The sequence below is a fragment of the Paenibacillus pabuli genome, from assembly GCF_039831995.1.
GTDB lineage: Bacteria > Bacillota > Bacilli > Paenibacillales > Paenibacillaceae > Paenibacillus > Paenibacillus pabuli_C.
In genome coordinates this window covers 3,575,638-3,633,308 of record NZ_JBDOIO010000003.1, presented here as the reverse complement: position 1 = coordinate 3,633,308, position 57,671 = coordinate 3,575,638, and the positions used below count along the sequence as shown (strand labels likewise).

60 protein-coding genes and 1 riboswitch (2 of these 61 only partly in view) are annotated in these 57,671 nt (G+C 48.5%); of the genes, 47 read left to right on the top strand and 13 right to left on the bottom strand.

Annotation, left to right across the window (positions count from 1 at the left end; genetic code table 11):
• Positions 1-1,250, bottom strand: the 5' portion of a protein-coding gene (locus ABGV42_RS18305) for an MATE family efflux transporter (protein WP_347382912.1). 106 nt of this gene lie to the left of the window's left edge; only the first 1,250 of its 1,356 coding nucleotides appear in the window; it begins with the start codon at positions 1,248-1,250; its stop codon lies off the left edge, out of view.
• 159 nt (positions 1,251-1,409) lie between these two features.
• Here ABGV42_RS18305 and ABGV42_RS18300 point away from each other — a divergent pair, with 159 nt between their 5' ends.
• From ABGV42_RS18300 to ABGV42_RS18255, 10 genes are all read left to right on the top strand, one after another.
• Complete coding sequence (locus tag ABGV42_RS18300) at positions 1,410-2,144, top strand: class I SAM-dependent methyltransferase (RefSeq protein WP_347382911.1); 735 nt, start codon at positions 1,410-1,412, stop codon at positions 2,142-2,144.
• Positions 2,145-2,334: 190 nt separating this feature from the next.
• On the top strand, positions 2,335-2,913 hold the full coding sequence (locus tag ABGV42_RS18295) for an RNA polymerase sigma factor (protein WP_347382910.1): 579 nt from the start codon (positions 2,335-2,337) through the stop codon (positions 2,911-2,913).
• Positions 2,910-4,166: a hypothetical protein gene (locus ABGV42_RS18290; RefSeq protein WP_347382909.1), complete on the top strand. Its 1,257-nt coding sequence runs from the start codon at positions 2,910-2,912 to the stop codon at positions 4,164-4,166. The genes ABGV42_RS18295 and ABGV42_RS18290 overlap by 4 nt, the downstream gene beginning before the upstream one ends.
• Positions 4,167-4,226: 60 nt before the next feature.
• Entirely contained in the window at positions 4,227-4,685 is a 459-nt protein-coding gene (locus tag ABGV42_RS18285) for a DUF523 domain-containing protein (RefSeq protein WP_347382908.1), read from the top strand.
• Positions 4,686-4,915: 230 nt separating this feature from the next.
• Entirely contained in the window at positions 4,916-5,593 is a 678-nt protein-coding gene (locus ABGV42_RS18280) for an NAD(P)H-dependent oxidoreductase (protein WP_347382907.1), read from the top strand.
• Positions 5,594-5,786: 193 nt separating this feature from the next.
• A complete protein-coding gene (locus ABGV42_RS18275) occupies positions 5,787-6,161 on the top strand; it encodes a MarR family winged helix-turn-helix transcriptional regulator (RefSeq protein WP_347382906.1) in 375 nt (124 codons plus the stop codon).
• Between the two features lie 120 nt (positions 6,162-6,281).
• Complete coding sequence (locus ABGV42_RS18270) at positions 6,282-6,863, top strand: NAD(P)H-dependent oxidoreductase (RefSeq protein ID WP_347382905.1); 582 nt, start codon at positions 6,282-6,284, stop codon at positions 6,861-6,863.
• A 92-nt stretch (positions 6,864-6,955) separates the two neighbouring features.
• Complete coding sequence (locus ABGV42_RS18265) at positions 6,956-7,267, top strand: ArsR/SmtB family transcription factor (RefSeq protein ID WP_347382904.1); 312 nt, start codon at positions 6,956-6,958, stop codon at positions 7,265-7,267.
• A gap of 159 nt (positions 7,268-7,426) precedes the next feature.
• On the top strand, positions 7,427-8,461 hold the full coding sequence (locus ABGV42_RS18260) for an LLM class flavin-dependent oxidoreductase (RefSeq protein WP_347382903.1): 1,035 nt from the start codon (positions 7,427-7,429) through the stop codon (positions 8,459-8,461).
• Between the two features lie 302 nt (positions 8,462-8,763).
• Complete coding sequence (locus ABGV42_RS18255) at positions 8,764-9,924, top strand: AI-2E family transporter (protein ID WP_347382902.1); 1,161 nt, start codon at positions 8,764-8,766, stop codon at positions 9,922-9,924.
• Positions 9,925-10,029: 105 nt separating this feature from the next.
• Here the strand turns inward: ABGV42_RS18255 and ABGV42_RS18250 are convergent, their stop codons facing one another.
• Positions 10,030-10,401 carry an ArsR/SmtB family transcription factor gene (locus ABGV42_RS18250; protein WP_347382901.1) on the bottom strand — a complete coding sequence of 124 codons (372 nt, stop codon included), beginning with the start codon at positions 10,399-10,401 and terminating at the stop codon, positions 10,030-10,032.
• Between the two features lie 228 nt (positions 10,402-10,629).
• Between ABGV42_RS18250 and ABGV42_RS18245 the strand changes: the two genes are divergently transcribed.
• The 7 genes from ABGV42_RS18245 (at position 10,630) to ABGV42_RS18215 (ending at position 18,547) form a co-directional block, all read left to right on the top strand.
• Positions 10,630-12,957: a heavy metal translocating P-type ATPase gene (locus tag ABGV42_RS18245; protein ID WP_347382900.1), complete on the top strand. Its 2,328-nt coding sequence runs from the start codon at positions 10,630-10,632 to the stop codon at positions 12,955-12,957.
• 111 nt (positions 12,958-13,068) lie between these two features.
• Positions 13,069-13,428, top strand: coding sequence for an SdpI family protein (locus ABGV42_RS18240; RefSeq protein WP_347382899.1), 360 nt, complete (start codon positions 13,069-13,071; stop codon positions 13,426-13,428).
• Between the two features lie 178 nt (positions 13,429-13,606).
• On the top strand, positions 13,607-14,062 hold the full coding sequence (locus ABGV42_RS18235; protein WP_347382898.1) for a MerR family transcriptional regulator: 456 nt from the start codon (positions 13,607-13,609) through the stop codon (positions 14,060-14,062).
• A 152-nt stretch (positions 14,063-14,214) separates the two neighbouring features.
• The gene (locus tag ABGV42_RS18230; RefSeq protein WP_347382897.1) at positions 14,215-15,432 is read left to right on the top strand and encodes an MFS transporter; all 1,218 of its coding nucleotides are present in this window, start codon (positions 14,215-14,217) and stop codon (positions 15,430-15,432) included.
• Positions 15,433-15,449: 17 nt separating this feature from the next.
• Positions 15,450-15,872, top strand: a complete 423-nt coding sequence (locus ABGV42_RS18225; RefSeq protein WP_347382896.1) for a universal stress protein — start codon at positions 15,450-15,452, stop codon at positions 15,870-15,872.
• Between the two features lie 159 nt (positions 15,873-16,031).
• A complete protein-coding gene (locus ABGV42_RS18220; protein ID WP_347382895.1) occupies positions 16,032-17,456 on the top strand; it encodes an aldehyde dehydrogenase family protein in 1,425 nt (474 codons plus the stop codon).
• Positions 17,457-17,755: 299 nt separating this feature from the next.
• Positions 17,756-18,547, top strand: a complete 792-nt coding sequence (locus ABGV42_RS18215; RefSeq protein ID WP_347382894.1) for a MerR family transcriptional regulator — start codon at positions 17,756-17,758, stop codon at positions 18,545-18,547.
• Between the two features lie 155 nt (positions 18,548-18,702).
• Here the strand turns inward: ABGV42_RS18215 and ABGV42_RS18210 are convergent, their stop codons facing one another.
• Complete coding sequence (locus ABGV42_RS18210) at positions 18,703-19,182, bottom strand: GAF domain-containing protein (RefSeq protein WP_095293228.1); 480 nt, start codon at positions 19,180-19,182, stop codon at positions 18,703-18,705.
• A gap of 198 nt (positions 19,183-19,380) precedes the next feature.
• Here ABGV42_RS18210 and ABGV42_RS18205 point away from each other — a divergent pair, with 198 nt between their 5' ends.
• The 4 genes from ABGV42_RS18205 to ABGV42_RS18190 all read left to right on the top strand — a co-directional run bounded on the left by ABGV42_RS18205 (position 19,381) and on the right by ABGV42_RS18190 (position 22,685).
• Positions 19,381-19,677, top strand: a complete 297-nt coding sequence (locus tag ABGV42_RS18205; protein WP_347382893.1) for a hypothetical protein — start codon at positions 19,381-19,383, stop codon at positions 19,675-19,677.
• Positions 19,678-19,873: 196 nt separating this feature from the next.
• Entirely contained in the window at positions 19,874-20,446 is a 573-nt protein-coding gene (locus ABGV42_RS18200; RefSeq protein ID WP_347382892.1) for a GNAT family N-acetyltransferase, read from the top strand.
• 45 nt (positions 20,447-20,491) lie between these two features.
• Entirely contained in the window at positions 20,492-22,012 is a 1,521-nt protein-coding gene (locus ABGV42_RS18195) for an MDR family MFS transporter (protein WP_347383285.1), read from the top strand.
• A 313-nt stretch (positions 22,013-22,325) separates the two neighbouring features.
• On the top strand, positions 22,326-22,685 hold the full coding sequence (locus ABGV42_RS18190; RefSeq protein WP_347382891.1) for a hypothetical protein: 360 nt from the start codon (positions 22,326-22,328) through the stop codon (positions 22,683-22,685).
• 86 nt (positions 22,686-22,771) lie between these two features.
• On the opposite strand, the gene ABGV42_RS18185 is transcribed toward ABGV42_RS18190, so the two are convergent.
• Positions 22,772-23,233, bottom strand: coding sequence for a MarR family winged helix-turn-helix transcriptional regulator (locus ABGV42_RS18185; protein ID WP_347382890.1), 462 nt, complete (start codon positions 23,231-23,233; stop codon positions 22,772-22,774).
• Positions 23,234-23,724: 491 nt separating this feature from the next.
• On the opposite strand from ABGV42_RS18185, the gene ABGV42_RS18180 reads away from it, so the two are divergent.
• The 4 genes from ABGV42_RS18180 (at position 23,725) to ABGV42_RS18165 (ending at position 27,750) form a co-directional block, all read left to right on the top strand.
• Positions 23,725-25,050 (top strand): MFS transporter, encoded by a 1,326-nt coding sequence (locus ABGV42_RS18180; protein WP_347382889.1) that lies wholly within the window; start codon positions 23,725-23,727, stop codon positions 25,048-25,050.
• Positions 25,051-25,251: 201 nt separating this feature from the next.
• Positions 25,252-25,983 (top strand): ABC transporter ATP-binding protein, encoded by a 732-nt coding sequence (locus ABGV42_RS18175; RefSeq protein WP_347382888.1) that lies wholly within the window; start codon positions 25,252-25,254, stop codon positions 25,981-25,983.
• 19 nt (positions 25,984-26,002) lie between these two features.
• On the top strand, positions 26,003-27,253 hold the full coding sequence (locus ABGV42_RS18170) for an ABC transporter permease (RefSeq protein ID WP_347382887.1): 1,251 nt from the start codon (positions 26,003-26,005) through the stop codon (positions 27,251-27,253).
• Positions 27,254-27,366: 113 nt separating this feature from the next.
• A complete protein-coding gene (locus ABGV42_RS18165; RefSeq protein WP_347382886.1) occupies positions 27,367-27,750 on the top strand; it encodes a hypothetical protein in 384 nt (127 codons plus the stop codon).
• 74 nt (positions 27,751-27,824) lie between these two features.
• On the opposite strand, the gene ABGV42_RS18160 is transcribed toward ABGV42_RS18165, so the two are convergent.
• Positions 27,825-29,102, bottom strand: coding sequence for an NAD(P)/FAD-dependent oxidoreductase (locus tag ABGV42_RS18160; RefSeq protein WP_347382885.1), 1,278 nt, complete (start codon positions 29,100-29,102; stop codon positions 27,825-27,827).
• A 297-nt stretch (positions 29,103-29,399) separates the two neighbouring features.
• Here ABGV42_RS18160 and ABGV42_RS18155 point away from each other — a divergent pair, with 297 nt between their 5' ends.
• The 5 genes from ABGV42_RS18155 to mutY all read left to right on the top strand — a co-directional run bounded on the left by ABGV42_RS18155 (position 29,400) and on the right by mutY (position 34,835).
• Positions 29,400-31,097 (top strand): two-component system sensor histidine kinase NtrB, encoded by a 1,698-nt coding sequence (locus ABGV42_RS18155; RefSeq protein WP_347382884.1) that lies wholly within the window; start codon positions 29,400-29,402, stop codon positions 31,095-31,097.
• 222 nt (positions 31,098-31,319) lie between these two features.
• Positions 31,320-31,754: a BrxA/BrxB family bacilliredoxin gene (locus ABGV42_RS18150; protein ID WP_347382883.1), complete on the top strand. Its 435-nt coding sequence runs from the start codon at positions 31,320-31,322 to the stop codon at positions 31,752-31,754.
• 138 nt (positions 31,755-31,892) lie between these two features.
• Positions 31,893-32,702 carry an ammonia-dependent NAD(+) synthetase gene (gene nadE / locus ABGV42_RS18145; RefSeq protein ID WP_347382882.1) on the top strand — a complete coding sequence of 270 codons (810 nt, stop codon included), beginning with the start codon at positions 31,893-31,895 and terminating at the stop codon, positions 32,700-32,702.
• Between the two features lie 326 nt (positions 32,703-33,028).
• Positions 33,029-33,427, top strand: coding sequence for a holo-ACP synthase (gene acpS / locus ABGV42_RS18140; protein WP_347382881.1), 399 nt, complete (start codon positions 33,029-33,031; stop codon positions 33,425-33,427).
• Positions 33,428-33,479: 52 nt separating this feature from the next.
• On the top strand, positions 33,480-34,835 hold the full coding sequence (gene mutY / locus ABGV42_RS18135; RefSeq protein ID WP_431523656.1) for an A/G-specific adenine glycosylase: 1,356 nt from the start codon (positions 33,480-33,482) through the stop codon (positions 34,833-34,835).
• 68 nt (positions 34,836-34,903) lie between these two features.
• On the opposite strand, the gene ABGV42_RS18130 is transcribed toward mutY, so the two are convergent.
• Positions 34,904-35,515, bottom strand: a complete 612-nt coding sequence (locus ABGV42_RS18130) for a superoxide dismutase (RefSeq protein WP_153976821.1) — start codon at positions 35,513-35,515, stop codon at positions 34,904-34,906.
• Positions 35,516-36,046: 531 nt separating this feature from the next.
• On the opposite strand from ABGV42_RS18130, the gene ABGV42_RS18125 reads away from it, so the two are divergent.
• The 8 genes from ABGV42_RS18125 (at position 36,047) to ABGV42_RS18090 (ending at position 42,869) form a co-directional block, all read left to right on the top strand.
• Positions 36,047-36,472: a GNAT family N-acetyltransferase gene (locus tag ABGV42_RS18125; protein WP_095293213.1), complete on the top strand. Its 426-nt coding sequence runs from the start codon at positions 36,047-36,049 to the stop codon at positions 36,470-36,472.
• A gap of 259 nt (positions 36,473-36,731) precedes the next feature.
• Positions 36,732-37,307, top strand: coding sequence for a signal peptidase I (lepB, locus tag ABGV42_RS18120; RefSeq protein WP_347383284.1), 576 nt, complete (start codon positions 36,732-36,734; stop codon positions 37,305-37,307).
• Between the two features lie 171 nt (positions 37,308-37,478).
• Positions 37,479-39,314 (top strand): tRNA epoxyqueuosine(34) reductase QueG, encoded by a 1,836-nt coding sequence (queG, locus tag ABGV42_RS18115; RefSeq protein ID WP_347382879.1) that lies wholly within the window; start codon positions 37,479-37,481, stop codon positions 39,312-39,314.
• 15 nt (positions 39,315-39,329) lie between these two features.
• Positions 39,330-40,361 carry an HD-GYP domain-containing protein gene (locus ABGV42_RS18110; protein ID WP_347382878.1) on the top strand — a complete coding sequence of 344 codons (1,032 nt, stop codon included), beginning with the start codon at positions 39,330-39,332 and terminating at the stop codon, positions 40,359-40,361.
• A 225-nt stretch (positions 40,362-40,586) separates the two neighbouring features.
• Positions 40,587-40,850, top strand: coding sequence for a YneF family protein (locus tag ABGV42_RS18105; RefSeq protein WP_062326240.1), 264 nt, complete (start codon positions 40,587-40,589; stop codon positions 40,848-40,850).
• A gap of 94 nt (positions 40,851-40,944) precedes the next feature.
• Entirely contained in the window at positions 40,945-41,538 is a 594-nt protein-coding gene (folE, locus tag ABGV42_RS18100) for a GTP cyclohydrolase I FolE (RefSeq protein WP_095293209.1), read from the top strand.
• 172 nt (positions 41,539-41,710) lie between these two features.
• Positions 41,711-42,574, top strand: a complete 864-nt coding sequence (locus tag ABGV42_RS18095) for a lipoate--protein ligase family protein (RefSeq protein WP_347382877.1) — start codon at positions 41,711-41,713, stop codon at positions 42,572-42,574.
• Between the two features lie 70 nt (positions 42,575-42,644).
• A complete protein-coding gene (locus tag ABGV42_RS18090) occupies positions 42,645-42,869 on the top strand; it encodes a hypothetical protein (protein WP_095293207.1) in 225 nt (74 codons plus the stop codon).
• A 152-nt stretch (positions 42,870-43,021) separates the two neighbouring features.
• On the opposite strand, the gene ABGV42_RS18085 is transcribed toward ABGV42_RS18090, so the two are convergent.
• Both ABGV42_RS18085 and ABGV42_RS18080 read right to left on the bottom strand, forming a co-directional pair.
• Complete coding sequence (locus tag ABGV42_RS18085; protein WP_347382876.1) at positions 43,022-44,302, bottom strand: Fe-Mn family superoxide dismutase; 1,281 nt, start codon at positions 44,300-44,302, stop codon at positions 43,022-43,024.
• Positions 44,303-44,463: 161 nt separating this feature from the next.
• Positions 44,464-45,489 (bottom strand): alpha/beta hydrolase, encoded by a 1,026-nt coding sequence (locus ABGV42_RS18080; protein ID WP_347382875.1) that lies wholly within the window; start codon positions 45,487-45,489, stop codon positions 44,464-44,466.
• A gap of 361 nt (positions 45,490-45,850) precedes the next feature.
• Between ABGV42_RS18080 and ABGV42_RS18075 the strand changes: the two genes are divergently transcribed.
• Positions 45,851-46,594: an IclR family transcriptional regulator gene (locus ABGV42_RS18075; RefSeq protein ID WP_095293204.1), complete on the top strand. Its 744-nt coding sequence runs from the start codon at positions 45,851-45,853 to the stop codon at positions 46,592-46,594.
• Between the two features lie 122 nt (positions 46,595-46,716).
• Positions 46,717-46,830: riboswitch (TPP riboswitch) on the top strand.
• Between the two features lie 350 nt (positions 46,831-47,180).
• On the top strand, positions 47,181-48,986 hold the full coding sequence (gene thiC / locus ABGV42_RS18070; RefSeq protein WP_347382874.1) for a phosphomethylpyrimidine synthase ThiC: 1,806 nt from the start codon (positions 47,181-47,183) through the stop codon (positions 48,984-48,986).
• 159 nt (positions 48,987-49,145) lie between these two features.
• Here the strand turns inward: thiC and ABGV42_RS18065 are convergent, their stop codons facing one another.
• From ABGV42_RS18065 to ABGV42_RS18050, 4 genes are all read right to left on the bottom strand, one after another.
• Entirely contained in the window at positions 49,146-49,835 is a 690-nt protein-coding gene (locus ABGV42_RS18065) for a hypothetical protein (protein ID WP_347382873.1), read from the bottom strand.
• 181 nt (positions 49,836-50,016) lie between these two features.
• A complete protein-coding gene (locus tag ABGV42_RS18060; RefSeq protein ID WP_347382872.1) occupies positions 50,017-50,184 on the bottom strand; it encodes a hypothetical protein in 168 nt (55 codons plus the stop codon).
• A gap of 495 nt (positions 50,185-50,679) precedes the next feature.
• Complete coding sequence (locus tag ABGV42_RS18055; RefSeq protein ID WP_347382871.1) at positions 50,680-51,513, bottom strand: zinc ribbon domain-containing protein; 834 nt, start codon at positions 51,511-51,513, stop codon at positions 50,680-50,682.
• Positions 51,514-51,585: 72 nt separating this feature from the next.
• The gene (locus tag ABGV42_RS18050) at positions 51,586-52,536 is read right to left on the bottom strand and encodes a helix-turn-helix transcriptional regulator (protein ID WP_347382870.1); all 951 of its coding nucleotides are present in this window, start codon (positions 52,534-52,536) and stop codon (positions 51,586-51,588) included.
• Between the two features lie 84 nt (positions 52,537-52,620).
• Here ABGV42_RS18050 and ABGV42_RS18045 point away from each other — a divergent pair, with 84 nt between their 5' ends.
• From ABGV42_RS18045 to ABGV42_RS18015, 7 genes are all read left to right on the top strand, one after another.
• Entirely contained in the window at positions 52,621-53,316 is a 696-nt protein-coding gene (locus ABGV42_RS18045) for a response regulator transcription factor (protein WP_347382869.1), read from the top strand.
• On the top strand, positions 53,309-54,397 hold the full coding sequence (locus tag ABGV42_RS18040; RefSeq protein WP_347382868.1) for a HAMP domain-containing sensor histidine kinase: 1,089 nt from the start codon (positions 53,309-53,311) through the stop codon (positions 54,395-54,397). Before ABGV42_RS18045 ends, ABGV42_RS18040 begins: the two co-directional genes overlap by 8 nt.
• Before the next feature lie 99 nt (positions 54,398-54,496).
• Entirely contained in the window at positions 54,497-55,360 is an 864-nt protein-coding gene (locus ABGV42_RS18035; protein WP_347382867.1) for a M15 family metallopeptidase, read from the top strand.
• 28 nt (positions 55,361-55,388) lie between these two features.
• A complete protein-coding gene (locus ABGV42_RS18030; protein ID WP_347382866.1) occupies positions 55,389-55,940 on the top strand; it encodes a VanZ family protein in 552 nt (183 codons plus the stop codon).
• 14 nt (positions 55,941-55,954) lie between these two features.
• Positions 55,955-56,164, top strand: a complete 210-nt coding sequence (locus ABGV42_RS18025) for a hypothetical protein (protein WP_347382865.1) — start codon at positions 55,955-55,957, stop codon at positions 56,162-56,164.
• Positions 56,165-56,384: 220 nt separating this feature from the next.
• On the top strand, positions 56,385-56,786 hold the full coding sequence (locus ABGV42_RS18020; RefSeq protein ID WP_347382864.1) for a hypothetical protein: 402 nt from the start codon (positions 56,385-56,387) through the stop codon (positions 56,784-56,786).
• 27 nt (positions 56,787-56,813) lie between these two features.
• Positions 56,814-57,128, top strand: a complete 315-nt coding sequence (locus ABGV42_RS18015) for a hypothetical protein (RefSeq protein WP_347382863.1) — start codon at positions 56,814-56,816, stop codon at positions 57,126-57,128.
• A gap of 159 nt (positions 57,129-57,287) precedes the next feature.
• Here the strand turns inward: ABGV42_RS18015 and acnA are convergent, their stop codons facing one another.
• Positions 57,288-57,671 carry the end of an aconitate hydratase AcnA gene (gene acnA, locus ABGV42_RS18010; protein WP_347382862.1) on the bottom strand. 2,331 nt of this gene lie beyond the right edge of the window, so 384 of the gene's 2,715 nt are visible here — the last part of the coding sequence; its start codon lies beyond the right edge, outside the window; the stop codon is at positions 57,288-57,290.

Sequence of the window (57,671 nt, the reverse complement as noted above, 5' to 3'; positions counted from 1 at the left end):
ACGCCTGTTACGCCCCAGAAAGGTGGAAGGATTGCAATCAATGCAATCATGATGATCATCTCACGTGCAGCCGTGATCCAGATCGCCATTTTGGCATTCCCAACCGATTGGAAATAGGTGCTCATAACAAAGTTAATCCCCATAAACAGGTATGCAAAAGTAAATATTCTTAACCCGTACACGGCATTGCTTGTGACGCTTTCACTAAAGTTTCCGAAAATTTGCACAAAATAAGGTGCTCCCCACTGTACGACAAGCAGCAGTATAACACCACAGGCCAGAGCCGTTCTGGAGGCTATACGAATGGTTTGTTTTTCACGCGCCATCTTTTTGGCTCCATGATAGTAACTGACCAAAGGTTGGGCAGCAGAAGCCAGACCCAGAAATGCCAGCAACACTACGCCATGGATGTAATTCAGTACCGTAAAGGATGCTACACCATCCGTACCCGCAATCCGGTCCAGGGAGATGTTGTGTGAGATGGAGAAGACAGACATGCCGAGTTCGGCAAGAAAGCTGGGAAATCCAATGAGAACAATGGTTCCGAGTAGTTTGGTATTCCACTTGAACCGAGTGAAGGTAAGATTATTTGATTTTTTGAAAAAATGAGACAACAGGACGAGCAGGGCAAGAGATGCCGAGACAATCGTACCGATGGCCACCCCTCGCACACCCCATTCGAGCACATATAATGTTACATAATTAAATACGATATTGGCTACGGCAAATGTGATCTGCGCGTACATGGAGGTGTTGGAATCACCGTCGTTACGGACAAAGATGGTAAGGGCATTTTCGATAGTGAAGACAAACCCAAACAGCAGCAAGATATTCATATAGTCAGCGGCATATGGGAACGTTTCGGTATTGGCGCCCAAAGCATAGACCAGCTGGTCCTTAAACGTAAATGCGGTATATCCTATTGCCATCGTAATCAACAATATAATCGTAATCGATTTCGTAAAGATTTGTTTGGCAGTGGTTATATCCCTTTTGCCCATATAGGTTGAATACAGGGTGGCTCCACCCATGCCAATCCATAGCGACATCGCAACGAAAAGGGTGTATACCGGTGAAGCAATACCAATTCCGGCGAGCGCAGTGGATCCAAGTTTGTGCCCGACCATGATACCATCGATAATAAAATTGAAAGCAATGACCAGCATCCCCAGTATGGATGGCACTAGGTAGCTTACAAAAGCCTTTCCTACAGATTGCCTTTCCAGGGGATGCGTCCAGTTCGTGTTCATAATAACCTCCGTTTAATAAACTGAATGTTCATTCTGTATATAAATAATACTGAACGTTCGTTCTGTATAATAACATGGGTTGAATTTGCTTGGCAACTTTTCCTTGTAAACATCGTTTATGTAGTTGTGGTCTTTATTAATAAAGAAGGGGGCTGTTATATGAAGCAGAACAAATATGATGAGGCAGAGTTTTTCAGGAACTACAGTCAGATGGCTCGTTCTACTCAAGGGCTTGAGGCGGCAGGTGAGTGGTATAAACTGCGAACCATGCTACCTGAGTTGAAGGACAAAAATGTACTGGATCTGGGCTGTGGCTTTGGCTGGCATTGCCGGTATGCACGGGAGCAGCAGGCCAGATCAGTTATTGGCGTGGATCTATCTGAGAATATGCTGCAGCGTGCACGAGAGATGACCGATGATTCTCGGATTGAGTACAGGCATATGGCCATTGAAGATATTGAATTTGCCCCTGAACAATTCGATGTGGTCATTAGCTCGCTTGCACTGCACTACATTGAACAGTTGGATCAGGTGTTTGCTCAAATCCATGCTTGCCTTGTCCAGGGTGGTACATTGCTATATTCAGTGGAACATCCGATCTTCACGGCTCGTGCTGCGCAGGATTGGCACTATGGGCCTCAAGGTGAGATTATGCATTGGCCTGTGGATGACTATCATCAGGAGGGGAAGCGTGTCGCCAATTTCCTGAACCAAGACGTGGTCAAGTACCACCGAACGTTGGCAACTCATCTGAATGGACTGATCCAGGCGGGATTTGTGATTCAGCAGGTGGCTGAGTCCAAACCTTCACCTGAGATGATGGATCAAATACCGGGTATGCGAGACGAGAATCGTCGTCCCATGTTTCTCATGATTGCAGCGGTTAAAGCATGAGCTATCCGTAAAGTTGATTAGAAAGATTAGTACTAGGGGGCATAGCCTGGATACGGCTTAACCAGTAGGTTCAGATCGTTGGAACCCTGCTGGTTTATTTTATTTAATTTTTAAAAAAGAAATGAGAAATTGATCGGATCGGGAACTAAACCGGAAATGATACAGTCTTATTAAATGAGGTGAACATCCGTTGGAATATCAATTTCTGGCCCAAGCCCAGACGATCGACAATTACACACTCAGCTGCATGATGGATGACTATGGGAATGATGTGTGGAACTATGCTTACTTTTTGACCAGAAGTACAGAGCAGGCAGACGAAATATCACAGCAAGTATTTATTCGGGCATACTCCGGGATCAAACACTTTTGCGGGGAGTGCTCCCTGAAAACCTGGTTGCTCACCATTACTAGAAATACGACATTTACATACCGGAAATCGAGGTTTTTTCGCAGCAGTTTATGGGGGGAGACGCTTCCGATCGAATCAGAACAGGGACCTTCACATATTCGTGAGATGACGCCTGCACAATATGCCCATCCCTCAGCTGAAGCCGAGGTAATAAGTAGGGAGCATGTACATGAAATTTGGGACATCGTTATGGCTCTGCCGGATAAGTTTCGTGAAATCTTATTGCTGCATCTGAAGTATGAGCTCACCATGAACGAAATTGCGGAAATGCTGAGAATCAGTACAGGTACAGTGAAATCGAGATTATCACGGGGCAAAGATAAAGTGCGGAAGCAATGGGAGGAGAGAAATAGATGAGGTTCAAGGATGAGGACTGGGAAAAAGAAATCCGCAAGGAGCCGTTTGCATCGTCTCCTTTTCAAGACCAGCACAAGCAGAATGTACTTCGTCAGGTGGAATGGATGAAATCGGGTGAGGAACATGTCAATGATGCTCCAGATCACAAACAGAAACAACACACTATGAAGCGGAACCGTCGCAGTGTTCGTTCAAGTCCCCGGAAAGTTGTTGTAGTGACAACAGTTGCGGCAGTAGCTGCAGTAGCTATTATATGGAATGGACAGGTTCTGGAACCCATTGTAGAGAAAGTTTATCCTGTGTCTGCTCTGCAGCTCTCGGAGGACCCTAGCATGAACCTGCTAACAAGCGAGATGAAGCAAACTGTGGCTATGACGATGAGAGACTATCTAGGTAAACAACTGGAAGTCCATTACGCTAAGAAAGGTCCAATTACCGGCTGGGTATATATCGAGGCTGGCGACGTGAATAAATCAGAGTATGCCAAGATGTGGCTGGATGGGAAGACTGGAGCACTGGTGGAAGCCGATATGCGAAGTGAGATGCCTGGCAGCGAGCTGGAGTACCGGTTTCTGCGTCAAGTCCCTGGGCTTCTTAAAGGCATTAACAGCGATCCAACGCTGAAGCCGATCTCAGCCAGACGTTATGTGAAGATGAAACAGGGTCAGGAGAAGCCTGTATGGTTCACCACATTATTTTTGGAGAATGGGAAGGGCAGTGGCAGCATTGAGTGGACACGAGATGAGGCAGTTTCGGTGTCTGGTACAGTAAGTAGCGACACAGTGTCCACAGATCTGATAACCAATGCGAGTAGTACGATTGAAGCCTTGTCTGGTGAGCCAGCACCTGCTTTGAAAAGTGTAACGTTTACTCAAAATGATAAACAGCTTGAGGAAACAACGGACCTGTATTTTGGTGATCGATATGTGGTAAGTCGTGTTGGTGGGAGATTTAGCAATGAATATACTGTAATGGATTTTCAGAGGGTGGTTCCAGATTTCGTCACCATAGAGGATCATGAGCAGTACATTGAGAAATTACTTACCTTGGATGAAAAAATAATCAGGCAGAATGCAGCACCCATAATCCAAAAAATGTTCGGTATTGATCTTGATCATTATAAACTTGAAAGAGATCCAAATACGCCTGGAATGGCCACATTCCGTTCAGCAGAGACAAAGATCTACAATACTTTTAAGGTTCGATATGAAGACGATGCAAGGATTACAATGATTACAAGGATTGACCTCTAAGCCTTGGTTTCATATGGTACAATCAATTTAATAGATGATTGGAGCATAAGGAGCATAACGATGAAATATTTGGTGAGTTCATGTCTTGCTGGTGTAGCCTGCCGTTACAACGGAACAGCGAGTCTGGATGAGAAGATTCAGGAGCTCGTAGCGCAAGAGCAGGCCATGATGGTCTGTCCGGAACTGCTCGGCGGATTCTCCACCCCGCGGGAACCGGCAGAGATTATCGGAGGTACAGGCAAGGATGTGCTCGCTGGCATAGCACAGGTGATTGAGAAAGGTGGCAGGGACGTTACAGATCTGTATATTAAGGGAGCCTATCAAACGCTGGAATGGGCCAAAAGACTGGATGTTACTTGTATTGTGTTGAAGGAATTCAGTCCTTCCTGCGGCACACAAGCCATCTATGATGGTAACTTCGCGAATCACAAGGTACAAGGTGAAGGCGTCACATCCGTTCTGCTTCGGCAAGAAGGCTATGAAGTCATTTCGGAAATTGAATTCATGAAACAATTGTAAAGCATACAAGGTATGGAACAAGCCGCCCAGGAGAATAATCATATTCTTGAAGCGGCTTTTTCTCTATGAAAAAACACAATACTTACTTTTAAATACTGAGCAACAATAATGTGCGTACTTTTAATTTGTGGTTATAGATTCTAAACTAATACTTAAGCAAGTGAGAAAATAATGAAGACACCGAGAGTCAGCATACCATTTAATAAAAAAAGAGAAGGACGTGGAGATTCATGGAGCCTACAACACAAACAATGAAAAAGGAAGAAATTTTGAACGCATATCATTTCCGGCATGCAACGAAGGTATTTGATGATTTACGCAAAATTACAGCGGAGGATTTTGAATTTATTCTGGAAACGGGAAGGTTATCACCGAGCTCAATCGGATTCGAGCCATGGAAATTTTTGATTGTGCAAAAACCAGAGCTTCGCCAGCGCTTGTCCGAAGTCTCTTCCGGGGCTCAGAAGCAATTGGCGACAGCAAGCCACTTCGTGGTCATCCTGGCACGCTCGGATGCGAGTTATAATTCACCTTATGCGGAGTACATGCTTAAAGAGATTAAGGGAATGCCTGACGATGTATTTGAATTAACAAGTGCAGCATATGGAAATTTCCAAAATAACCAGCGTCTGCTTGAGAACCCACGAACTCTATTCGATTGGGCATCCAAACAGACATACATTGCACTTGGCAATATGATGACCTCGGCAGCTCTTATCGGCATTGATTCTTGCCCGATTGAAGGGTTCAGCTACCAGGATGTTCATCGTATTCTGGAAGAAGAAGGTTTGCTGGAGGATGGAGCATGGGACATCTCGATGATGGCGGCCTTTGGCTATCGTGCAGAGGAACCTAAACGTGAGAAGTCTCGGCAGCCTCTGGACAAGATTACACAATGGATTGAGTAAAATAACTTCATATGAAGTGGGCCTCGGCTATCTCCTGTTACGTCAAGGAGGTAGCAGGGGCTACTTTTGTAGATGCCCAACGATTAGATAATATCCTATATAAAAAATTGTTGCATATACATAGATGTCTATGTATAATGAGGACATGCCAAAATATAATGCAATCGCACTTATTGCCAGGATCAGGGATCATGTGAACAAACGTATTGTTCAGGAACTGGAGCAGCACGATGTTACAGGGATTGTTCCATCCCACGGGGATATTCTGATGTTCTTGTACCGTGAAGATTCGTTGTCCATCAAAACGCTGGCCGAACGTGTCCATCGAACACAACCAACGGTGACCGTGCTTGTAAACAAGCTGGAGAAACTGGGCTATGTGGAACGCAGTAAGAGTGCCGAAGACAGTCGGGTGACGTTTATTCGCCTCACAGAGCAAGGACGGCAGCTAAAGCCCATTTTTGAACAGGTATCGGAGACGATTCAGAAAATGGTCTATGGCGATATGACGGATGAACAAGCAGAACAGCTGGAGAGTCTGTTGATTGGAATCGTTCATAAGCTGTAAAAAAAGAAAAAAATTTTTTTGGGATAATACATAGACGTCTATGTATGACCTCGATTACTAAGTATCAATTGCTTCACTATGCAGAAGCATAATATAACAATAACCTGGAGGTAATCTATTATGAAACATCTTATCGTATATGCACATCCCCACGCAGACAGCTTCAATCGCGCCATTCTAAACACGGCTGTAGAAGCACTTGAAGCCCAAGGTCATGAAGTTGTTGTTCGTGATCTGTATGCTCTGGAATTTCAGCCTGTATTGAGCGCAGCTGACACGGCATCCATGCGAGCAGGACAGAATCCACAGGATATTGCGACAGAGCAGAAGTTTATCACGGATGCCGATGCAATTACGTTTATCTACCCAATCTGGTGGACAGGGCTGCCGGCAATCTTGAAAGGGTACGTTGACCGGGTATTTGCATATGGTTTTGCTTATGCCTCAGGCGAAGCAGGAATCGATAAGCTGTTAACAGGCAAAAAAGGACTGATCATCAATACACACGGTACACCTAGTGACATATATGACCAGATTGGCATGACTGCCGGTATGAAAATGACTTCCGATGTCGGAATATTTGATTTCGTAGGAATTGAATCCGTGGATCATTTGTTCTTTGGCAGTATCGGATATCTGGATGATGCAGCTTATCAATCCATGCTAGAGCAAGTAAAGCAAACGGTAAGCACCAAATTCTAACGAAGACTAATGCAACAATTGGCAGGTCGATTCGCATCATGAATCGACCTGTTTGGTTTGCAAAATAGAAGAAAGGGGGTATAATCTTACCCATGGAACCTTTACTCATATTTAAAGCTTTGTCTAACGAGACACGCAGGCAGATACTGTCATGGCTCAAAGATCCGGAGCAGCATTTCCCACCTCTGGAATTGTCCCAACATCCGGATGCAGGGAAGAGTGGAATCTGTGTCGGAACCATTCAGATGAAGGCTGGATTGGCTCAATCCGTCATATCCAGTTATTTGCTGACTATGCTCAAAGCCGGGCTGCTGCTCTCTGAGCGCAGGGGCCAGTGGACGTATTATCGCCGCAACGAAGAAACCATTCGTCAATTTGCCGAGTATGTACAGCACGAGTTATAAGCCGGACGCCAGGACGGAAGCAAAAATGCAGCTGCAGGCGGGGATTCCGTCCGGATGTAAACGGCGAAGAACGTTATTGTAACTCCTATTTTCACGTCTTTTTACATCTATATATCTGGATATACAAAAATATAATTCACCAAAGGAGAACTTCTCATAATGACTACTGATAACCAAGTCCCATCCCATAAACAACATATTAGCGACGTGAAGCTGTCCATTCTGGATCTGGCTCCTGTCGTTGTGGGTGCCACGCCTGCCAATGCGCTCCGTAACAGTCTGGATCTGGCACAGCACGCCGAGCGTTGGGGGTATCATCGCTACTGGGTAGCTGAGCACCATAATATGCCCGGCATTGCTTCTTCTGCAACATCAGTAGTGATTGGATACCTGGCCAGTGGCACGAATACAATTCGTCTCGGTTCAGGTGGCATCATGCTGCCCAACCATGCACCACTCGTTATTGCGGAGCAGTTCGGTACACTGGAATCACTGTATCCGGGCCGTATCGATCTTGGATTGGGCCGCGCACCAGGCAGTGACCGCCGTACGTCTCTTGCACTGCGCAAAGATCTGAACAGCGGAGAAGATTTCCCGGAATTGCTGGCTGAACTTAGAGCGTACTTTGATGCATCAGCTACATCGTATCATGCACCTGTTCGTGCGGTGCCAGGTGAAGGATTGAACATCCCGATTTACCTGCTGGGCTCCAGTGATTTCAGTGCACGTTTGGCAGGGCAGCTCGGATTGCCGTTTGCTTTTGCCAGCCACTTCTCGCCCGATTATACCCGTATAGCGCTTGAAACCTATCGAAGCAGCTTCCAACCTTCCGATACACTGAAGGAGCCACACGTTATTGTGGGTGTGAATGCGGTTGTTGCGGATACGGATGAAGAAGCAGCATGGCTCGGTACAACGATGCAGCAGCAGTTCCTGAACATCATCCGCGGGACGACAGGACTGGTACAGCCACCAGCCGACATGGAAGGCAAATGGACTGACCGCGAGAAAGCCGGAGTGGAGCAAACGCTGAAAGCAGCCGTGAATGGCTCACCTGAGACGGTACGTGGACAGCTTGAATCGTTCATTGCCCAGACACAAGCGGATGAGCTTATTATTACGTCCATGATTTATGACCATCAGGCACGTCTGCATTCTTATGAATTAATTGCACAATTGGCGGGTAAGGCATAACCTTAACAGCACATGAACAAGGAATAAAATAGCTGAATCACTTACGGGTCGCCTCGCAAGAGGCGGTCCTTTTTCTCATATCAAGAACTTATCCCAATGAATATATGAGGCAGTTTTGATTTTTTAGGGTAAAATGACATTACGGTCTATTTTGAAACGGTTAAAAGAGCCGTACGTATAAACCAAGAGCATTATACATATGTTGGCTTGTACAAGTTTCTTTATTCGCATGTGCATGAGGCGTGCAGTAGGAAAGCTTATTTTTGATCATGATCAGATACATAAGAGAGGAAGACATGCCCATGGAGCAACCCCAACAACCCCGCATTTGGCCGGATCGGTTCAAGCGGTTTTTTCTGAACAATAAGTTTGTCCTATTTCTGCTCATTCTGCTGCTGGTAGGATTAAACGTGATGGTGCTAACGAAGATATCCTTTGTTCTGCATCCGATTGCGGTACTAATTAAGACGATTGTGCTGCCAATCATCCTGTCAGGTATTCTCTACTATCTGCTGAATCCGTTGGTGGATGTGATGGAAAAGTGGAAGATTAAGCGCGGATGGTCGATACTAATTCTTTATCTTGCGATCGGCGGCATTTTGACGGTTGTTGTACTGGCAGTTATTCCGGTGCTCCGCAATCAAATTATGGGACTTATCGCCAATTTCCCGATGTACAGTGAAAATGTCAGACAGCAGTTCGAGGAGCTGACGGGCAGTCAGCTGTTCAGTCAGGTCCAGGAAACGGTGAACATGAACTGGCAGGACTGGTGGGGAACCATCTCCGAGAAAGCAACAGAGATTTTGAATTCCACTTGGAACAAACTCGGCGGTTTCCTTGGAGCTTTTACCGAAACGGTATTGTCCATTGTAACGGTGCCTTTTATTCTGTTCTACCTGCTTAAGGACGGGAAGAAGCTTCCGGAGAAGATCCTGTCGTTCCTGCCTATCAAGAGCCGTACAGGTGCCATGGAGGTACTTCACGACATTAACCACCAGATCAGTTCTTTCATTCGCGGGCAAATTATCGTGAGCTTCTGTATCGGTATCCTGCTCTATATCGGTTATATGATTATTGGACTGGATTACGCACTGATTCTGGCCATTATCGCCTCCTTTACCAGCGTGGTGCCTTATTTGGGACCTGCGATCGCCATTACGCCTGCATTAATTGTGGCGCTGGTGACTTCTCCAGTGATGCTGCTGAAAATGGTGGCCGTATGGACGATTGTGCAGCTGATTGAAGGCAAGTTTATCTCCCCGCAGATCATGGGCAAAACGCTCAAAATCCATCCGATTACGATTATCTTTGTCATCCTGACATCAGGTAATCTGTTTGGTGTGGTGGGCATTCTGCTGGCCGTTCCGGGTTATGCGGTACTCAAGGTCTGTGTGTCCCACATCTTCAACTGGTTCAAGAGCCGTTCTGGTCTGTATGATCCGAATAATAACAATCTACTGTAAAGTTTACTACATGTGGAAAACGGTACCCTTAACGAAAGAGAACCCCTGTCATCGGCAACAGCCGAAAGACAGGGGTTCTCTTTGTTTGAACAGGCTGGCTTCGGCCTAGCCATGTTTAATATGCTGGAGCGTTTGCAGGAAGATCTGCTCAATATGCGTATCATCCAGGGAGTAATATACCGTCTTGCCTTCCTTGCGACGCTTGACGATCCGCATGTTGCGAAGTGAACGCAGCTGGTGTGAAATGGCCGACTGTCCCATATTAAGCAGCACCGTCAGATCATGTACACATAATTCCTTTTGCAACAGCGCATCAATAATACGTAGACGTGTTGGGTCACTGAACGCCTTGAACCAATCCGCCATCTCGGAAGAAGTCTCCCGATCAATAAGGGATGTGCGGATGGATTCTACGTCCGCTTCCGTTCCCGAGCAGGCCGCATCACATTCTGCTGGCGCTTTAACCGGTTGTTCCATTTCCTATCACCGCCTATGCTAACAACTATACGCCTATTATATCCAAAAAACGTCTAAAGCGAAATGATTACTATTAGCATATTCTGTATGTAAAATCTACATCGATCGTTGACACTACAGTTTAGGCGTGCATATAATAGGGTTAATCAAAACATATGAATGATTGCTCATATATTAATTTTAATTAGAATCATAATGCTGTTTCGTACTGCAAAGGGGAGAATTCACATGGGAACCGGTCAGGAACAGGTGAAAAGGGAACTGCTGCTGGATGGATTGGACTGCGCCAATTGTGCACTGAAGATTGAGAATGGCGTCAAGAAAATAAAGGGTATCACGGATTGCTCCGTAAATTTCGTAACTAAAACCTTGCTGGTGCATACGACTTCCGATATGGATGAGCACGTATTGGAAGAAGCGAAGCGTAAGGTCCTGCGGCTTGAGCCGCACATTCGCATCTCGGAAAAAGGGAGATCACCGCTTGGCAATCATGCTTCTGCCGGGCCGGGAGGTCACTTGAACAGCAGTGTGCATACACATGTAGGCACTGCAGCTGAAGGACATACCCACGATCATGCGGGTCATGCTCATGACCATGATCATCATGAAGGAGCGCATCACCATAACCAAAGTCATGGTGATCAGAAGCATGCGCATGATCATGATGCGCATGCCGGGCACTCGCACGAGCATGGTGCTGGACAGACGAAAGTGCTGCTTGCCCGGCTTGCTGCCGGCTCCGCACTACTTGCTGCGGCCATCTGGTCCCCGCTGGACGGATGGGCACAGCTTGCACTCTATGTAGTCGCCTATCTGATCGCAGGAGGAGACATCGTCCTCCAGGCATTCAAAAATATCATTCGCGGCCAGGTATTCGACGAGTACTTCCTGATGTCGGTTGCGACGATTGGTGCTTTTGCCATTGGTGAGTATCCAGAAGGGGTAGCAGTCATGCTCTTTTATCAGCTTGGGGAGCTGTTTCAGGGTATGGCGGTTAACCGCTCACGCAGGTCGATCCAGTCGCTTATGGATATTCGTCCGGACTATGCCAATATTCTGATCGGTTCCGGCGATGAGACCAAGCGTGTCTCTCCAGAAGATGTGCGTATTGGTGATCGCATCGTTGTCCGAGCGGGTGAGAAGGTTCCGCTTGATGGAATTGTGAAGGCAGGACATTCCATGGTGGACACGTCTACTCTGACAGGAGAATCCGTACCTCGTGAATTGGAGCCTGGAAGTGATGTACTCAGTGGTTTTGTGAATAAGAATGGTATGCTGACGATTGAAGTGACCAAAACCTTCGGAGAATCGACAGTATCCAAGATTCTGGATCTGGTACAGAATGCCAGCAGCCGCAAAGCGAAGACCGAACATTTTATCAGTAAATTTGCCCGTTACTACACGCCGGTCGTCGTTATTCTTGCAGCGTTGATTGCGTTCGTTCCACCGCTCGTGCTTAGTGGTGCAGCATTCGCCGATTGGATCTATCGTGCACTGGTCTTTCTGGTCATCTCCTGTCCATGCGCACTGGTGGTTTCCATTCCACTCGGATTCTTCGGCGGGATTGGGGCTGCTTCCCGTAACGGGATTCTCGTGAAAGGCAGCAACTACCTTGAAGCATTGAATGATGTGAAAGTAGTTGTTTTTGATAAAACGGGTACATTAACCAAAGGTGTGTTCAACGTAACGGCTATTCGTCCGGAAGGTGGACGCTCAGAAGATGAATTGATGGAACTCTCAGCAATTGCGGAAGCCCATTCAAATCACCCGATCGCCGAATCCATTCGCGCAGCTTGGGCCAAAGATATTCGTACACAAGGTGTTGAAGGGTACGACGAAGTTGCCGGGCACGGGATCAGAGTCCGTGTGGATGGGCGTGAAGTGCTGGCAGGTAACGCCAAACTGATGGAGCAGGCGGGTCTTCTCTACACCAAGCCAGAAACGATAGGAACAGTGGTACACGTTGCCGAAGCAGGTGTATATGCCGGTCATCTGATCATTACGGATGAAGTGAAGGATGATGCTGCAGCAGCCATACAGGCACTGAAGAAACTTGGCATCCGCAAAACGGTCATGCTCACAGGCGATGCCAAAGCCGTTGGTGAAGCCGTAGGTCGTGAGCTGGGAGTGGATGAGGTATATGCTGAGCTTCTGCCACAGCACAAAGTCGAACGGCTGGAAGAGCTGGAAGCGGGCAAGTCTCCGAAGGAGAAAATGGTGTTTGTCGGGGACGGTATCAACGATACACCTGTACTGGCTCGCGCGGATGTCGGAGTTGCCATGGGAGGACTCGGTTCCGATGCTGCCATCGAAGCGGCAGACGTGGTCATCATGACGGATGAACCATCCAGACTGGCAAGCGCAATCCGTATTGCGAAGCGAACACGAATGATTGTCTGGCAAAATATCGGTTTTGCCTTGGGTGTTAAGGTGATCTTCCTCTTGCTGGGAGTGTTCGGCATAGCCACGATGTGGGAGGCCGTATTCTCCGATGTGGGCGTCACGGTCCTGGCCGTTCTGAACGCCATGCGGGTGCTGCGTGTGAAGAACATTTAAGTTTTCGAAACGAATGACGCGGCTCTTCGTATATACGTAGAGCCGTTTTTTTATTTTTTTGGCTGCAGGCCATGTTTACAGGGAAGTATGGAGAGAGAAGGGGAGAACAACTTGGCAGGAGCAATTGTAGGGTTAATATGCGGAGTGTGCTATTTCGTGCTGGGGTTAATGCTGTTCAAAAAACCGCCGAAAAAGATTAATGGCATATATGGTTATCGTACCCCGCGTGCAATGAGTGATCCTGATTTATGGGATGAAGCTCAGCGTTACAGCGCCAACCTGATGATGCAGTTTGGGGTTATTATTACGGTGTTTGGTGTCCTTGGATTCTGGTTTACAGATGTACAGGCACTTGTGCTCAGTCTGTTTGCAGTCGCGTTCTATACCTTCAGACTGTTTATGAAAGTGGAAGGGCGATTAAAAGAAGTGCAGCAAGCGCAGCAGCGGAAGCAAAACCAGCAAGGCGCATAGAATGTAATTCTATTGATATAAGATAAAGGTAGTAGAAGATCCGCGCAAGCGGGTCTTTTTTTATGTTCAGCGAGGTTCTTTGGATTCCTGTATGGAAAATCTAACGTTGACGTTAACGTTATAATTATATATAATTATGTACATAACAATATAGACATATCAAAGTGAGGTGAAGGAAATGAGCTTGTATAAGATCGACGACGTAGCCAAGGAATGTGGTTTGACAAAGCGTACCATCCGGTACTACGAAGAGATTGGTGTCATGCCTTCACCTCAGCGGACGGATGGTGGCACGCGGCTGTATACGAGAGAGGATATCAACTATTTGAAAAAGGTTGTCCGTGCCAAGGAAGTGCTTGGTTTCTCACTACAGGAACTGCATACGTATATTGCCACGGCTGATGTATTGAATGAGCAGCGATTTGATTACCAGCAGACAACCGAAGTGAGGGAACGGATTGAAAAACTCACCAGGATGGAGGCAACGCTGGGTGGTCAGCTTCAGCTAATTGAACAAAAGCTGCAGAGTATCCATGCCGTAAAGGCGGAGCTGGAAGAATTGCGCGAACGGGTGAAGAACGGGATTCAGCGACTACAGGCGCATGAAATTACGGAACATCCGGGAGACGGATAAGCGAGTAACCAAGAACTCAATAAAACGAAATTGTGCAAGCACCGGTGATCCGGTGTCATTTTGTGCCGTTTTGTTTCATTTTCTTTTGAAAATGGAATGAAAATTTCATGAATTACAATTAAATTTCAACTCATAAACAGGAGGTATCATGTATGAAAAGAGAACCATCATTACCTGACGAATTGCCGTCATCACGCGGAGGATTGCTGTCCCAACCAAGGGCTGTATGGGCTGTCGCCTTCGCGTGTATCATTTCGTTTATGGGACTGGGATTGGTTGACCCCATCCTGCCCGCCATTGCAGATCAGCTGCATGCATCCAAAAGCCAAGTTTCACTACTGTTTACGAGTTACAACGCTGTGACTGGGGTTGCGATGTTGATTACGGGCGTTGTATCCAGTCGGATCGGTGTCAAATGGACGCTGCTTAGCGGGATCTTACTTATCATTATTTTCTCCTTTCTGGGCGGAACCTCAGACACGGTAGGTGCACTAGTGGGTTACCGTGGTGGTTGGGGGCTAGGTAATGCCCTGTTTATCGCAACGGCGTTATCAGCCATTGTTGGTTTGTCCACTTCGGGGACAGCCAAAGCGATTATTTTGTACGAAGCTGCGCTTGGTCTGGGTATCGCTGTAGGTCCACTTCTTGGTGGTGAACTTGGCTCCATCTCATGGCGCGGCCCGTTCTATGGTGTTGCTGTTCTGATGGCAATTGCCTTTATCAGCATTACGTTTATGCTGCCCAAAATGGCAAAACCGAAAACACGCAGTTCCTTGTCCGATCCGTTTAAGGCCCTGAGTTATCCATCCCTGAAAACACTGGCGATTACTGCCTTTCTGTATAACTTTGGTTTCTTTACGTTGATGGCTTATTCACCATATGTCATGAATTTGGATGAGCACGGACTTGGTTATGTGTTCTTCGGCTGGGGTCTAATGCTTGCGATTACGTCTGTATTCGTAGCGCCAAGACTACAGCGTCGATTCGGCTCGGTTCCTTCCATGAGTGTTATGCTTACCCTGTTTGCGATCGACCTTGTTGTTATGGCCGTGGGTACAGTGATGGGATCATCCACAACCGTCATTGTTGCCGTTATCGTTGCCGGGATATTCCTCGGTATCAACAACACATTGATTACGACGGCCGTTATGGAGGCTGCTCCTGTTGAACGTTCTGTTGCTTCGGCTGCATACAGTTTCGTACGTTTCCTAGGCGGTGCGTTGGCACCGTGGCTTGCAGGTAAGTTGTCGGAATGGTTCCTGCCGGAAACACCGTTTTATTTTGGCGCATTGATGGTACTGGTCGGTGTCGTGGTTCTGCTTGTACGCCGAAGACATCTGCGTGATATCGATGCAGCAATTACACATTAATGGATGGAGGAATTGAAATGCTGGAACGAATCGTAGTGGCTGTCGATGGGTCGGATCATGCTCATAAGGCGTTAGAAACAGCTGTTGAATTAGCTGAAAGTTTGAAGCATCCCGCCAGGTTAATTATCGTGCATGTGAATCCTTCCGTAACGCTGAATGAGCCAGCTCTGGGAGTAGATCTGGAAGAACGAATTGCAGACGAAGGGCAGCTTATTATTGCACCGGTAGAACAGCTGTTGTCGGGACACTCCATCCCCTATGAGACGCTGCTGATAGCGGGGGACCCGATAAACGAGATCTGCCGGGTGTCGCGCGAGAGAGAGTGCAACCTCATTGTAATGGGTACGGGCGGCAAAAGCATGCTGGCGGAAATCGTTGTTGGCAGTGTCAGCCACGGTGTATTGAAGCATGCAGAATGCCCGGTATTAACGGTTAAATAGGACTCTGCCGTAATTGGGGCTGGGTTGAAGATATACCTGTGGTGTATAAATAGATGAAGGATAACTGCGATCACAAGGTTGTTCTGTCATGGACTTGACCGCTGTAACTTCCATTGGTCAAAGCTTGCAGCAATTATGGATGGATTGGAGGACTCAATAATGAAAAAACAACATCTGTTTATCGGTGGTAGACCCACAGAATCAGTAAAATATAAGGCACTTCAGGCACCGTATTCCGGAGAAACATTGGCTGAAGTGTCTACCGCTTCGGCGGAGGAAGCTGAAGCAGCCATAACGTCTGCCGTTCAGGCCGGCAAAGAGATGCGCTTCATGCCTGCCCACAAGCGTGCAGACATTCTCTACAAACTCTCCGTCCTGCTGGAAGAGCGGAAGGAAGAGGCGGCACGAGTGATTGCACTGGAAGCGGCCAAGCCGATCACGGCTGCCCTTGCGGAAGTGGATCGTACCGTGGAAACGTACCGTTTTGCCGCAGAAGAAGCGAAACGGTTGACCGGAGAGACAGTCCCACTGGATGCAGCCAAGGGTGGAGAAGGACGTATCGGATATACCATGCGCCAGCCTCTGGGTGTCATCGGGGCGATTACTCCGTTTAATTTTCCTATGAATCTGGTTGCACACAAGGTTGGACCTGCGCTGGCTGCAGGCAATACCATTGTTCTGAAACCGGCTGAGCAGACACCGTTGTCTGCCTACTATATCGCGAACTTGCTCCAGGAAGCCGGATTGCCGGATGGTGCATTGAACGTGGTAAGCGGGGACGGGAAAACGATTGGGGATGTGCTCGTAGCCGACCCGCGCGTAGCCCATATTACATTCACGGGCAGTCCGGCGGTGGGTACAAGCATTCGCAGTCAGGCGGGATTGAAACGGGTGACGCTGGAACTTGGATCGAATGCAGCTGTCATTGTGGATCAGGATGCGGATCTGGACAAAGTGGTGCCAAGATGCGTGACCGGCGCATTTACGTATCAGGGGCAGGTATGTATTTCATTGCAACGGATATATGTACACCGTGCCATTGCGGACGAGTTTATACGCCGCTTCGCCGAAGCTGCACAGCAGGTTGTCACAGGGGATCCGCTGAACCCGGATACGGTTGTTTCGGCACTTATTACAGCCAAAGACGTACAGCGGACACTGGATTGGATCGACGAAGCAAAACAGGCAGGAGCTACGGTGGCAGCAGGAGGAGAGGCAGAAGGAGGCGTGCTGCGCCCAACCGTGCTCGTTAACGTGCCGCGTAATGCCAAGGTGTCGTGCCAGGAAGTCTTTGCACCGATTGTTGTGATTAACACCGTGGATTCGGCCCAAGAAGGCATTGAGTGCGTGAATGATTCCATCTATGGACTGCAGGCAGGTATATTCACGAACAATATTCACACTGCACTGCATGCAGCTGACCATATCGAAGCCGGAGGCGTAATGATTAACGACATTCCAACGTTCCGGGTCGATCACATGCCTTATGGTGGTGTGAAGCAGAGTGGTATGGGACGTGAAGGCATCAAATATGCAGTTGAGGAAATGACCGAACTCAAGTTTGTCATGTTCAATAAAAATTAACGATGTTCCCCAAGGCAGACTGATGTCTGGTCTGCCTATGATAGAGTAATTAGAGAGCCTTGCACCTAATGATCATTGGTGTAGGGCTCTTTCCTTCTATAGATCAGATAACTTGGTGAAAACCCTTCAATTTCCCTCCTGACTCCCGGTTCACATTTGATCAGAAGGGTATAAATATTTTACATACCGCAAAACAGTCGACTAATCGTTGTTTAAAACTTGTAACTAACTTAATTAACATAAAAAGCAGTATGGGAAATTCTGAATCATAATTGGAGTGCAGACAGGAGGTGTTGCGAATGGCGTATACCATGGCGGACGTATCCGGCATGTCCGGTATAAGTCTGAATGAATTGAGCGAATATGTAAAATCCGGTTGGCTAACACCTGCATTCGCAGGTAGAAACCAGAATGAAGTTTATTATGAGAAACCGGAGCTGTTGAAACTCCAGCAGATTCTGTTCTGCAAGGAGCTGGGGGTTGAGCAGGAAGAGATCGGCTCCATGCTGCAGGAGGATCATCAAGATATCATTCATATGATGCAGCAGCAGCGCATACAGCTGCTGGAAAAGGCTTTGCATTTGCATGGTTTGATCCAGACGCTGGACCAAACGATTTCCCATTTGCAGGGAGAGCAGGAGCTTGAGGTTCGTGAGTTGTATCAGGGCTTTGTCAAAAAAGGACATCACAGCATGCTGCCGGAGTCACCGGAGTTCCCGGACCGTGATTCGGTCGTAACGCATGGCTGGCATCCAGTAGAATCTGAATCAGCAATGTCTTATGACGGGGAACTCAAAACCAAAGAAGATTACCTGGATTCCCAGGAGAAAATAGACCGAATTAACCGGGATTTGCAGCAGGCGATTGAAGATGGCCTGACACCTGAAAGTCCGGAAGTTCAGCATATTATTGGCAGACATCTGGAATGGATCAAGGATTACTACACGCCTACTGCCGAGATCTATCGGGATTTGGGCAATCTGTATGTGGAACATCGAAATTTCCGCCAAATGTACGATGGGTACCATCCGAAGCTTGCCGAATTTTTGCGAGACGGCATGTTGATCAAAGCGGAACAGGAATTGACCTAAATGCATAGAGTAACCATGGGCGAGCAGAACATGGATGTATAAGGCATAAACCAAAAGCACAGACCTCTGGTGGTCTGTGCTTTTGGTTATCTTGGGTACGTATCTACTGTAACGTCCTGCTTATTATGGTACGAGGACCATTGGCAGAACCGTGTTTACAGCTGCTCCGTGAGCAGTTTGACGGCCTGTTCCAAGAAGATGCGGTCTTCGTCGTCGAAACGGTTTTTAATGGGGCTATCGATGTCGAGCACCCCATACAATTCGCCGTCTTTGATGATGGGCACGACAATCTCGCTGTTCGATGCGGCATCACAGGCGATATGACCTGGGAAGGCATGAACATCGTCTACAACGAGTGTACGTCGTTCCGCAGCAGAAGTGCCGCATACCCCGCGTCCAAGCGGAATACGAATGCAGGCTGGCAGCCCTTGGAACGGACCTAGAACAAGTTCTTTTCCATCATACAGGTAGAATCCGACCCAATTGGTATCGGTCAGAAATACATTGAGCAGCGCCGCAGCGTTTGCCAGATTGGCAATGGCGCTTGGTTCATCGCGGATCAGAGCGCTTAACTGTCCCAGGACGGCGGTGTGCTGCTCGCTTCGTGTTCCTTCATAGGAAACAGCTTGAAACATGTTGAATCACCCTCCCGAGCAAAAATGGTACTTATTTTCAAGATAGTGCAGTGCATGCCTTTAGTCAAGCGGAGGATTTCGGTAGAGTTTCGATTAAGAAGGAGAAACCCCTGTAAATTCATCCTGTTTCTCAGCTTCTCGTGCGGGGTAATTACTTAGCAATCACGGAGGGCTATAACCCTGGAAGGAGTTTGGATTATGCACGCAGAGGTACAGAATCTTTTTGTACGGATTCATCTTCTATATTTGGCCCAAAATCAGGATTTAACCGTTGGTGACGCACTGCCTCTATTGGAAGAACGCGGCTATCGCGTTGGCGAGCGGGAGATCAAGCAGGAGCTTGAGCATCTCACCCAGGAGAACTTCCTGACTGCCCATGGCGACCAGTGGAGCCTGACCGGGACAGGCATTGAAGAGTATAAGGAAATTACGGCCGTGCTGGGCCGGGTCAGCGAAGAGCTGCTGGCAGCGGATAAGAAGGCTTCTACCGCCTGAGATGATTCTTTGGCAGGACAGGCTGATGCCAGACATGCTCGATTGAATCATTTGTACAACAAGACCGGGACCCTTGCGGCCCGGTTTTTTTGATGTCAAACCCATGACTGAACGGTTGCCATTCGGCGCAGGTTATGTTTAGATGACTATTGAATCTTATGGTCTGCAGAGATGGATCGGATCGGAGTGTCTTTTCATGTATAAATCCAAAGGGAGAATTCCCGAACTTGAGACAGCACGTCTTCGTCTGCGCAAAATGCGCCGCCGGGATGCGGCTCAGATGTTCGCATACTGGTCAGACCGGGAGGTGACCCGCTATATGAATCTGGCACCGATGATCGGGACAAGCGAAGCTGCGGATATGATTGGATTGCTTAACCATATGGCAGGGGAAGAGGAGGCGATTCGCTGGGGCATCGAACTTAAGGAGACGGGCCGTCTTATCGGAAGCTGTGGATACAATACCTGGCAGCTTGAAGGCGCATTCCGCGGGGAGATCGGTTACGAGCTGGGGCGTGACTACTGGCGGCATGGTTATATGACCGAAGTGTTCTCGGTGATGCTGCCTTTCGGGTATGAAACCATGGGGCTTAATCGGATTGAAGCGCTAGTCGATCCACGAAACGCCGCTTCCGGAGAGTTTTTGATAAACCAAGGCTTCACGCGGGAAGGTCTGCTGCGCCAGGTACAGCATACATCTACAGGATATAAGGATATGGTGATGTATTCACTGCTGTACGATGAGTGGCTGCGCAAGCATAGTAAATAAACAGAGAACAAAGAGAGAAGGGTTTGTGTGAATACAACCGGAGGCTTGAAACGCAGTTTCATCTTGGCGGGATTGTTGCTGGCAACCTTTTTGTCGGCGATTGAAGGAACGGTCATTGGTCCGGCGGGGCCAACCATTGTCAGTGAGCTGGGAAGTGTGCAGCTGCTTAGCTGGATCTTTACCGCATATCTGCTAACGATGGCTGTCAGCACGCCGATTTTTGGTAAAATCAGTGATCTTTACGGCCGAAAGCCCGTGTTCCTGATTGGCTGTGCACTGTTTTTACTCGGTTCATTGCTTTGCTGTTTCTCACAGAACATGGAGCAGTTGATTATTTTTCGAGCGATTCAGGGGATTGGGGCAGGAGCGGTTGTGCCTGTCACGTTTACGATTATTGGAGACATTTACCGGATTGAAGAACGAGGCAAGATTCAGGGCTGGATCAGTTCGGTGTGGGGCATATCTTCCCTGGCAGGACCGCTGCTTGGTGGTTACTTTGTCGATAATCTCGGATGGCAGTGGATTTTTGGATTCAACGTGCCATTTGGCTTGCTTGCCATGTGGTTCGTATTTCGTTATTTGAAGGAAGACATCTCACCTCGTACCGCCAAAATTGACTACGTTGGTGCGCTGACCTTCACGGTAGGCATAACGGCATTACTCTTTGTGTTGTCAGCAGGCGGGCAGTATTATGCCTGGAGCTCTCCGCTCATTTTGGGACTGAGTGCAGTGGCCGTCGTGTTTATGATCTTATTCTTCATCGTTGAGAAAAGAGCTCAGGCGCCGATGGTTCCACTGCATCTGTTCCGTATTCGGGACATCCGTGTGGCGAATATTGCGGGACTGCTAACCAGTACGTTGATGATCGGCTTAACCAGTTATTTGCCACTATGGGTGCAGGGTGTCCGTGGAGGCAATGCCACTGAATCCGGACTGCTGCTCGCGCCGATGTCCGTAGGCTGGTTAATCGGAAGTGTGCTGGCGGGTCGTCTCCTGATGAAGATCGGGTCACGTCTGACTGCACTCATCGGATTGACCGGAATCGCGATCGGCTCGGGAGGGCTTTTCCTGGTAGGTGGAACATCCCCACAGGCCGTGCTGTTTATTTTGACCTTTATTTATGGGCTTGGCTTTGGCTTTGCGTTTACGATATTCACCATCATTGCACAGTCCTCTGTGGGATATCAGGAACGCGGATCTTCAACGTCACTGCATACGTTCATGCGCACTCTGGGACAAACGATTGGCGCGGCTGTTTTTGGCACATGGCTGAACTACCGGATATCCAGGTTATCCAGTGAACAGCATCTGGCCGATGCCGGCATTTCCGAACGTGATCTGAATGAGCTGCTCGCACCACATACGGACGCTGCCCTGTCCGATGACAAATGGGCACTGCTTCGGAATGTGCTGGAAGGCAGTCTGCATTCCCTGTTTGTCATCATGTTCGTCATCGCGATCGTATCCTGGTTAACGACATTAGCATTACGCAAACGTTTAATCGTGCCTGAAGAGGCAGAGGCAGGGGCAGAAATACCGAAACAGGCCAAGGTTGCCGGGAAGTGATTGTCAAACCCATACGGTACATAAAACCGATACTTTGTTGATTAGCACAAACGAGATAAAGCATTGATTTTCACAAGAAGGCAGCTGTGATCAGCTGCTTTTTTTGTTGGTTCTAAATGGAAATTTGATATAATTTACGGTAGGTTTTTAATTTTTCGCCGTACCAGATGGACTTATCTGATATGAATGGGGCTGAGGTGTATTGAATAATTCAAGGACTGAATCTAATTGGTACATGCCATTTTCCATTAAATTATTTGCAGCCTTGCTGACCGTCATAACCATTTCTTTGTACGTTGGGATTTCAAGATTGGTGACGTTGGCGGAACGAGCAGAAGATACATATTACTATCCTTTTTGGTATATATGGATCATAAGCTTGCTAATCATTGCAGCCATGATGCTATTCCTCATTCTGCCTCTCTCCCTATTCGTCGATCGTGTGCTTGCTTCAACAAAAATGAAGGGTCCAGCAACAAGATTGATTTATGTAATTGTGGCTTATCTCCTGTTGGGGATAGGATGTGGTTTTCTATTTGCGATCTTTGTATTCAGGATGGATGCTTTTCAGCATACCGGGCAGTATTCATATGTACTGATCATTACGTTTGTTTATCTGTTATGGCAATTCATTTTGAAATGGATCAGCAAGCCGAGGAAGCGCGTAAGTTAATAAATAATTCAACAACAATAACCGGTTACGCCGCAGAATGGCGAAACCGGTTATTTTATTTATCTCTATTCATCCGGGTTATTTCTTCAACCATTAGCGGATAGACGGTCTGCGCCAAGCGCAAGCCTTTCCAACAACTCAGACAGCAATGTCTTGTCACCCTCGCTCAGACCACTGACTGCACGATCGATCTTGTGTGCATACCCTGGATAAATATCATCCATGGTCCGGTGACCTTCCTCTGTCAGTTCCACAAATATAATCCGTCTGTCCTGCGGACAGTGTTTGCGATGTAAAAGCCCTCTTTGCTCCAGCTTATCAATGACATAGGTTACGTTCCCGCTCTGCAGCAGAAGTTGTGCGCCTACCTGTTGAATCGGCTGTGCTCCTTTCATATACAGTACTTCCAGCACCCCGTATGCAGTAGGGTTGAAGCCGTGCACTTTGCTACCGGATACAGCGTGTTCATTCACGCTCTTGAATGTTTTGGCCAAGGTGCGGTACAGATGAAGTGAACGTTCGGTTCCGATTTCTTGTAATTCCAGCATGCTGATCCCGCCTTTTCAGTTTAGTGATATAAGTTGAAATAATAAGGTTACTATCTACCACTACGATGACAGAACAACCCTCCAATCACTGATATCCCCAGATTTTTTTGAATCTTTTTCAAAGATAAAATCCGGTAATAAAGGTGAACGCGTTGCTTTTCCAGGTTTTTTCTGTCCTCTTCGTTACGATTAACATGTAAACGATATATTCAACTTATATAGGGTTGAGTAGGTTACATTTGACGATTCAGATTGTCGCCATGTCCCTATTGTAAGCTTCTGTTTCCACGAAAAACATGCGATATGTCACAAGATCTGCATTTTTAGCATTTAAAATTTAAGCATTCGTCCTTCTCCATGGTAACCTGCACCTGAGAAAGTTCATCCTTCGGATGTTGGCTCTTCTCCGTCTCTGGAAGGAGGTTGGAATAAGTATCCATTTATATAATTAAAGCCATATCAACATTCCGGCAAGTGGAGGAGAAGCGAAAATGGAAATGACAATGACAATGAAGGGACAACGCGGGCTGAAGCATAACCGTCCATTTGTAACACTGATGGTGGCGCAGGCCATCTCCAATCTGGGCGACTGGCTGCATTTGTTGGCAATCTTGACGTTGGTGGGAATACGTTGGAATGCTACGCCGTGGGAAATTACGTTTACTACACTTTGTGCGGCATTGCCTGTGCTGATAACAGGGCCGTTTGCAGGTGCGCTGGCAGATCGGATGAATCGGAAATGGTTGATGATCGCAGCGGACGGTGCACGAGTCGTGATTGTTGCCGGGTTCATTTTTGCCGATCAGATCTGGCATGTATACGTATTGCTTATTCTCAAATCGTTATTCGACGTCGTATTCTCACCCGCCAAGAACGGGAAGTTGAAGGAATTCGTGCCGCATGTGCAACTGGCTCAAGCCGTTTCCATCAGCTCGGTGATCGAACAGATGTCCAAAATTATAGGTCCTGCGCTTGGCGGATTGCTGGTTGCAGCCTTTGGGATTACCTGGTGTTTTATTCTGGATTCAGCCTCGTTTCTCATCTCGGGTATTATTTTGCTGTGGATTCCGGGTAAGCGGGTGATCCAAACTGCAAGACCGTCTGTACAAGAAAGTAAGGGAGAAGAAATAGGGGGCATTTCATCCCGAGAAAAAGGTGCCTTTTTGAAGGATACGCTGGAAGGCGTTCGTATGCTCGCTTCACTTCCACAGGTAGGCTCTTCTCTCATTTTGCTGGCATCCGCCATTCTGTTCCTGCAATTTGCTGATTCCCAGACCGTTGTCCTGTTCAGACAGCTGCCTGGAATTTCGAGTGATCTGCTGGGGTGGTGCGTTGGTGCCAGTGGGGTTGGAACGTTAATTGCAGCCATGAGTGTGAGGAAGTGGAAAAGAGCAGGACATGTACTGAAGATGGGGGTGGGAACATCGATAACGGGGCTTGTCATTGGTGCAGCAGGAGCCGTTGTTGGCGTATGGCCGCATGCTGGTCTGGGTGCCAACCTGCTGCTGATATCGATGTTTGCCCTGGCAGGAATCGGAATTGGGTTCGCCGTGGTGCCTTTTCAAATTTTGCTGCAGGAACAAACTCCTGAAGGAATGACCGGGCGTGTATTTGGGACTGTTGGCAGCGTCATGACAGCAAGCAATATTATGGGTCCTGTTGTAGGGGGATTTCTGGTCACGTCGTTTGGTGTTATCCCTGCCTTTGTATGTTCAGGCATTTTGATGACACTTCTGGGATTGGTCTATGTATTAAAACGCAGATCGAAAATGATGGATGCAACGGTGGCGAGTGAGGCAGTGGCTGTAAGCGAATAGCATCATTTGGTATGAGATTACCACTGGATAATCATGAAAAAGCAGGGCTTCGGAACCCTGCTTTTTTTGTGTGTTTAGAGGTTTTTCATTTTCTACCTCTAATTCATTAAAGATGCTCAAAATGATCAAATACAAAGCTAATACCTCCATTACAATAATGGAGAACACACTGGACAAGTCATTAACCGGGGAGTGAAGGTCATGAAGATCGATATGGAAGAGTCAGCATCGAAGCAGTCCATACTGGACGTACATATAGCAGAGGCAGGATATGAAGCAGGCAAGTCGACGATACAAAACATTCAAATCCAGGTGTATCCAGGAGAACTGGTAGGTATTATTGGTCCAAACGGTGCAGGCAAAAGCACGACCATCAAAACGATGCTTGGCTTGCTGGAGTTCGCCGAGTTTGAGATAGCGATTGGAGGAGAGGGCAGATATGCCTATATTCCGGAGCAGCCTGTCTTTTATGAATATATGACTCTATGGGAGCATCTTGACCTTGCTGCCGCCGCGTACGAAATGGAGGAGGGGGAGTTTGTTGCGAGAGCGGAGGAATTGCTGGTTCGTTTCGGCATGGATCATGTACGCGACGATCTTCCAGGCAGTTTTTCCAAAGGCATGCGTCAGAAAATGATGCTGATGATCGGCTTCTTGGCCTCACCTGATGTATATATTGTAGACGAGCCTTTTATTGGGCTGGATCCGCGCGCAACCAAGGACTTTCTGCAATTACTCGATGAGGAACGTCGTCGCGGGGCGGGAGTGTTAATGTCCACGCATGTACTCGACACAGCGGAGCGTATCTGTGACCGATTTATACTGATTGCAGCGGGCAGATCGGCCGCTGAAGGCACGCTGGATGAGATTCGCGCTGTCGCCGGGCAGCCGGAGTTATCCTTATTCGACTGTTTTGATATACTGACATCCTAGTCAGGGAGGTGAAAAAAGGATGGAACATTCCGAGCGATATACACCAATTCGTTTATATAGACGCAGGCAACGAGAGCATTTTAATGGACAGTTAAAGAATCTGAAATTGGCAGTGGATTGGACGGTATGGGTGTATTTGCTGGTTCCTGGACTGCTGTATCTGATCGGGTGGTATTCGAGTTTAAGGACCAAACCGCTGCCAACATGGGCGATTGAACTAACCGTGCCTATCCTGACAGGGGTGATCGATATCGTTATGCTTTCAGGCGGTGTATTGCTCTTTGTGGAAGAAGCCGACATGCTTTTTCTTAAATCGAGACCGCTATGGATGCGGACCTTAATGAAGCAAGGGCTTATCCGGGCTTGTTTACTGCATTTGGGCAAAATGATTGTGATTACGGCGTTGACCGCACCTCTGTGGTCTCGTGTTTATGGCATGTCGTTTACACCGATCGCGCTCCTTGCACTCTGGTTTGGTATAGTTGCTTCATGTCAGGCGATAGCTCTGCACATCATAAAGGTGCGATATACCGGATGGAGGCGCTGGATTCAATTCATCTCTGCTGCGATTGCCATGGGATTTGTTACGATCCGTACAACGTCTTGGATGGATGGAGAGATCTGGAGACAGCTTGCTGGAATATTTGTGGGAATCCTTTTACTTCTCACGTTGGTCCAGATGAGGCTGTGGATGAAGGGGACGTTTGAGGGGGATGTACGGGAGGATTTACGAGGCAGATTGAAGATGACAGCGTTTTTGTTAAGTCAGTCCGTATCCAAGCCGAAGGTACCCCGTACAAAAACAGTCATTTTTCGAAAAAGGCGCAGGCTTCTGCGCAATCGTTCCATTTCTAACCGGACAGCCGAAACGGCTTATAAAGCCTTTTTTCGTGACTCGTCTACAATGAAACTGTATTTGCAGCTGGGTAGTCTCTCCACAGCAGCAGTCATGCTTCCCCCTTTTCCCGTCAATGTCATCGTGTGCTGCTTGCTGATCATTATGCTGACCTTGCTGTTTTATCGCTCATGGGATGTTTTTGCGACATCAGACTATGTGCAGCTCCTATCCTATGACCCTGCTGCTCTGCACCGTGCAGGATTGATGATGGTTCGGATGCTGTTCATCCCGCTGGGCCTTCTTATGGGTCTCGCTTTAGGAATAACCTGGCTCGGCTGGCTGGCAAGTGTCGTTGTTGCGGCAGCTGTCGTGGCCTTCGGACTCTTTTGCCTTTCCGTCGGAGGGTGGATTCGATTGACCCGTTTAAGTTAAAGTATTTTCTTCCAAAAGCAATCGCATATCGTCTCGCATAAGTGACCATGCTATAGGAGACAGGTCTCATGTATAGAAGATGAGATCAACTGCAGCGAGGAGGAAGAGAACAAATGATGGACGATAGTGAACTTCAGGTACATTTTTCAGACCATTCAGCATTGCTTGCGGCCGAGGCCACGTTGAAGGAGCTTGGATATAAGCCGTATCAATCGGGGCCGCTGGAATTATACATTCCTACCGATCGCCAAGATGTACAGTCTGCGGTGGAGATTGTGCAGTCACACGGAGGAAGCGCCGCGTTCCTGGCTGAAACAGGCGGGTTTGATCAATTTCAGGATATATCCATTCCAGCCCATATCGTGAATGAGGATTGGCAAGAAGGTTACGCGAATGGAAGTCAGGGCGGCGGTCTTCAACAAGGATTGCATAATCGGGACGATGACCCGACCTTTGACGATTCAGTCGATGGATTTTCCGGCAGTGTGAAAGCATAATTTAAAATGAATAACCAAAAAAACCTCGAGTTCCACATCATGTGGGCACCTCGAGGTTTTTAACTATGTCCTGTCTATTTACCTATACTACTGGTGCTTTTATATTCTGCAGCATGCATGCCAGCCGTGTATCCGGTAGAGAATGCAGCAGTAATGTTATATCCCCCAGTGTAGCCGTGAATGTCCAAGACCTCGCCGCAAAAGAATAGCCCGGGCAATAGCTTGGATTCCATTGTTTTTGGGTATATTTCCTTTAAGTGCACACCTCCGCCAGTGACGAAGGCCTCCTTAAGAGAACGCGTGCCATCCACGCGGAAAGTAAAAGCCTTCATTAGCCCGCATAATGTGCTGAGCATGCCTTTAGGGAAGTGGTGGAACGTTAGGTCTTCACTAATCTCGGCACGTTTCATTAGTAATGGAATCATGCGTTCAGGTACCCATGTTTTCAGAATGTTTTTAACCGCCTTGCGTGATTCCTCTTCAAGGACCTGCTGAACCTGTCTTTCCAGTGCAGCTGGAGTCAGTTCAGGGAACAAATCAATGCTCATCATGACCTGAGGGCTGCCGGATTTCATTTGTACCTTACGAATGAACTGGCTGCAGCGGAGGGCGATGGGCCCCGATACACCAAAATGCGTAAAGATCATGTCACCGCGATGCGAAATCACAGTCTTGCCTTTGGCATCCAGTACAGATAACCCCACTTCCCGCAAAGACAGCCCCTGAAGTTCTCTGGATTGGATCCAGCTCTCACCGGAAACAATGGGCACCTCCGTCGGGTAAAGCTCCGTAATAGTATGTCCGGCTGATTCAGCCCAAGGATAGCCATCTCCGGTTGAACCGGTTTGAGGTACGGATTTGCCTCCGGTAGCTACAATAACTGCATGGGCTTCGACGGTTTTTCCCGAGGCGAGTTTGACGCCCTGAACGTGCTGTCCATCATGAATCAGCTGCTTGACAGGCTCTTTGGTACGAATCTCCACACCCAGGGAAACCACCTTGCCTACCAGAGCATCAACCACCGTTTTGGCTTTGTCTGTAACGGGAAACATTCTTCCATTGTCTTCTTCCTTCAGGGCGATACCCAGGTTTTCAAAAAAACGCATGATCCCCTGATTGTCCAGGTTCTGAAATGAACTATATAAGAAACGCCCATTACCGGGAATATGCCTGATCAATTCATCTGTCTCTTTGGCATTGGTCACATTGCAGCGACCACCGCCGGAAATTCCGAGCTTGCGGCCAAGTTGATCTCCCTTATCCAGCAGAAGCACAGAGGCTCCATGTTCGGCAGCGGCAACGCAGGCCATTAATCCTGCGGAACCCCCACCAATTACAATGACATCATACATATATTATTTCCCTCTTTTTCAATTGATTTTGTCTGTTTATTGTTTTTAATTGAACCTTGGTAAAAAATTGAATAAACCATATATAGATTCCATAGAATGCTAATTTCTATATATGGTACACGTGGACGCTAAAAATCGAATTATGCAGGATTATAGGATAAATGGTACACATTTTTGACCATTTATGATGAACCAACTGTTCTATTATGCGGTCTCAAGGGATATATTGTAATATACTGTCGCCTATGTTTTAATCAGAAATACATGAGGGAATGTGCGGGCGAGGAGGGAGATGGCATGGTGGTTGCGTTAAAGGACATTCTTTTACAGGTGCTGCTTGCAGGTTCTGCGGTATTCCTGATTCCCTTTTTTTATTTGGGGCTTCCCAGACAAGTTCAGGCCAAGGCAGATCGTAATGGAATGATGCTGAACAGCCTGGCAGTGACCAGTGCGGCCAGCATGCTGCTCTGTTTGCTGTTTGCCCATTATGCGAGTCCTGCGGCCATTCCCATTTCATTGGGTGTTATACCTCTTACCATCAGCATACTGTACTGCCGGCCTGTGATAGGCCTCACGCTTACCCTTCTCCATGTACTTGTTTATTTTCTTATTGCGCATCCCTATAACTTGTACGAATTTCTCCTTCAAACAGGCATTCTTCTATATCCTATTGTATGGTTGACGGCCAGACGATTCAAGCACCATACGCGTTTACGCAAAATGACGAGGGTCATCTCGTTGATCGCAGCGGAATTGATCGTATCCGCCCTGCTGTGCATTCCTTTGATGGATGGCCATTCTACGTTCTCCCTAGCTCAAGGAATTGGTATCACGATAGGGTATATCATTGGTGCTGTTCTTGCAGGCACTTTTAGTATGCTCTGGATTGAGCATATGCATCATCATCAGGGGCTTGAACAAAACCTGTCCGAAGTTCATCATCAATACATATCCGAGACGGAAAAACTTCACCAGATACTTAACGCGGTTCCATTATCCATCGCTACAGTGGACCCGGATGGAACCGTTCAGTTTGTCAATGATACCATGGAACAAACGGCAAGAAATCAACTGCCCTGCACGACCACTTCCAATCTGATCGGTCTCCCGGCCAGCCAGTTTGTCGAACCGGGTCAGGCTGATCGATTGCAGAACAGTATACGCAAGGCTGTTGTGCATGGGGAAATTAACGGCATGACCGTACGCTATGGCTCCTATGTATTTCAGTCCCGGACCGTGCCGATTTACTCTCCTTCACAGGGAAGGTCAAGAGAGGTCACGGGGGCCATGCTCATTATTCAGGACATTACTGAGCTGGAAATGCTGCGAAGCGAGCTGGACAATGTGGATCGTCTCAGTCTGGTGGGGCAGATGGCTGCCAGCATCACCCATGAAGTGCGGAATCCGATGGCAGTTGTACGTGGTTTCCTTCAATTAATGCAAGAGAAGAGTCCCGAGTCGCTAGATCACTACTATCAGATTGTACTGGAAGAGCTGGACCGGGCAAACAGCATCATCAATGACTTTCTCTCCCTCGCCCAGAACCGAATTTCCGAAAAGGAAGAGTCCCAGCTGCATGACATTATCCATGAATTGAGTCCTTTGTTATGGGCAGATGCCAATCTGCGTGGACAGAGTATCGAACTCATGCTTGACCATAACGTGCCGAAGCTGCACCTGAATACGAAAGAAATCAAGCAGGTGGTACTCAATCTAGCTCGCAACGGTATGGAAGCCATGACAGAGAAAGGAGTTCTTACGCTCGAAACGCGGATGGTGGGTGACAAGGTTGAGCTGTGTGTACATGATACGGGTGCTGGCATACCAAGGCCGAAGCAAGAGAAGCTGTTTGAGCCTTTTTATACGACCAAAGCCAAAGGGACCGGGCTGGGTTTATCGATGTGCCGCAGCATTGTGGAACGACATAACGGAACAATTACAGTGGAGTCACAAGAAGGCGAGGGGACAACCTTCAAGGTTTCGTTCCAGCGATAAGAGCTCAGCATATTTTGCCAGAGAACAAGACATAATAATATGAAATAAGCCTTACCGCAGGCGGAGTCTGATCCTTGCTTTCATTGCTTGGGGATGTATAATAGGGATAGCACATCATTAAAATCCATGTTTTGTATGGTGGAGCAGTGATGATTGTGGAATTCCGAGGTATGTACATTTTCCCCGAAATAATAGAACAACCATTTATAAGGAGTGAAACGAATGTCGATGTCATTTGATCAATACATGAAAGATATGGTTCAACCGATGCGGGATGAGCTGACTCGCCTGGGTATTCAGGAACTGCGTACCCCTGAGGAAGTTGAAGCAAGTCTGCCGGATGCAAAAGGTACAGCACTCGTCGTGATTAACTCGGTGTGCGGATGTGCCGCAGGCCAGTGCCGTCCAGGTGTATCTCAAGCCCTTCAGCACGATATTACGCCAGATCACCTGTATACGGTATTTGCCGGACAGGACAAAGAAGCTACTGCAAAAGCACGTGAGTACTTTGCACCGTATCCTCCTTCTTCACCTTCCATCGCTCTGATGAAAGACGGTGAACTCGTTCACTTTATCGAGCGTCACCAAGTGGAAGACCGTTCTGCCGAGGAAATCGCTGCTGAGCTCACCAGTGCGTTTGACCGTTACTGCCGTTAAGCAGCTCTAATAGCGCCCCGCCCTTCGGATGACCGATGCCGGGGCGTTTCATTTTGAGTAAATAAGGTTATTGAACCATTCGGACCTTTCAAGCTGGACATCAAATTTCATTTATGTAGAAACGGGGTGTGTTGAACGATGAGTTTGCAACAACAGATCATCGCTGAGTTGAAAGTTAAGCCAAGCATTAATGAAGAAGAGGAAGTCCGCAAACGTGTTGACTTTCTGAAATCCTATGTGAAAAATTCCGGTACCAAGGGATTGCTTATTGCCATCAGTGGTGGAATTGACAGTGCAGTCGCTGCTGCGCTGTGCAAAAAGGCTACAGATGAGCTCACAGCCGAGAACAACCAGGAATACAAAACACTGGGTGTGTTCCAGCCATACGGTGAACAATCCGATATCGATCACAGCTATGCGGTTGCAAAAGCATTCGACCTGAAACATGTGGTGGAAACCAATATTGAAGATGCGGTCAATGAGATTGCGCTTGAAGTGGAACAGGGCTTCAAATCGATGGGCAGCCCGCGTCATATGACTCCACAGGGCAAAGGAAATGTGAAGGCAAGAACCCGTATGGTCATGCAATATGCACTTTCTTTTGAAGAAAACCTGCTGGTGGTAGGTACGGATCATGCTTCCGAAGCCATCACTGGCTTCTATACAAAATGGGGCGATGGAGCGGTTGACATTACACCACTAAGCAGCCTGAACAAACGTCAGGTTCGTCAGCTTGCTGCGTACCTTGGTGTGCCGAGCGAAATTTTGGACAAGGCTCCTTCGGCAGGGCTTTGGGAAGGCCAGACAGATGAACAGGAGCTGGGCATTTCCTATGAGGATAACAGCGACTATCTGGAAGGCAAACAGATCAATCCTGCTGCGCAGGAACGTCTTGAAGCATTCTATAAGCGTACTCACCACAAACGCAATGCCATCCCTGGCATCTAAAATGTGGGTGTGAAAAGTACAGGATGAATGGTTAAGCATGTTAATGAAAAAGAGTCACTGCATCAGGCAGCGACTCTTTTTGCTGTAGTTGAAAAGGTATGATATCAATCACTGCCTTTGTGAACGCATCTCTTCCTTATGTTCGCAAATTTATCGATTTCGGGAAAATTCCTGACTCTTATTTTAACATAAATGGGAATGTCGGCGAGATACTCGCTTCTCGCTGCACCTCCTGCTACAATAGAATACGTGTTCGGATGAGCAGCGAAAAATAGAAACCATTCAAGATTCTACACAGCATAAAAGATTAAGCGGGTGAATCGTTAATGATATATGGAATTGGAAACGATGTACTGGAGATTGGACGTATGCACAAGCTGCTGTCTGGTCGTCATGCCGAAGCATTTATAAAACGAATTTTGACTCCGGCTGAGCGGAAATTGGCAGTTGAACGAGGAAAAAGAATGACTGAATTTGTGTCCGGGCGGTTTGCAGCCAAAGAAGCCGTGTCGAAGGCATTCGGCTGCGGCATCGGCAGCGTAATGAGTTTTACGGACATCGAGGTGCTTCCTGACGAAAAGGGGCGCCCGGTTGCCACGTTGTCGAGCCAGGCATGGGAACGGCTTCAATTGCCGTATGACCAGCAGTATGACATTCATCTCAGCATTACGCATCAGACCGAGCTTGCAGCAGCCTTTGCCATCGTGGAGAAGACGGACAAATAGCCGGGAAGAGTAGAGCAATATGAATAGCAAGGTAACAGGAGAGGACGGAAATATGGGTTTAATGGAACAAAAGCAACACTTCAGTGTGAATTTGCTGGATTGGTATATGATCAATCGACGGGACTTGCCGTGGCGTCGTCACAATAACCCCTATTTTACGTGGGTATCGGAAATTATGCTTCAACAGACTCGGGTGGATACCGTCATCCCGTATTTCAACCGGTTTATCACCAATTTCCCGACAGTTCAGGCACTGGCCGAAGCGGCTGAAGAGGATGTGCTGAAGAACTGGGAGGGACTTGGCTACTATTCCCGTGCCCGCAACCTTCAGGCGGCTGCTAGACAGGTAATGGAGCTGCATGCAGGGGAGATGCCGCAGGATAAACAGGCCGTATTTGCGTTGAAAGGGGTGGGCCCGTATACAGCCGGGGCCATTCTCAGCATTGCCTTCAACCAGCCGCAGCCTGCGGTGGACGGCAATGTGATGCGGGTTCTGTCCAGATACTTCCTCATTGATGAGGACATTATGAAGGGCAGCACCCGGGTGCTCATGGAAGAGCTTGCAGGAGAGCTCATTCCGGAAGGGAGGGCGCGTGATTTCAATCAGGCGCTGATGGAACTTGGTGCGCTGGTATGTACACCAAAAGCGCCGCACTGCCTGACTTGCCCGGTCATGGAGCAATGTTCCGGCCGCATTGCCGGACGGGAGCTCACGCTGCCGGTCAAGACCAAGGCGAAGCCGCCGCGCCCTGAGCAGCGGCTGGTCGCCCTGGTGGAGGGCCGCGGCGAGCATCGCGGCCAAGTGCTTGTGCGTCAGCGCCCAGCGACGGGCCTGCTTGCCCGTATGTGGGAGCTGCCGCATGTGCTGGCGGCGCCCGCCGCAGCCGGCAACGCGGCGGAGCCGCTCGCCGATGAGCCGGCCATGGCTTTGCTGGCCGGCAGTCTGTGGGCGGAAGGCTTCGCTGCCCGCCCGGAGGGGCTGGCTACCCATGCGGAGCATGTGTTCAGCCACATTGTATGGAACCTGCAGGTGTACAAGTGCACCGAGCAGGACCAGGGCAGTGACGAGCTTCCGCTGATCGCTGCGGAAGCCAGAGCCGCCTACGATGCACAGGCGGCTGCACAACAAACCACTGCGCCAGCCTTATCCGGCTTCGGCACAGCGCATGCATCGGAGTCAGGCCACTCCGATGCAGCGGACGCCTACGGCTCGCTGAGCGAGCATAGCGAGCCGCAGTCAGCAGCCATCGCCATTAACGCGGCGCAGGATGCCCTGACAGGCAAAGGCGATGGCCTCGCTTATCGCTGGATTGGGCCGCAGGATATGGAAAAGTTGGCGTTCCCTAATGTCTTTTTGAAGCTGCTCAGCAGTTACTTTGCTGGGGCTTATGATGAAGTAAAGGAATAATCCATAAAACAAAAGAGCCTGATTCCGTCATGATGACGGGATCAGGCTCTTCTTATTGTCAGGCAGTCTTATTTTGCTGCTGCGTAACGTTTGTTAACTTCATCCCAGTTGATTACATTCCAGAAGGCGGAGATGTAGTCAGGGCGTTTGTTTTGATATTTCAGGTAGTAAGCGTGCTCCCATACGTCCAGACCCAGAACTGGAGTCAGGCCTTCGAAGAGAGGGCTGTCTTGGTTAGGCGTGCTAGTGATGGACAATTTGCCATCTTTGCCTACGACGAGCCAAGCCCAACCGGAACCGAAACGAGTTGTTGCTGCTTTTGCAAAGTCTTCTTTGAATTTGTCAAAGCCGCCCAGTTCGCTGTCGATTGCAGCTGCGATATCGCCTGTAGGAGCGCCGCCGCCGTTAGGTCCGATGATTTCCCAGAACAGGCTGTGGTTAGCATGTCCACCACCATTGTTGCGAACCGCTGTGCGGATGCTTTCTGGTACGCTGTCGAGGTTAGCGATCAGATCTTCCAAGCTTTTTTCTTGCAGTTCAGGAGCGCTTTCCAGAGCTGCGTTAAGGTTAGTTACATAAGTATTGTGATGGCGATCGTGGTGGATTTCCATCGTTTGTGCATCGATATGTGGTTCCAGAGCGTCGTTAGCGTAAGGAAGTGCCGGTAATTGAAAAGCCATAGTGAAAATACCTCCTGAGATTTTAAATTTTGTTAATCAGCATTTTGCATCATCCATTGAATTCTCTCGGGTGCAAGATTCAGACGAATCAAATCCTTTCGATCTATACCTTGCTCATGAAGAGTCGCTCATTGTGTTGATGCAAACTGCTCAGGTACATATGTAATAATACCCTTGCCACTAATATTAAACCGCATCCGGGCTAATTAAGCAACATTTTTGTTTATTAAGTCCCCCGGGACGTTGATCAATTGTATGACTCGGGATAACAAACATATTTTACCCATTATGAATATATTTATGTGATATTAGCCGATTTAATAGACAGAAAAATTAATATTCGGATGTAAACGGTTACAATTAAGCGCTTTCAAAAGAAAATGCGTGTTTTATGGCGGAAAGTATGGTTTAATTGACGGAGAAGCGGTATTTTCTCGTTTTTTGTCATTATTCGAACATTGGGTTTTTGGTAAAAAGGGGATCCCTTTTTTGTAAAACCTCATCAAGCTAACGAAAAGGGAGATTTAAGACATGCACGTTCGTTCCTTTCAGTTGAGTGATGCAAGCCAGATGACGGAGCTTCTCCAGGTTGCGCTATCGGAAGAGTGTTATGAGAACACGATGGGCCCGTTTGCCCGTCAATTGTCATGGGATTCTGATCTGATTATGGTTGCAGAAGAAGAGGGAGACCTCGTCGGCGCCTTGATCGGTACGATTGATCACAACCAGGGATGCATCTACCGTATTGCGGTCCATCCAGACTATCGTCGCCGTGGAGTCGGCAAAACACTTGTCGAGGCCATGGAGCAGCGTTTTCAGCAACGAAAAGTCAGCCAAATATGGGTCGCGGGTGATGAGCACAACAAAGCAGCCATGCCTTTGTATGAAGCTATGGGTTACGGTGCCAACAAGATATTAAGTGCTTTTCAGAAACTTAGTATTTTGTCCAAAGCTTAGGTTTGAATGATTAAAGAAAAGAAATAAAACAGATTTTCATTTTATATTAGGCATATCCTTCAACGTAACCACGTGGGGATATGCCTTTCTATTTGTATGCTGACACACTGCAGATTATGTCTCAGGCTATTGGTGTTCATAACCAATTGTTTCACTTCCGCAAATAAGATAGACTTAGAGGGAGTATGATCGCCTTATTTGGAACAAAATTGATAAACGAGGTGTCCCTTTGAACTCCAATATCCCTTCTACAGAGCGTATGAATTCCGAAGATCGAAGCAACCCGCCGCGGTCTGGACAGCCGGGTAAATCCTGGGCTGCAGAATTATGGGACTGGGCGAAGACGATCGTTATTGCTTTTGTGATCATGATGCTGCTGAACCTGTTTGTATTTAATTTGTCGATGGTCAAAGGTCAGTCCATGCAGCCGACACTTGTCGAGCGTGATCGTTTGTTCGTCAACAAGATTGTCTATGATATTGGGAAGCCATCCCGGTTTGACGTTATTGTACTGCGGGACCCGAGTGAAGGTGTGGAGAAAAAGGAGTTCCTGGTTAAACGCATTGTTGGGCTACCGGGCGATACGGTTGAAGTACGTGACCACCATTTGATTGTGAATGGAGAACAGCAGGCAGAAGCGTATACGGATACCGAGGTGCAGGACCCTGATTTTGGCCCGATTACGCTTGAGGATGATCATTATTTTGTGATGGGTGATAACCGTCATGAGGGTAAAAGCAAGGATAGCCGTGTGTTCGGCAGTATTACATCCAGCGAGATTGTAGGCAAAGCCGAGTTTATTTTCTGGCCGTTTTCCGAGATTAAGAAACTGTAAAATGTTGGTGTGGAAACTTTGGACTGCATTTTGCGTCAAATAGATAGACCCTGATCACAATTTAAATGCGGTACACACGGAAGTGTACCGAAATAGACGCCTGTCCTCCCGAGCGAGGCGGGCGTTCACTGTTTAGTGAATATGAGTGGGGAAGAAGAGAGGGAAGAGAACATGACGAGCGTACAGACCGGGGCGGCTCAGGCTGGTTCCGTGTGGGAACAGTTAAAACAGGAGATCAAGGCAGCTGCCCCCGGGCTGGGCATTGATGATGTCGGTTTTGCTTCGGCAGAGCCCTTTGTTTCGTTAAAATCGCTGCTGGAGCAGCATCGGGACAACGGTTATGCATCCGGTTTCGAAGAACCGGACATCGAGAAAAGGGTGCGTCCTGCCTTGAAGGACGGCGAGCCCGCTTCGCTCATTGCCATCGCTGTGGCATATCCATCGAAGATGGTTAATCCGCCGAAGTCGGAACCTGGTGCATATCGCGGCATTTTGGCCCGTTCGGCCTGGGGCAGGGATTATCACCATGTGCTGCGCGAAGCAATGGACAAGCTGGTTCATTTTATACGTGAACGGGTGCCGGAAGCCATGATTGAGAGCATGGTGGACACAGGGGCACTTGTTGACCGAGCGGTATCCCAGCGAGCAGGCATTGGTTTCAGTGCCAAAAACTGTTCCATCATTTCACCTAAGTTTGGATCGTGGATCTATCTTGGGGAACTGGTGACCAACATTCCCTTCCAGCCGGATACGCCGGTGACGGAAGATTGCGGGGAATGTACGAAATGTATTGATGCCTGTCCGACTGGAGCACTGGTGGGTCCGGGACAATTGAATGCACAGCGGTGTATTTCTTTTGTAACCCAGACCAAAGGGTTCGTGGACGAAGAGTTTATGTTGAAAATAGGCAACCGTCTGTACGGTTGTGATACATGTCAGATCGTCTGTCCGAAGAATCGGGGCAAAAACTGGGACCACCATCCCGATCTGCAGCCCGATCCGGAGATTGTGAAGCCGCTGCTATTACCGCTGCTGGATATCGGTAATCGCGAATTCAAGGAACGCTTCGGTCAGAGCTCTGCCGCCTGGCGGGGCAAGAAGCCGATTCAGCGCAACGCAGTCATAGCACTCGGCAATTTCAAAGACAAAAGCGCTGTACCGAAGCTGACGGAGGTACTGAAGCGCGATCCGCGTCCGGAGCTGCGGGGAACCGCAGCCTGGGCGTTAAGCAGAATTGGAGGAGAAGACGCAATGAGAGCAATTGGGGAAGCTGCCGCTAACGAACAAGATGGAAACGTGCTAAGCATGCTGCAGAAGGCCAAGGAGCGACTCAGTTCGTCCGGGTCCTTACCCGATAAGCCGCAGGTTGGGCTAATGAGTGACAAGCAGCAAGAAGAACAGAAGAATGAATCGACCGACACGGATTCGAATCCGCCCTGGCAACCCGTGAAGCAGGAAGCGGCTGCGTGGAAACCTTCGGCCGTAACAGGGCTTCATGGTACGCCGGTATATTATGATGAAGTGCTGACGCCAATTGGTACACTGACACTGTGTGCTACGGAAAAGGGACTCTGTCATATTGATTTTGGAGCATTTCATGTACGTGAGGCTCACCTGCAGCAATGGGCCAGAACCTGGATTGGCGAGTACCGGTATGAGAAAAACGAAGAGAAGCTGAGCGAAGCTGCAAAACAGCTGCAGCAGTATTTTGCCGGGGAGCGAAAATCCTTCGAGCTGGAACTGGATCTGCTCGGAACACCGTTCCAGCTTCAAGTATGGCAAGTCCTGTCCGATATATCTTATGGAGAGGCCTCATCACACCAGCAGGTTGCAGAAACGATCGGGAGACCCAAAGCTGTTCGCGCAGTTCTGGATGCCATTAGCAAAAATCCGATTCCGATCATTATTCCCTGTCACCGCATCAGCGGCAAAGACGGAACCCTGGTAGGTTATGTAGGCGGGCTGCAAACCAAGGAGCAATTGCTCTCATTGGAGCAGCAATCGTAAGAGCGGGGGACGTTCATGAAGTATGTAAACGTGGAAAGTGTGGAGGCGGGAGAGTGTCTGGGCAAAACCGTGTATTCAGGTAACGGAACAGTCTTGTTGTCTGCGGGAGTCCAGCTCACCGTATTTATGGTTAATACGCTGAAGCGTATTGGCGTAACCATGCTGTACATCCAGGATGAAACGTATAAAGATGTGGAGACAGAAGACATTCTGGATGAAGCCACGAAACGGGCTATTATTAACGAAATGAGCATGACGCTGGAAGCAGTACGTTCCGGGAAAGACTGGAGCCCGAAAAAGGTTACCCTTAGCATAGACAAGCTGCTGAACGATGTATTAAACGGGCGGGAACTGCTAGTCCAGTTAACGGATATCCGAACCAAAGATAACGCCCAGTACGTGCATGCCATGAATGTATGTTTGCTTTCTTCTGTGATAGGACTCAATTTGGGTTTGAACTACAATCAGCTGAAGGATCTGGCTGTGGGTGCACTGCTTCATGATATCGGCAAAGTTGGAGAGCCTCCAGGCAGCGCTTCGGCGGCGAATGCTTCCCTTCATCATACGTGGCGGGGATTTGAAGTGATCAAGTCCAAGCGGGAGTTCAGTCTGCTCGTGGCACATACCTCCCTTCAGCATCATGAGCATGTGGACGGTACCGGGTTGCCGAGGGGCATCACGGGCAAGGACATTCATCTGTTTGCCAAAATTGTCGCCGCCGCCAATATCTATGATAATCTGATCAACGGCTCGTCCGGTCTAAGCCTGCTGCCGCATGAGGCATGTGAAGAAATGATGGCCATGTCTGGCACGAAGCTGGATCGGGACATTCTGATCGAATTCAATCGGAGCGTGTCCGTATATCCGAATGGAACAGCTGTCAGGCTGTCCACCAAAGAGACTGGTGTCATTGTTCGGCAGCATCGGGGGCTGCCAGGCAGACCGGTCATTCGGGTTGCCCGCGGCAGCACGCGTTATGATCTGGATGTGATCGAAGTGGACCTGGCCAAGGAAACGACCGTTTTCATTGAGGCGGTTATGACCTAGATTTTCATGGATCTTCAGGGGAGGTTTACCCTCAGATTGAAGTGAAGTTTTGGTTCGACGATTTTTAACTATTAGCTGGAAAATCCGTTTGCTCCATTCGTGCGGAAATGCTATGATAACTTTCAGGAAATCCGGTCCGTGACACGTGTACAACCAGGCAAGTGAACATCAGGTGCTGACACGGATTATCAGGCTTTTTAGATTGCATACAGAGGTGTCTAAGAGATGGAAATAGCAATACCGATTATTACGTTGATTGTAGGTCTGGTCGGGGGATTTTTCATCGGGGTGTACTACTTGCGTAAACAACTCGAGAAAATGCAAAGCGATCCCGACATGCTTCAGAAAATGGCGAAGCAGATGGGTTATAACCTGAATGGCAAGCAAATGCAGCGCGCCCAGCAGATGATGAAGAACCAGCAGCCTGGAGCGAAGATGCCTCAGCCGGGGCAACATCCTGCGCGTAAAAACTCGGGCCGCCGAAAATAATAGTTGTAAGCAAGCAAATTGCATAATCGATTATGCATCATGCTGAAGTGAAAAGAATGCTTACACCAAGGGGTTCGAAAGGAGGCGTTTGGCAGTGGCTGGCGTGAAAGATTATTTGAATTCAAAAGTATCTGACAATCGGGAGAAGATCGAGTACCATGTGGAACAGATCCTCAAACTGATCGGAGAAGATAGTACGCGAGAAGGGCTGCTTGAGACGCCTGCACGCGTAACCCGGATGTATGAAGAGATTTTTGGCGGGTATGAAGTGGACCCGCGCGATGTACTCGGCGTGACGTTTGACGAGAATCATGAAGAGCTTGTCATTGTGAAGGACATTGTCTATTACAGCCAGTGTGAGCATCATATGGCACCCTTCTTCGGCAAAGTGCATATTGGATATGTACCCAGCGGCAAAATCGTCGGATTGAGCAAAATGGCCCGTTTGGTGGAGGCGGTTACCCGTCGTCTCCAGGTACAGGAGCGTATCACTTCACAGATTGCCGACATTTTGAACGAGGCCGTTGAACCGCATGGTGTCATGGTCGTTGTGGAAGGTGAGCACTTGTGCATGTGTTCCCGCGGCGTGAAGAAGCCTGGCAGCAAAACGGTAACATCCGCGGTCCGCGGTTCCTTCCGGGACAATACGGCACAGCGTGCCGAGTTTCTGTCTCTGGTTAAGGACTAAGACCCGAACTGGACAAGCCGTGTCCAACCATTGAATGATTCACCTAATAAGCCGAGTTCCCTGGGAACCGGCTTATTTATTTATATGAGCATTTTGTATACATCCAGCGATTTTTATAATCCTGTCCTTGATCTATTCTGGTTCAGATTCGTTTAGTCGGAGGCTACCTAATATGAGTATACCGTTCAATTCAGATGCACCCGGACAGCCGGGATCAGAGCAATCGCTTCAGTTCAACTCGTCATCCAGGCTGCATCGTATACAGATCTGGGAAACACCATTGCTCCGGCAGGGAAGCAGTGTTCTTGAGGCATTTGCATGGGAAGAGGTGATGTGCCGCCGTGTAGGCGAAGGCCATTTGCCGGTAGCCCATATATGGCGCCATCCGGATGCCTTTGTTGCAGGGCTGCGGGACCGCCGACTTCCAAAGGCAGCAGAGGTAATGGAAGGTATCAGAAGACAGGGAACAGCGGTCTGTGTTCGTCCCTCGGGAGGTGCTGCTGTTCCTCTTCACCCGGGTGTGGTTAACATTTCACTGATTTTGCCTAACCCGGCTCGCGCCATCAATATTCACGATGACTTCCGCGAGATGGCTGCTCTTATTGCCGAGTCGTTAACGCCATGGTCAAATCATGCACAAACCGGAGAGATCGAGGGTGCATTCTGCCCGGGTGACTATGATGTCAGTGTCGGCGGACTGAAATTTTGCGGTATTGCCCAGCGAAGGCAGGCGAAGGCTTATATTATTACGGCTTTTATTATCGTCGAGGGGCATGGAGATAAGCTGGCGGCAGATGTACGCAGGTTCTATCAGTATGCAGCAGACGGCTTAGAGGAAGGGTATCCCGATGTTCGTCCCGGCACGATGGCGAGTCTGCATGAGCTGGCAGGAGTGCCTTCTACAGCTGCTTACACCGCTTCCCTGGTCCGTACGCTTCGCAATCGATACCCTCTGGCTGAGACTGGCCGTGTATTGTCCGTTGATCGGGAGGCGGTCAGACGGACGGCAGAGCAGATGAAGCTGCGCTACGATTAGTATCGTTCGAGGACACTTGGAATTGGTTAATAGAGATGATATGATGTGATTTCGGAAGGAGAGTGCCAAGATGGAAACATTGAGATATACATTTGAATATGAGGTTGTTTCTTCAGGCGAAAAGTCTGAATTCAGCCAAATGGCAACAAGCAAGGAAGAGGCTGCGGCTCTGATCGTTGCACGTATTGCCGATCTGGAGTTCACGGGTGAGGAAGATATCAAGCTGGGTGATCTGATTGCCATTAGCAAACAGGTTGGGGACAACTATGTTGCGTGCGAGGGCTGTGCATCCTAGTATAGCAGAGTACGTCAGAGGACCTATCCAACTACAAGCAAGTCTTCTTGAATCAAGAGGCTTGCTTTTTTATTGCAAATTTAAAAGAGATATCTGGCAGTCTACCGGCTGGAGATATCTCTTTTTTTCATGTTCCCATTTCAGATCAAGTACTAGTAGGGTGGCCACAACAGCTTGCGTGCCGTTTCATAACGCTCAGCCACCGCAGGCCAATAGACGACATTCCACCAGTCCTCGATATATTTCTTGCGCTCATTTTGATGTTTCAGATAGTAGGCATGTTCCCACACATCCAGCGGCAGGAGGGGGACAATGTCAGACTGGGACAGGTTCTGGTGCTTCTCCGCCTGCAAAATCTCCAAACGGTGCGCCCGCGGGCTCCAGACAAGCAGAGCCCAGCCGCTGCCTTCCACTTTGTTGGCCGCTTCGGTGAATTGATTTTTGAATGCCTCATAACTGCCAAAATCCCGTTTGATCTGTTCAGCAAGCAATCCGGAAGGTTTACCGCCGCCTCTGGGATTCATGATCGTCCAGAAGATCGTATGCAGGTAATGGCCTGCCCCGTTGAAGGCAAGTTCCCGTTCCCAATGTTTGACGAGCTCAAAATTATTCTTTTTACGCGACTCTGCCAGTTTCTTCTCGGCTGTATTGAGTCCGTCCACATAGGATTGATGGTGCTTATCGTGATGAATGCGCATCGTCATCTCGTCAATATGCGGTTCGAGTGCGTTGTATGCATAGGGAAGAGGAGGCAGGGTGTGTCCTCCAATCGGAACAGGTTTCTCCTTCACAGGAGGTGTAGAAGGTAAGGTGATGCTCTCTATGGCATCTGAAGAAGCCGACAGACCGGAGACATCTGAAGACTGCACCTGTGATGAAGGAGCCGGAGGGTTAGCCTTACCACCGATGGAAGGCGACTCTTCGGCTGCTTCACGCTCGGAGTGCCCCGATAATTGAACATACTTTTCCAATGAAAAAGGTGCATCACTTGCCGAATCCCGCATGACACCAGGCTGAATCAAAGTATCGAGTACGCCAAGGAAATACTCCGATTCACGGATAAAGTGCAGAATGACTGCCTTGGCGAGCGGGACAGCCTGCACAGCAGCGCTTTGCTCAAGCAGAACATACAGCTGCCTGATGAACTCCCGCGATTGTGAACGTGCAGAGGCGACAAGCTGTTCCACACAGCCGATGATGTAAGGTGCCGGAGGGTGGGTTCCGGGTAAAAGCTGTTTTAGCAGCTGATTGGCTACTTTCTCGCTATTTCCAAACGTCGTCGCCCATTCCTCAAGCAGCTTCACATAAGAGGGCTCCAGATCGGGAACCAGTGCCCGAATAACGAGCGTATGCTCCTTCTCCTGCTCTTTCCAGAATCGGATCTCCTCCAGGATGCGCAGAGGCAGCAAGGGTCCATAGCCAGACCAATTCATATGCGGCAAACCTCCATTCAATTAAAATGTAATATCAGCCCTTTAAGGGATACCGTGTGAACACCATTTATAATCGTCCCAAAAGTATATTCTCCTGCCATGTTGTCCTATGTGTGCATAAAAAAAAGAGCCCCATAGGGGCTCTTGGTCACTGGAAGATTCTATTCTCCGGTATTGGTATTTTCCACATCATCGCTGCTTGTCTTCGTCACATGACTCAGGAACGTGGAGACACGGCGGAGATACTCCTTCGGATGTTCCCGGAAGATCAACTCATGATGTGCATCTTGCACGATCCATTCCTCTGAGTAGGCGTTGGTCTGGTTGGCGGCGAGAAACTCCGCGATGGGATATGGAGCCTTCTCATCCTCCGTACCGTGAATGAAGAAGATCGGGAACGGATAATCTTTCTTTTTGACTTCCTGATACGGAATCTGCTGTAATCCGGTGCCATTCAGAACCGGGAATAACAGATTCATGATCTGCAGGGTGGGTTGTCGCGGCAGATCGATCTGGTTATGAATGTTGTGATACAGCGTATCCGGCTCCAGCAGGAAGGTGCTGTCGAGAATCATGGCATCCACGTTCTCGGTAAGCAGCCCAGTCTGTAATGCTGTGCCTGCGCCCATGGAGAATCCCCAGACGACAAGCTCCTGAGCACCGCGCTGCTTGGCAAACTGAATTGCACCAAGCAATTGCTGGGACTCAGCTTTGCCCCCTGTAGCGACTGCCTTGTTCACCTGTGAGGCGAAACCATAGTCAAACATCACTACATTGAACCCGAGCTGGTGCGCATAGTGAGCCAGGTCATACATGGGAACCCAGGTTTCCTCCCGGTTGGCCCCATATCCATGACTGAAGATGATTGTTTTGTTGACTTCCGTGTCTGCGGGGATATACCAGCCCTGCATCGTACGGCTGCCATCTGCTGCCGGGAACGTGATATCCTCGTACTTCATGTTCTTGGCCTGCATCGGATTGGAGAACACGGGGGCTACGGTCGGGTTGGATAATACCCAGGCAATATAGCCGTGTAAGGCAATGAAACAAAAGAGCAGAAAAAATACAACGGAGAGCAGCAACGCTACGATAATATGTTTGAACCGGATCAGCCTCGGTGATAACGAAGAAGGCAGATCGGACACTTTCGTTTGCAGCGGGGCTTCGCTCTGGGATGTCGGAAACATGATTGCCCCTCCTTATTAAGATCAATTGAAGATAACAACGAGTTCAGATCGGATAAAATGTCTTGGTGTCCTTGCTAGCTTGTGCAGCAAAATCTTGACTTTATATCTTTATCGTATGTTTCCATATAGTCAAAGTCAATTGATTGGAGGCATTTGTTACGCAATTGTTATATAGTCCGAAAGATATATGGGTAACATTTCCTGATGGTGCAAATTGCAGGGGATTTAGTCTTATAAAAAGAAAATATTTACACTTCTTACCGTCATGATTTGGTGCATTTTGGTTTACAGATGAGATTGTTTCTCATATAATTTATGTAACCAAGTTTCATGTGATGAAACATGAGGAGGGCATTATGCCATGGAAGACCGTAAATTAACCGTCCGTGCTGTGGAACGGGCGCTGGATATATTATTGTGTTTTACCACCCGGAGCGATCTGGGACTCACCGAAATTGCCAGCCAGATTGGTTTGCACAAAAGTACGGTTCATCGTCTGATGGCGACGCTCGAGGAGAAGGGGTTCGTCATTCGCGATGCGGCGACAGAGAAATACAGGCTCGGCATTCGGATCTGGGAGCTGTCGGCTCATATGTCCCGCAGTGATGATCCTGCCATTTTGCTGCTTCCTGCGATGGAGCGGCTCAGAGATCGTCTGGGAGAGACGGTCAGTCTGTACCTGCGGGATGGCAGTGAGCGTATCCGTATTCAGGCTGTTCAGAGTGATCAGGCGATCCGGCGGGTGGCCCCGGTTGGCGTACGTCTGCCCCTATCCGTAGGGGCGTCCAGCAAGGTGCTGATGGCATTTGCGACAGAAGAGGACCGGGAGGAACTGATGAATGGCCCGGAATGGCCCGTATTTATCGATCCCGAAGTTTACCTGGCCCAGATGGGAGATATCCGGGAGAATGGATATGCGACCAGCTACGAAGAACGTGAGCCTGGAGCGGCTGCAGTGTCCGTGCCCATTATGGATCGGAAGGGAAATATTGCTGCTGCGTTATCCGTATCCGGCCCCGTTAGTCGCTTGTCCCAGGAAACTTTGCACGAATATGCACCAGTGCTGAAGGAAGCAGCTGCGCAGATGGGCCTCATGTTGTCCTGATCCGGCATGGATGGAAGATAAAGGGTTGTTTTTCTGACTGGCTTGCGATAGTCTGTAATGGACAGCCCAGCGTGGCTGGATTGAATTGAATATGGAACTGCGGTACACATACCGCAACTTGTTAACGTTACTGGGGGAGTCCGAATTGTCCGGACTGAGACGGAATCGCATGAGATTCTGGACCCTTTGCACCTGATCTGGATCATACCAGCGTAGGGAAGTAATCGGCGATATAACCACGAACACCTGCATAATACAGCCTTTGGCATGTCTCCACTTGAAGGAGCTTGGCATCAGGCTTGTTATGGGTGATGGACATGAGCCGGTTCCCTCGGGAACCGGCTTTTTTATATACAGTGTCAAGCGTTCAGCCGCTGCAGAGGGGCGCGATCTCTTGTTGCGGCGGAGCTGGAGTTGGAGTTGGGTATAACCCACCTATGCCAGAATCCGTCTGCGCTATGCCGCTGTATGTTCTTTCTTCGGAAGTTGGCCGCTCTTTCTTTTCTTGCGTGGATGATATGGAAGGGTGCACGAGTGATCTAACGAGCCCATTCATGGGACGACCAATGAGGAGGAAGAGGTAGCGATGAATACGAACAACAGAACAACAGGACAGGAACATTCTGGAGAGGTGTTGGAAAAGGAAGCAGGGGCCGCAGGACGGGTTCAGCCGTTTCCTGGCAGCCGCAAAGTATACATTCAGGGCTCACGGCCCGACATTGCCGTACCGGAGCGTGAAATTGCCCTTCATGACACGAATACGCCCCAAGGGGTGGAGCATAACGAGCCGCTGCGCGTGTACGATACGAGCGGCCCTATGACGGATCCCGGATTCCACGCCGATATCCGGGCAGGCCTGCCAGCCCTACGTACGCGCTGGATCACAGAACGGAATGATGTAGAGGCATATCAGGGCCGTACCGTCAAACCGGAGGATAACGGGCTGAAGCCTGGAGGGAAGCGAACCGGAGCTGAACAATATCCGGGACTCCGCGGCCAACCGCTGCGTGCACAATCCGGACGCTGTGTCACCCAAATGCATTATGCGAGGCAGGGCATGATTACGCCGGAAATGGAGTTCGCCGCCATTCGTGAGGGAGTGGAGCCGGAATTCGTGCGGCAGGAGCTGGCGAGCGGCAGGGCCATTCTGCCATCGAATATCAATCATCCGGAGAGCGAACCGATGCTGATCGGGCGTCACTTTCACGTGAAAATCAATGCGAATATCGGTAACTCTGCCGTATCTTCTTCGATCGAAGAAGAAGTGGAGAAAATGACCTGGGCGGTACGCTGGGGGTCCGATACGGTGATGGATCTCTCCACGGGCAAGGACATCCATACCACACGGGAATGGATTATCCGCAATTCCCCGGTACCGATCGGCACGGTGCCGCTGTATCAAGCGCTGGAGAAGGTGAATGGCGAAGCCGAGGCACTTACCTGGGAATTGTACCGGGACACGCTTATTGAGCAGGCCGAGCAGGGTGTGGATTACTTTACGATCCACGCAGGCGTGCTGCTGCGTTATATTCCGATGACGGCCAAACGGATGACCGGCATTGTTTCAAGAGGCGGTTCCATTATGGCGGCATGGTGCCTTGCACATCATCAGGAGAATTTTTTATATACGCATTTTGAGGAAATCTGTGAAATCATGAAAAGGTATGATGTAGCCTTCTCGCTCGGAGACGGACTTCGTCCAGGCAGCATCTATGATGCCAATGACGAAGCCCAGATGGCTGAACTTGCTACACTCGGTGAACTGACACAGATTGCGTGGAAGCATGATGTGCAGGTGATGATTGAGGGGCCGGGACATGTGCCGATGCACAAGATTAAGGAGAATGTCGATCTGCAGATGGAGATCTGCAAGGAGGCACCGTTCTATACACTTGGACCGCTGACGACCGATATTGCACCAGGATATGACCATATTACCTCAGCCATTGGTGCGGCGATGATTGGCTGGTTTGGAACGTCCATGCTCTGTTATGTCACGCCAAAGGAACATCTGGGCTTGCCGAACAAGGATGATGTCCGGGAGGGTGTCATCGCCTACAAAATTGCGGCACATGCCGCTGATTTGGCCAAAGGCCATCCGCGTGCCCAGCGCCGGGATGACGCGCTGTCTAAGGCTCGCTTCGAATTCCGCTGGCGGGACCAGTTCAACCTGTCACTGGACCCGGAACGTGCGCTGTCCTACCATGATGAGACATTGCCTGCTGAAGGAGCCAAGGAGGCACATTTCTGCTCCATGTGTGGGCCGAAGTTCTGCAGTATGCGCATTACGCAGGATATTCGTGCCTTTGCCGCAGACAAAGGCTTGTCCGAGAATGAGGCTGTAGCGGCCGGGATGCAGGAGAAGGCCGAGGAATACCGGACCCGATCCTAAGGGTCGTTACAGCGCAATTTGGGCGGTCTAAGAAGCATGAAAGCCGTTCTCTCCACTGTTGGGAGAGAAGCGGCTTTTTACTTGTTTCGCTACAGGGAAATATAATAAAAATTAGCTGCAACAAAAAAGGCAGGCCAGCGAATACTTCGCAGGATAACTTTAATGTCGGCCGATGTTCAATTGCTGCTCCAAATACGATGCCAGCGATGCAAGCGGGCTGTAAATCTCCGTACCCGTATTTGCTGAAGCACGTGCAGCTGCGGGAGCCATAGACAGCTGAGCAGCTACAACTTTTTTCTCAGGTGACTGTGCAGCGAGTTGCTGCAATCCGGTACTCACCGCTTTCATATAACCTTCCTTATCGCCTCGCATGATCAGCTCAAATGTTCCAGGTATTACTGCGGCCTTCGTTCTCGATACATCGGCAACGTTTGCCTGCTCGCTGGTTTCACCCTGCTGTAGTGCTTCATTCACCCGCGCCATCGTTCCTTCAACGGTTGCCGGATTGGTAAAAGCAAGAATGTATTCCTGGGAATCCTGCTGCAGCTTCTGCAGCAATGGATCATCAATACCGATAACGGGAATGGAGACATGCTGTGCTTCGTGCGCCAGTACTGCCGCAAACAGGGTACAAGTGACCAAAATGGCATCGGCATGACACTGGGCAATCCACTGTAACGTTTGGGATACTTTCTCTCGGATGACAGCCTCTGTGAAGTCCGCATCCTGTTTGCGGCGATCCAGACCGGGATCGACATAATGCACTAGTTCCACTTCATAGGGAGCTAGCGCCTCTTCAATGAGTGCGATGTTGGAATAGTGAGCGTGATAACAGCCGATCGTGATCATAATGACATCCCCTTTGCCAATGCTTGTTTTTAGTGAGCTGTAAGTGGTATAGATATTTAATCCATTATAGAAACGCGACTAGGAACTGTACAGCGTTTAAACAAATGCCAATAACCGTCTCTCCGCCAAACGGCAGAAGGACGGTTCTATAACCAGACTCCAATAGAGTCAGATATTCATTTTATCGCATGGAAGGAGAAGCGTTCTTTTGAGCCATTTTTTGCTGCAGAATCTCGTGAAAGGATAGACCTTGAGTGCTCTCATTCTCCTTTTTGGGAGCAGTGGTCGCCGTGTTGCGCGGATATTGGTGGTGGTACGGGATCATTTGCTGAATAGGCATGCGGATCATCTTAGTTCCTCCTCTGGTGCAATATCGAATAAGCACTCGTTATCATTATTTAATTTAAGGCTATGTATTTTGATAGATAGTCCTTCCAAATGCACGAATAGGTATATGTGACTTGTTAGACGAAATCGAGAAGTTTAGACGTAATTCCAATTGGATTGTAGTGATTTTACCCAATATTCAGAAGATGTAAACGGTTTTGGAGAAATTCAGGAGTAAAGAACCTGATATAAAGGCTGGATATGGGAGGAACGAATCGGTTGTTAAGTGAATAGTCCCAGTTTCAGAAATGTCAATTGTGACGAAAATAAGACAAATTGTCTGGGGAAGTAGGTATCCTTGAAGCTAACTAACTTGGTACCATAGTCGGTTGTCGGGAGCGCAATGGGGATGATTTTACATGTGTTTACACGTGAGACAAGGGAGTGACACCAAAAAAAGCCGTCCAGAAAGCTGGACGGCTTGTGAAGCGTTGATCCGGAAATGAAATGATATGTATCACTTTTCTGCAGTTGGCGTAGATGGTTTTACGGCAATATAGATATCCACCTGAACATTGGCAGGATCCATGCTCCGTTCATCGTATAGCTCGAAATCACCGGTAAACGTTCGCTCGTTCTGGTTGTTCCAGCCCCATACGGCGCCCCATGCTTCACCTACCACTTCTGCCATTGGACCCTTACGTGAGGTGATTACGGCGTATGTTGCAGGTGGTAATTCAATCGAGTTCATGCCAGCTGGTAACGTTTCATCCGCAGCAACTTCATGACCTACGAGTATGGTGTATTCCCCGTTTATACCATCGGTGTAATCCGTGTAGCAGCCATATCGGGCTGCCTCTGGAGCGGGGAGCTGCCCTGAGGTGAAGTAACGGTCCCACAGTCCCTGAATGCAGCCATTGCCGCTCATCTCGATTGCGTTGGTCGTTCTGGCCGATATGCCAGCCAGGCGTTTGCCGGGAAGCGTAATATATCGAACAGGTTGAGTTAAGAGTGACTTGTCTTTATCGGTAAAATGCTGTTCGGTGTCATCTGCGGAATTTCTTACCGCCAGTGTTGTTTTTCCTTCAGGATTGGAAGTGCGCCATCGTTTCAAAAAGGGAAGTTGATTGCGCAGCATGGCCCGCGCTGAGTCCTCATCCGTACCTTCCTCCCTAAGGATTGTGGTGCACATTTTAATCATACCTTCCAGCGTAATGTTCGGTTGTTGGAACTTGCCTTCTTTGTAACAATAGATGCAGTATTCGCGAGTTGTACTCCCATCTGCTTCCGTTCCGAATTGGGCAGGGGTGGTCAGCGGCATTCCGCAGCTCTGGCATACAGTGACGTTCATTAACAATTCCTCCTCGTTATGTACAGCTTGAATATAGATGAAGTATAACGAGAGGAACTGGACAGCTGTCTGTCAGGTTTGCGGAGGAGCAGCATAATTTTGCACGATTTGTTCTGCGATTCGGCGAATTTCATCACGAATATGAAGAGGCTCCAATACCTCGGCATCTGCGCCAAAGCCAAGAATGAATCCGTACAGCCAGTTGTCCTCCGGAAATGCCACCTGGCTTATGTAATATCCCTGGCCGTCGGGAATCACGTTCTCTATGCCAAACCACTCTTCGGCAATATGACGGACACGGGCATGGAATCTCAACGTCATGGCAACCGTGTTCCCTGGAGTCGCCCACTCCTGCTGCCAGGGTCTGTCCTGCAGATTGATGGATTTGCGTTCAAAGCTTCCATGAGCAAGTGTAACGTCCTGCATGCGGACCAGTTTGAACATGCGAAACTCATTACGCTCATGACAGAACGCATAGAGGTACCAAGAGTGCTTTTTCAGAACAAGGGTATGAGGGTCGACGGTTCGGTAAGTCCGTGCTCCTTCGGCACTGCAGTAGGTAAAGGTGATTGGACGCAGCTGATCCAGTCCCTGTTCAATGATTTGCAGTTTGTTTTGCAGTGCTTCCGGGTGGGTCCACATCGAATAATCCACAATGAAGCGATTCGTGTCGGCCTGAAAGTCATCGTTTTTGGATTCCGGCACAATGCTGCTTAGTTTCTCAACCAACAGTTCCCGTGCTACATTGGTATGAGAGGTGGAGACGCTGCGCAGTGCAGTCACGATGGAGGCCAGATCCCGGTCAGTCAATACGTTTCGATCCAGGCGATAACCTTCCGCAAGGCCAATGCCACCGCTCATGCCTTGGTATGTCACGACAGGAATGCCTGCCTGCCCCAGGGTATCAATGTCACGATAAATGGTACGGATGGAGACTTCAAACGTGTCTGCCAGATCCTTGGCCTGTACACGGCCGCGATTGATTAGCAGCACAACGATGGCTAATAAACGGTCCAATTTCATAAAAAAGGTTTCCTCTCAATGATTTATATGTTGGATTCAGATATGTTATATTGTTGAGCATCACATATAGGAGTGGGATAAGCAATGAAGCGAATTACAATTCTGATTGCGGACGATGAAGTTGAGATCGCTGATCTGGTTGCTTTGCATTTGCAAAAAGAAGGATATCACATCGTCAAGGCATATGATGGCAAGGCGGCCCTGAACGCTATCCAGACGCAAGCAATCGATCTGGCAGTCCTCGACATTATGATGCCAGGCATGGACGGTTATGAGGTCACCCGCAAAATCCGGGAACAGCACCACATGCCGATCATTTTCCTGAGTGCCAAAACGTCGGATATGGACAAAATAACGGGTCTCGTGATGGGTGCCGATGATTATATGACCAAGCCGTTCAATCCAATGGAACTCGTTGCCCGGGTGAACTCCCAGCTGCGCCGTTCCTTGCAATTCAGCCAGTCTGCACCTGTCCAGCGCTCCATTCTGGAGAAGGGCGGACTCGTCATCGCGCCGGATCAGCATAGCGTTACACTCTACGGCAAACCAGTGGAACTAACACCGAAGGAGTTCGATATTCTGTATCTGCTCGCAAGCCACCCCAAGCAGGTGTTCAGCGCGGAAAGCATTTTTGAACAGGTATGGGGAGAGGCCTATTACGAGAGCGGCAATACGGTAATGGTTCATATTCGAACCCTGCGCAAAAAGCTCGGAGAAGATCTGGACAAGAACAAGTTTATCAAAACGATCTGGGGTGTGGGGTATACGTTTAATGACTAAACGAAGAAGTTTTCGCACAACCATGATTATGCTGCTGGGTCTGAGCATGCTTGCCTCTGGCGCTATCACCTATGGAATTTACAAGCTTTTGCAGGCTTATTATTCGGGTGTGCGGGCAGAAGATCAGCTTGCTGAATATCGTCATTTTATGAAAAGTATTGGAGATATCTATTTCTTCCTGCTCCTGTTCATCCCACTCGCCATTCTATTTTTCTTCTGGTTTACCAAGCCCTACGTGACCTATTTTAAGGACATTTCCACAGGGATCAGGCATTTGGCGAATGGAGACTTCCAGCATCGTGTGCAGATTTCTTCGAAGGATGAATTGGGTACAATCGCAGAGGATGTGAATTTGGCGAGTGAGAAGCTTAGGGAAGCGGTCGAACGGGGGGATTTTGCCGAAACCAGCAAGGACCAGCTCGTCGTGAATCTGGCGCATGACCTGCGAACACCACTGACTTCTGTACTTGGATATTTGGATCTGCTCATGAAGGATGATCAGCTGACAGAGGAGCAGGTTCGGCACTTTACGTCGATTGCATTTACCAAGTCCCAGCGTCTGGAGAAGCTGATTGATGATTTATTTGAAATTACCCGGATGAATTATGGCATGCTGCCCATACAGAAAACGCGGCTTGATCTCAGCGAGCTGCTGAAGCAGATGAATGAAGAGTTGTATCCGGTATTTGAGAAAAATCGCCTGGTCACCCGGTTAACGATCGAATCGGAATTGACCATCTCTGGAGACGGTGAATTGCTCGCCCGGGTGTTTGAGAACCTGCTGATTAATGCTGCACGCCATGGCAAGGATGGCATCTATGTGGATCTTAAGGGATACCGGGATGCCGATCAGGTCATCATTCAGGTCATCAACTATGGGGGGCATATTCACCCGGAGGATTTGCCGCATATTTTCGATATGTATTACACCGGAGATCGTGCGAGGACCCCTCAGGAGGGTGGAACAGGCCTTGGTTTGTTTATCGCCCGAAATATTGTGGAGCAGCATGACGGGACCATTTCGGCTCAGAGTGATGTGGTACGGACCTTATTTGAAGTGCGCCTGCCCGCATTGGAATGAGGTTTGCAGTCAAATTTAAGAAAAACTTTAAAAATGCCCTGCTTTTTCTTTAACTAGTTTTCTCTATCCTTGATGTTAAGAGGCAAAGGAGGAGCAGGGATGAAGAAGTGGGGCTTATTGATATGCATCATTTTGATTGGATATATGGTTGCAAGATCGCCGGCATCTTTTCTGCAAAAGGATGAGATGTCTATCGAAATTCAGGATACACGTGTAAGCCATGCCGGATATACCGTATCTGTCACGGGTAATATTCAGGATCAGGTACATAAGGGCAACTTGCTGCTTGTTAATTCAAGCTATCCGGTTCATCCGGAAGGCGTAAGAACCGATATTGTAAATGTGGCGCAGCAGGATGATTTGGTCCGTGGATACGGATTGCTGGATCAGAACATATTGCTCTCAAGAGAGGTAGCCCAAGCGTTTCAGAAGATGATTGAAGCAGCGGGTGAAGAGGGAGTGCGCTATTTTCTCATCAGCAGTGGATATCGGGACTTGGCCAAGCAGGATGAACTTTATCGGGAAAAGGGATCAGACTACGCGCTTCCGGCAGGACACAGTGAGCATAATCTCGGATTATCTCTGGATATCGGCTCCGCACTGGCCACCATGGATGAAGCGCCAGAAGGCGCCTGGCTCGAGAAGAACGCTTGGAAATATGGTTTTATCCTACGTTATCCAAAGGACAAGGTGAGCATCACGGGGATTCAATATGAACCCTGGCACTTTCGATATGTGGGACTTCCGCATAGTGCTGTCATGTATAAGAATAACCTGGTGCTGGAACAGTATCTGGATTTGCTAAAAGAGAAAGAGGACATTATGGTTGAAGTGGAGGGTGAGAAGTATCATATCCGCTATTACCTGGCCGCCAAAGATACGACCGTTTACATACCTGAGCAAGGTGAATATGAAATATCGGGGGATAACATGGATGGGGTCATCGTCACAGTAAAGGAATAACAGGGCTGTACAAAGGAGGTTCATCAACATGAGGCAGACAAAGTTCAAACATAAAATCCTTTGGATCGCCATGTTAATCATCTATTTATATCTACTAACCAAGCTGATTCTCTTTAAAGGAGGTCCAGTCGACTTTGAAGTAGTCAGGGTTCAGCTCATGGCTTTCCTTCAACAACCGGACCTGATTCATACGCGAACCGTCAACCTGACGCCATTTCAGGAAATCTCAAGAGACTGGAACAGCCTCTCACTGCATCGTCCGGGTACCGCAATCCACCTGCTGGGCAATGTGCTGGCTTTCATTCCACTGGGGTTTTTCATCCCGCTCCTGATGGGCAACAAGCTGCTGTCGGGGGCAAACGTATTTCTGTCATCTCTACTTCTAAGTCTAGGCTATGAAGTAACACAGCTGCTCACTGGCATGGGCATATTCGATGTGGACGATCTGATGCTGAATACATTAGGTGGAATGATTGGATATATTCTTTTTACCCTGGCTATCGGCATAAAACAGTTGTTGGTTGGAGGAGAATCCCGAGCGGTGAAAAAGGAGTATAATCCTAAGGAGAGCCATGTGTAAGGAGGTAGATCCTTTTGATCGTAATAGCTGTACTATTGATGAGCACGGGTTTGATGTTTCTTGTGTACCCCCGAAGTGTAACCGATGCTTCATATCGACGGAACGCAGATCGATTGGCAACATCCAGATGGGTGGGGGGCTCACTGATCCTTATGTCATGTCTGTTCTTAATCATGGGTACAATGCAGCTGCTGGATGAAACTAAGCATCATATCGGACATTAGGAAGATAGTGACCTCAAGTAAATAGAGCATGCTTATATGCATTATATAAAGCTCCTCATCACGTTCTAATACTGTGGTGGGAAGCTTTTTTCTGTTTTTTTCTGTCATCGTTATCGGGATTGGATAACACAAGACTCTAGAGGGTTTGCGGAGGGGCTCCTATTGCGGTAGAGTAGGACCAAAGATTACGAGACAATATATTAACAAAGGAGGATATTTATTGTTATATCCATTGGCTATAGACTTGGCAGGCAGAATGAGAGCAATCATGGAAATTGAGCGTGAAATGGCTGAAGCTGAGCGTGCCCCCGACCGTGAAGAAATAGTGCCTGTTTTGAAGCAGAAAAGATCAGATTTGATTAACAGCTGTACTCGTGAAGAATTATTAGTCATAGAGACGGTGATGAAAGTTGGACAATCAGAGAGAGGGTATCGATACTATTTCGACAGGGATGACGTTGAAACAATTCACTTACCCATTGAGTTAACCGGACCTGAACTGATGCACAAATATTCCTATTATCTCGTACATAAAACCAAAGAGGAGCTTGCGAAGGGGATTGAGGGTAACACAATCGTATCCCAGCAACTGAAAGAAGGCATGGAGATTTTGAAACTCTAATCTATAAGCTGCAGGAGGGTAAAGAGAATGATAATGAAAATTTCGTACTATACGCCGGATGGTTTCTATTATTACGTCCCAGACCAATATGCAGAGCAGATGGAAGAGTGGAGATGGGAATTTTCTGATTTCTTGCAGAGTTTAGATTTTAAGCACCCGTTCACCCAGTACACAGAGTCCATCGATCATGAGGGTAAGTTGGAATACGCCGTTTTTGTGCGGTGTTACGGAGGGGATGACTTTATGGACTGGATTAACGTGGAGAAACTAAATTGCAGGGGAGTATATCGTATCCCTGCACCACCTGATGATTCGGAAGTGGCCTTGAAGATTGACTTTTAAAAGCGTTCACTATTCGGAATTTCATCAACCCCATCTGTAGGGATATAGCTATGTCGATCATGGAACGTAAAACATCAAAAAAAGCTCCCCATCACGTGCCGAGTGCACGTGGCGGGGAGCTTTTTTGATATTAATGTATCGCATTAAAGGTTCATGCAATTAAGCTTTTTTCATCATCTGACGCAATACGGTTTGCAGGATACCACCGTTGTGGTAGTAGTCCACGTCAACCATGCTGTCGAGACGAGCGATGACAGGGAAGTCGAACTTGGTTCCGTCTTCACGGGTTACCGTAACCGTCAACTCTTGTCCAGGCTTCACATCATTGCTGAGGCCCGTAATGTCATACGTTTCACGTCCATTCAGACCGAGGCTGGACCATCCATGGCCTTCCTGGAATTGCAGTGGCATTACGCCCATGCCCACCAGGTTACTGCGGTGGATACGCTCGAAGCTTTCTGCGATAACGGCTTTAACGCCGAGCAGGAATGTACCTTTTGCCGCCCAGTCACGGGAGCTGCCTGTACCATACTCTTTACCTGC

Coding starts and splice junctions, on each gene's coding strand:
- ABGV42_RS18080 (WP_347382875.1), bottom strand. CDS start 45,489: ATGTTTCCGACATCCCAGAGCGAAGCCCCGCTGCAAACGAAAGTGTCC.
- ABGV42_RS18215 (WP_347382894.1), top strand. CDS start 17,756: ATGGCGTATACCATGGCGGACGTATCCGGCATGTCCGGTATAAGTCTG.
- acpS (WP_347382881.1), top strand. CDS start 33,029: ATGATATATGGAATTGGAAACGATGTACTGGAGATTGGACGTATGCAC.
- ABGV42_RS18270 (WP_347382905.1), top strand. CDS start 6,282: ATGAAACATCTTATCGTATATGCACATCCCCACGCAGACAGCTTCAAT.
- ABGV42_RS18255 (WP_347382902.1), top strand. CDS start 8,764: ATGGAGCAACCCCAACAACCCCGCATTTGGCCGGATCGGTTCAAGCGG.
- ABGV42_RS18155 (WP_347382884.1), top strand. CDS start 29,400: ATGGTGGTTGCGTTAAAGGACATTCTTTTACAGGTGCTGCTTGCAGGT.
- ABGV42_RS18065 (WP_347382873.1), bottom strand. CDS start 49,835: ATGATCACGATCGGCTGTTATCACGCTCACTATTCCAACATCGCACTC.
- ABGV42_RS18035 (WP_347382867.1), top strand. CDS start 54,497: ATGAAGAAGTGGGGCTTATTGATATGCATCATTTTGATTGGATATATG.
- ABGV42_RS18015 (WP_347382863.1), top strand. CDS start 56,814: ATGATAATGAAAATTTCGTACTATACGCCGGATGGTTTCTATTATTAC.
- ABGV42_RS18230 (WP_347382897.1), top strand. CDS start 14,215: ATGAAAAGAGAACCATCATTACCTGACGAATTGCCGTCATCACGCGGA.
- ABGV42_RS18180 (WP_347382889.1), top strand. CDS start 23,725: ATGGAAATGACAATGACAATGAAGGGACAACGCGGGCTGAAGCATAAC.
- ABGV42_RS18090 (WP_095293207.1), top strand. CDS start 42,645: ATGGAAACATTGAGATATACATTTGAATATGAGGTTGTTTCTTCAGGC.
- thiC (WP_347382874.1), top strand. CDS start 47,181: ATGAATACGAACAACAGAACAACAGGACAGGAACATTCTGGAGAGGTG.
- ABGV42_RS18060 (WP_347382872.1), bottom strand. CDS start 50,184: ATGATCCGCATGCCTATTCAGCAAATGATCCCGTACCACCACCAATAT.
- ABGV42_RS18085 (WP_347382876.1), bottom strand. CDS start 44,302: ATGAATTGGTCTGGCTATGGACCCTTGCTGCCTCTGCGCATCCTGGAG.
- ABGV42_RS18200 (WP_347382892.1), top strand. CDS start 19,874: ATGTATAAATCCAAAGGGAGAATTCCCGAACTTGAGACAGCACGTCTT.
- ABGV42_RS18045 (WP_347382869.1), top strand. CDS start 52,621: ATGAAGCGAATTACAATTCTGATTGCGGACGATGAAGTTGAGATCGCT.
- ABGV42_RS18225 (WP_347382896.1), top strand. CDS start 15,450: ATGCTGGAACGAATCGTAGTGGCTGTCGATGGGTCGGATCATGCTCAT.
- ABGV42_RS18265 (WP_347382904.1), top strand. CDS start 6,956: ATGGAACCTTTACTCATATTTAAAGCTTTGTCTAACGAGACACGCAGG.
- nadE (WP_347382882.1), top strand. CDS start 31,893: ATGAGTTTGCAACAACAGATCATCGCTGAGTTGAAAGTTAAGCCAAGC.
- ABGV42_RS18210 (WP_095293228.1), bottom strand. CDS start 19,182: ATGTTTCAAGCTGTTTCCTATGAAGGAACACGAAGCGAGCAGCACACC.
- ABGV42_RS18110 (WP_347382878.1), top strand. CDS start 39,330: ATGAAGTATGTAAACGTGGAAAGTGTGGAGGCGGGAGAGTGTCTGGGC.
- ABGV42_RS18075 (WP_095293204.1), top strand. CDS start 45,851: ATGGAAGACCGTAAATTAACCGTCCGTGCTGTGGAACGGGCGCTGGAT.
- ABGV42_RS18160 (WP_347382885.1), bottom strand. CDS start 29,102: ATGTATGATGTCATTGTAATTGGTGGGGGTTCCGCAGGATTAATGGCC.
- ABGV42_RS18185 (WP_347382890.1), bottom strand. CDS start 23,233: ATGCTGGAATTACAAGAAATCGGAACCGAACGTTCACTTCATCTGTAC.
- ABGV42_RS18235 (WP_347382898.1), top strand. CDS start 13,607: ATGAGCTTGTATAAGATCGACGACGTAGCCAAGGAATGTGGTTTGACA.
- ABGV42_RS18285 (WP_347382908.1), top strand. CDS start 4,227: ATGAAATATTTGGTGAGTTCATGTCTTGCTGGTGTAGCCTGCCGTTAC.
- ABGV42_RS18055 (WP_347382871.1), bottom strand. CDS start 51,513: ATGAACGTCACTGTATGCCAGAGCTGCGGAATGCCGCTGACCACCCCT.
- ABGV42_RS18250 (WP_347382901.1), bottom strand. CDS start 10,401: ATGGAACAACCGGTTAAAGCGCCAGCAGAATGTGATGCGGCCTGCTCG.
- ABGV42_RS18165 (WP_347382886.1), top strand. CDS start 27,367: ATGATGGACGATAGTGAACTTCAGGTACATTTTTCAGACCATTCAGCA.
- ABGV42_RS18130 (WP_153976821.1), bottom strand. CDS start 35,515: ATGGCTTTTCAATTACCGGCACTTCCTTACGCTAACGACGCTCTGGAA.
- ABGV42_RS18150 (WP_347382883.1), top strand. CDS start 31,320: ATGTCGATGTCATTTGATCAATACATGAAAGATATGGTTCAACCGATG.
- ABGV42_RS18095 (WP_347382877.1), top strand. CDS start 41,711: ATGAGTATACCGTTCAATTCAGATGCACCCGGACAGCCGGGATCAGAG.
- ABGV42_RS18105 (WP_062326240.1), top strand. CDS start 40,587: ATGGAAATAGCAATACCGATTATTACGTTGATTGTAGGTCTGGTCGGG.
- ABGV42_RS18245 (WP_347382900.1), top strand. CDS start 10,630: ATGGGAACCGGTCAGGAACAGGTGAAAAGGGAACTGCTGCTGGATGGA.
- queG (WP_347382879.1), top strand. CDS start 37,479: ATGACGAGCGTACAGACCGGGGCGGCTCAGGCTGGTTCCGTGTGGGAA.
- lepB (WP_347383284.1), top strand. CDS start 36,732: ATGAATTCCGAAGATCGAAGCAACCCGCCGCGGTCTGGACAGCCGGGT.
- ABGV42_RS18220 (WP_347382895.1), top strand. CDS start 16,032: ATGAAAAAACAACATCTGTTTATCGGTGGTAGACCCACAGAATCAGTA.
- ABGV42_RS18170 (WP_347382887.1), top strand. CDS start 26,003: ATGGAACATTCCGAGCGATATACACCAATTCGTTTATATAGACGCAGG.
- ABGV42_RS18175 (WP_347382888.1), top strand. CDS start 25,252: ATGAAGATCGATATGGAAGAGTCAGCATCGAAGCAGTCCATACTGGAC.
- ABGV42_RS18300 (WP_347382911.1), top strand. CDS start 1,410: ATGAAGCAGAACAAATATGATGAGGCAGAGTTTTTCAGGAACTACAGT.
- ABGV42_RS18040 (WP_347382868.1), top strand. CDS start 53,309: ATGACTAAACGAAGAAGTTTTCGCACAACCATGATTATGCTGCTGGGT.
- ABGV42_RS18205 (WP_347382893.1), top strand. CDS start 19,381: ATGCACGCAGAGGTACAGAATCTTTTTGTACGGATTCATCTTCTATAT.
- mutY (WP_431523656.1), top strand. CDS start 33,480: ATGGGTTTAATGGAACAAAAGCAACACTTCAGTGTGAATTTGCTGGAT.
- ABGV42_RS18290 (WP_347382909.1), top strand. CDS start 2,910: ATGAGGTTCAAGGATGAGGACTGGGAAAAAGAAATCCGCAAGGAGCCG.
- ABGV42_RS18030 (WP_347382866.1), top strand. CDS start 55,389: ATGAGGCAGACAAAGTTCAAACATAAAATCCTTTGGATCGCCATGTTA.
- ABGV42_RS18050 (WP_347382870.1), bottom strand. CDS start 52,536: ATGAAATTGGACCGTTTATTAGCCATCGTTGTGCTGCTAATCAATCGC.
- ABGV42_RS18260 (WP_347382903.1), top strand. CDS start 7,427: ATGACTACTGATAACCAAGTCCCATCCCATAAACAACATATTAGCGAC.
- ABGV42_RS18125 (WP_095293213.1), top strand. CDS start 36,047: ATGCACGTTCGTTCCTTTCAGTTGAGTGATGCAAGCCAGATGACGGAG.
- ABGV42_RS18280 (WP_347382907.1), top strand. CDS start 4,916: ATGGAGCCTACAACACAAACAATGAAAAAGGAAGAAATTTTGAACGCA.